Here is a 57,671-nt window from a genome sequence, read left to right on the forward strand (position 1 = left end):
CGCGAAATGGTCAACAATTGGAATACCGTTTTTTATATTCCTTCTAGTTTTTATATTACTGTTATTGAATTATCGCCAGCTTAATGCGCTACTCCTTGGTGAAGAGCTAGCTACTACGCTTGGTATGAATTTAGACGGTTTTCGGATTTTTATTATCCTTGTTGTCTCGTTACTGACAGGTGTTGTGGTTGCAAGCAGCGGTAGCATTGGTTTTGTTGGATTAATTATACCGCATTTTGTGCGAATGATAGTAGGTTCAAACTACAAATTGGTTTTACCGATTAGTGCATTAATGGGTGCAATATTCTTAGTCTGGGCGGATATGGTCGCACGTATTGCGATAGCGCCTGAAGAAATGCCTATCGGTATTGTGACTGCTATTTGCGGAGGCCCCTTCTTTATATGGATGCTTAGACGCCGTCGATACTCTTTTGGGGATGGTGAATAATGTTGTTACAAGTAAAAAATATTTCATTTTCAGTACCGGAAAAGAAAATTTTGCACGATATTTCATTTTCATTAGATCAAGGCAAGCTTATTGGCATTATTGGCCCTAATGGCAGCGGAAAATCGACGATGTTAAAAATCATCTACCGCTATTTGAAACAAACAAGCGGAGTTGTGACGTTATATGAAAAAGACATGGATCAAATGACTCAAAAAAACATTGCTCAGGAAATGGCTGTCGTAAGTCAAGAAACCCCTGTACTCTTTGACTTTACCGTAAAAGATTTAGTTATGATGGGACGGACGCCATATAAACAATGGCTTGCAAATGATAGCAAAGAAGACTTTTCTATTGTAGAGGAAAGTATGCAGCTTGCTAACGTACTGTATTTAAAAGACCGAACGCTTGGTAAATTATCCGGAGGCGAAAAGAAACGGGTTATGCTGGCACGCGCACTCGCACAGCAGGCAAAAATCTTAATTCTAGATGAACCAACCAATCATTTGGATATCGAACACCAGCTCCAGTTAATGGATTTGGTGAAGGAACTGCCCATTACAATAATAGCAGCATTGCATGATTTAAATTTAGCATCTAGCTATTGTGATGAATTACTTTTAATAAAAGAAGGGGCTCTTCATATGAAAGGGACTCCTGAACAGGTACTGACAGAGGAGACTATAGAGCAAGTATTCCATGTACAAGCCGGTGTTTCAAAGAATCCATTTACACAAAAACTACATTTATTTTTCACGCAGAAAACTTAGGGAGAATTGTGTACATATGAAAAAGAAATTAATCTGGGCATGTATGTCTTTAGCTATATTGCTTTTATTAGCAGCATGCTCAAACAAAGATACGGAAACAGAAGAAGAGAAGGACGATGCGGAAAACGGGCAAACAGAGCAGGCTGGAAAAGTTGTTATTGACAATATTGACGTTGTAATTGAATCCGATAAAGCGCCAAAACATGCAATTTCATTAAACCAGCATGTAACAGAAATCATGCTAGCGCTCGGCTTAGAAGATTCAATGGTCGGTACGGCTTATTTAGATGACGAAATTTACAAGCCATTTCAAGAAGCATATGAGAAAGTACCAGTATTAGCTGAACAATATCCATCCAAAGAGCAAGTGATTGAAGTGGAAGCAGACTTTCTATATGGTGGTTGGTCAAGTGCGTTTAATGAAAAAGGTATTGCAACACGTGAAGAGTTAAAGGAGTTAGGCATCGATAGCTATTTACAGATATCATCTACTAAAATAGCACCAACAGTAGAAGATATTTATACAGACATTCGAAACATCGCAAAGATATTCCGGATTGAAGATCGTGGGGAAGAACTAGTTAGCCAAATGAATCAAGACATTGAAGAGATTACAGCTAAATTACCTGAAGTGAAAGAGCCATTGGATGTTTTAGTATTCGATAGTGGTGATACAGAAGTCTTCACGGCGACACAGAATTTCATGAATACACTAGTGACGATGGCGGGCGGAAACAATGTTTTTGGTGACGTGGAAGGGAACTGGTCTACTGTCTCAAAAGAAGATGCAGTTGACCGTCAGCCAGAAGTTATCGTTGTGATTGATTACGGTTCAACTACAGTAGAGCAGAAAATTAATTTCCTTAAATCAGATCCGGCATTAAGCCAAACACCTGCCGTACAAAATGAGAAGTTTGTCACTTTGCCATTGTCAGCAGCTTCTGAAGGTGTTCGTGTAGCAGAAGCAGTCGAGATTTTAGCAAAAGGTTTCTATCCGGACGTTTATTAATAGAGTGGGAGGTTACAAGTCATGACAACTTGGAATTTAACGCAAATGCAACGCCATGTGCTCATTTGCAATGGTTCTACCTGTATGGGAGCGGGAGCTGAAGAAGTCACACAACAGATCCGTGATGAAATCCGTATAAACCGTTTAGATGAGAAGATTCATACATCACGCACACGTTGTAACGGTCGCTGTAAAGATAAATGTGTCGTCATAGATTATCCGAAAGGAACATGGTACTCCGTGCAACAAGAAGAAACCGCACGTGCCATTGTTCATGAATCAGTTGAAGAAGATTCAATTATTTATTCAATAGAACACGGTGAACGAAAACGCGGTGAATCACGCTTTAAAGGAATTAATAAATACAGAAAGGGAAGAGGACCGATGAAAAAAGCTGTATTGTTTGTAGGGCATGGCAGTCGGTTGGAGGCAGGAAATGAAGAAGTCCGCCAATTCATCAATCAAACAAAAGGGTACATCGATTCGTCTCTGCTTGTAGAAACATGCTTTTTAGAATTCGCTTCACCAAATATCGAAGATGGGATTCAATTATGCATTGAAAAAGGTGCGGATGAAATCCATGTGATCCCGATCATCTTGTTGCACGCTGGACACTCAAAATTGCATATTCCGGCCGAAATTGAACATGCGAAAGAGCATTTCCCAGATATTCGATTCACTTATGGCCAAACGATAGGTGTTCATGATGAAGTTATTGAAATTTTAAAGACTAGACTTACTGAGGTAGGATTTAATGTCAATCAAAAGCATGAGGATACCGCAATTCTTTTAATTGGAAGAGGTGGCAGTGATCCATATGCAAATGCTGATTTTTATAAAATTAGTAGATTGTTATGGGAGAGTTTAGATGTGTCTATAGTTGAAAACGCCTTTATGGGAGTTACAACGCCTACCGTGCAAGACGGGATGGAACGTTGCATCAAATTAGGCGCGAAAAAAATTGTCATGCTGCCGTACTTTTTATTCACAGGGATTTTAATGGAACGCATGAAAAAAAATGCTGAACAGTTCAGAAGGGATTATCCACATACGACGATCGAGATTGCTGAGTATTTTGGCTATCATCCGAAGTTACGGACAGTATTGCTCGAACGCATGAATCAAGCATTAGACGGTACTTCGACTGGAATGCAAGATTTAGAAAATTTCCGTATATATGCAGAAGAGCATGGATATGAGCATCATCATCATTAAATATCAATCAGTTGACCTTTCCACAACCTATGCCTAGAATGAAGACAATCAATGAAATATTTTTTGCCACTAGGGGTGCTCTACTATGAGCTGAGAGAAGCGTTTCGCTTTAACCCTTTACACTTGATCCGGATCATACCGGCGTAAGGAAGTGGTGTGGGTTTGCTACCTTTTCTGTTTAGCAAAATCACTCCGCCGCTTCTTACCAAGAAGCGGCTTTTCATTCGGCTATAGAAAAGGAGAGAGTATACATGAAATTCACTGACCGATTACTAGAAAAGACTTTACCGATTTGGAGACAGAACCACAGTCATCCATTTGTGCAAGGTATTGCCGATGGTACATTGGATTCGGATAAATTCCGCTTTTACATGGTTCAGGACTATTTGTACTTAATCGACTATGCTAAAGTCTTTGCTGTAGGTGCAATGAAAGCAACAGATGTACAGACGATGGGGAAATTTGCTGCGTTGCTGGATGGGACATTGAATACTGAAATGGAATTACATCGTAACTATGCGGCGCGTTTTGGAATTTCTGAAGAGGAGCTTGAAAACGCGAAACCTTCACCTATTGTTTTAGCGTATACGCATTATATGTTGCATGTCAGCCAAAATGGATCACTTGCTGAAGTGATTGCGGCGCTTCTTCCTTGTGCGTGGAGTTACTGGGAAATCGGTAAAGAGCTTGCTGTACTTCCTGGTGCGCTTGATCATCCGCTGTATGGCGACTGGGTACGCATGTATTCATCCGATGAGTTTGGTGAACTTGCACAGTGGTGTATCGACTTGATGGATGAAGCGGCAGAAGGTAAACCAGAAGCGGAACTGGCGCGACTTGAAGAAATCTTCCTAAACACCACTCGCTATGAGTATATGTTCTGGGATATGGCTAACACGAAACAAATGTGGCCAGGTATGCAAGAGCATCCGGCCATTCAATAATCCGTAGTCAATAGAATGTAATCACTCAAATCAGCGCATGCTATCCTTAAAGGAGGTGTGCGCTATTTTTCGTAAATTATTCATGGCGCTTGGAATTCTAGTGGCGGGGACTTCGACATTCATCGAGCCACCTGTTCTTGGCAAAGTAGAAGTGCCTGCGTATGCTAAGTGGTCTCGGCTCGCTATTAAACAAACGATGCTCAAGTATCCACATGCGGATATTACGGACTACTTGCATATCGCAAGTGATTCGAAAGAAGAGATGGGCGTCGAGAAGTTTCGGCTTTGGTTGAAAGAAGGAAGTCGTGAATTTGGCGTGCTAGTTACGGTGGTGTATGCAACTGAAACAGGCAAGTTGATTCGTGTGGAATTCCAAGAACTGCATTGAAACGAAACGCCCCAAACCCATAGGCATGGGGCGTTTTCTATTAAACTGTATTTGTACATAGTACGATAGGTACCAACTCCATATGTTAACCCTAGCTCTGGTGTTAGTAGAGTAAGTGAATGGATTTCACTAGACTGTCGATTTTTACGTATGTTAAGGGTCTAGTAATTGGTCTAGCATCTCCATACCAGTTGTTTTTGGATATTTACAATACAGCTGACTGGCCAAGCGTACTGGATCACCGAAAAAGTATCGTTCATATTGTGTTTGGCGTGTGCCGAATGAACTCATTGTAAGATCCCAAGCAATCCTGAAGATCTTCACACGATTTTCTGCTGTTTCAGTAGCACCTTGTAAATACTTTGCCAAATCTGGTTCGATTTCCGAATGAAAGTCTTTTTCGGTAGGTAATGCGATTATGCCGCTAGCACCGATCAACTGGATAATTTCACTAAAGCGTGGATAGATTTTGGAAGAAAGAGCGGTGGCGGATTGCAAAGGTTTGAGGCATGGACGCATAAATCCCCATGGATCAAGTGATGCATCTTGCTCTGATTTAGCAAGTAGTGATTTCATTGTTTCAAGGCCTATAATGATTTCCGAGAGTTTTTCTTGTACATGCAGATATTCACCTACATTTATTGTCTGGACAATCTTTTCCGCGACGCTAAGTATAAATTCTGTTTTCACTACTTGCCTTGTAAGCACTTGGTGAATGGCAAACGGATGAAAAGAACTGACGGAAAAGAACTTTTCCGCAACTTCCGTATTACGATAGAAGAACACGCGCTCCCAAGGCACAACAACGTGATCGAATACTACAATGGAATCGGGCTCTTCAAATCGTGAACTTAGTGGGTAATTAAACGAAGATTCTCCGCCAACAAATGATTCGCGGCAAATAAAACGCAATCCTTTCGTATCGGAAGGGATAGAAAATGCGAATGCTTCATCGGGGTCTCCAAGAAGTCGTGGCGCACTGAAAATAAGTACTTCATCGGTTAGACCGCCCTGCGTAGCGAGCAGTTTAGCTCCTTGTATAGTAAGTCCTTCATTCGTTGTGTCGATGATTTTTGCTGAAATTGGCTTATCGGACATTTCAAAATAACTTTGTGCCCGATTAACTTGTGGATTGACGAAGCTATGGGTAAAAGATAAATCCTGGTCACGTGCTCGTTCGTACAGTGCCTGGATATGTTGAGGAAAACAGTTTTCTTTTCCTTGTAAAAAAGAGGCGGAAGAAGCGAAACTCATGATGACGGAATTCAAATAATCAGGGCTTCTACCGAGCAAACCACACGTCGAACGTGCCCATTGTTCTATCATGTTGCGCCGCTTTTTTAAATCATCAATAGTTCTCGGTTGTAAGTAGGAGAGGCCGACGCGCTCTTTTGTGGTAGGAGATTCAAAAGTCATAGACGCTTGATCGACCATTTGTAAATCATAAAGTGCAGCTTTCGTCTTCATAATTCCTTTAAATGCAGAATGTTTCGAGAGTGGCTTTGTTACTCGTTTGCCATCCATCCAGATTTCTGTTTTCAACTGATCAATTCGATTAATAAATTGACTTCCTGTAATTGCTCCCATCGCTTTCCTCCTTCTGTATATACCCTAGAGTATTCAACATCTTCTATATGTGATTAAAAAACGCAGTTTGCATTTCATAGGAAACTTTGTTACAATGAAGAAAATAATAAAGTGCAACAGGTAGGTGATTTTTCGCATGAATACTTCTAACAAAGAATTACTTGTAAATTATATCGTCGCATGTACAAATTTATATGGCGTAACACCATTTGATCATGTGCAAAGGGTTTATAATGAACAAAATGAGGATCAGATTTCATTGGAGAATTTGACTTCTTATGTAACTTCAACAGGGATAAAAAAGTTGTTGGAAGAACGATTTGTCTTCGTCCAGTCAAGTGAATTTGTTTCAGAAGCAGTTGGAGTGCCAAAGGAAAAACAGATGTTTAAAGAAGTGGTGGCAGGAAAACCTTACTACGTGCCGGACCAAGCAGAATTGCTACGATTCGTAGATGAACAATATATCCAGCATACACCTCAACAAAAGAGTCTAAAGAACATGTTGCGTGATGATTTTGGTGAATCATACCCGATTGATGAAGAAGTAAAGGGGCTCGTCTATAGACTACAAGTCAGTGGCGGCGATTTCTCTACGGTTCTGTCAATGTTCCTTGATGATTTACAATTACCTATTCAACGGGCGGAGCGCTATATTCCTGTGATTATTGAAATCGCGGAGACCACCAGAATGTGGGAACTCGGAGGACATACGCAAAAAGAATTACAGGCATAGTTTGTTAGTGCATTTCTATAGACAATCATTCATCAGTCGATATAGAATAAGAATAAATTATATACTATGGAGGGTATCACTCATGGCATTAAAAGAGCTAACAGCAAAGGAAGTACAAGAGCAGTTGGAAAGCGGTAAGGAACTGAATCTGATTGACGTACGTGAAGATGATGAAGTAGCAGGAGGAATCATTCCTGGAGCAATGCACATCGCTTTAGGCAATCTTCCTATTGAAATGCATGACTTAGATCAGGAAACACCTTACATCCTTGTTTGTCGTTCAGGCGGCAGAAGTGGCCGTGCACAAGAAATTATGGCTGATGAAGGATTTGATGTAACTAACATGGCGGGCGGAATGCTGGCATGGGAAGGTCAAACAGTATAATGAAATAAAAGTCGGAAGAGAGGTAAAAACTCTTCCGGCTTTTTTTGCGTTGCGCACGTACTCATACATAACCACAAAAGTCCAAGCGTATAGTGAAAGAAAAAGGCGGTGTATAGATGAAAAAATGGCTTGTGGCTGTCTTGCTGTTGTTTTTTTCATTGGGAGGTGTGTGGTATGGAGTGAAAGCGGCAGATCGAGGATTTTTTATACCAGCTGAATTAGGTGGTGTGAAAATCATGATCGATCCTGGGCATGGCGGGGAAGATGGTGGGGCTTCAGCAGAGAATGTAATTGAGAAAGATATTACATTAAATATCTCACATGAAGTACGAAAATTACTTGAGAAAAAAGGTGCTACTGTGGTGATGACACGTGAGAAAGAGGGTGACGCAGTTTCAGAGCATGCACCTTCAGAACAGTTTCATTCGAACAGAAGTCGTAAATTTGCGGATTTAAAGTTACGTGAAAGTATGGCCATTGAAAATGATCCGGATCTTTTCATTAGTGTTCATGTTAATGCGATTCCAGAAGAACGCTGGAGAGGAGCACAAGTCTTTTATCACCCACATGGACATCCGGCGGGTAAACAATTGGCGACGTCAATTCAAGATGAAATGCGTAATCAGTTAAAGAATACCGATCGGGAAGCGATGAAGATTACAGGTGTCTATTTATTGAAAAAAGTGCCTGTACCTGCAGTGTTAGTGGAAACAGGTTTCTTGTCTAATCCAGAAGAGCGAAAATTATTAGCGAGTAAGTCTTATCAGAAGAAGGTGGCGGCCGCGATTGTTGACGGAATCGTAAAATATGAATATGCCGAAGAACAATGAGCCAAATGAAGGTTGGCTAGATAGGGAATATGATATACTGAAGGGGAGTGAATGAATCTAGTTAGGAGTGTAGACTGTGATTAATGAACAACAAGTCCGTGAATTGATTGGCGCATTGAAAGATCCGTTTTTACATAAAACATTGGCAGAAACAAATGGCGTTTTGGAAGTTACCATTAAGCCTGAAAAACAACATGTCAGTGTTAAAGTAGCGATTGCTAAAGTAAATACCGGAGAGCAATTGACGCTTCAATCAAAAGTTGTGGAAGTTTTGAAAGAGGCAGGGGCAGACTCTGTCGGCATTCGTTTTGAAGAGTTACCGAAAGAAGTACTTGAGCAATTCCGTGGAACGGTAACGGAAGCGGAGCCACAAGATATCTTGTCACCTTTATCTACTATCGAATTTATTTCGATTGCATCTGGAAAAGGCGGCGTTGGGAAGTCTACAGTTTCTGTCAACCTGGCAGTTGCTTTAGCAAGACGCGGAAAAAAAGTCGGATTAATTGATGCAGATATTTACGGATTCAGTGTTCCAGACATGATGGGCATTACAGCAATGCCTGAAGTTAAGGAAGATCGTATCATACCAGTTGAACGCTTTGGCGTTAAAGTTATCTCTATGGGCTTTTTCGTAGAAGATAATGCACCCGTAGTATGGCGTGGTCCGATGCTTGGTAAAGTGTTGGATCAGTTTTTCCGCGATGTGGATTGGGGCGAGCTTGATTATTTATTACTTGATTTGCCGCCAGGAACAGGCGATGTAGCGCTTGATATTCATCAAATGATTCCAGCCTCAAAAGAAATCGTTGTGACGACTCCACACCCTACAGCGGCATTTGTAGCTGCTCGTGCAGGTGCGATGGCGTTACAGACTGATCATGAACTACTTGGCGTGGTCGAGAACATGGCATGGTTTGAGTCGAAAACCTCAGGTGAGAAGGAATATGTCTTTGGACAAGGTGGCGGTGTTCGTCTATCTGAGGAACTTCGCACAGAGCTTTTAGGTCAAATACCACTTGGGCAGCCTGACTGGAACGAAGTAGAATTTGCGCCATCTGTTTATGGTGAGAATCATCCAATTGGACAAATTTATTTACAAGTTGCCGATACAGTAATCGAGAAGTGTGCTAAATAATAATTAATGGGCGAGGGAGATTATTCTCCTCCGCCTGTTTTTTTGTCTTCTCCTCCGCCTTTCCCTTCTTTATCGCTTGCCTCTGCTGTACTTTTCCCGGCTTTCATAATGAGCTGTTGCCATTTAGCTTGCATCAATGGACTGTTAATCGTATCTTCTACAGCCTTTTCCATTTCCTTTTTTAGTGTGCTTGAATTTACGACTTTCTCCATTTGTTTCATCATATCAGGTTGCCCAAAGAACTTTTCCATTTCCTTTTGGAACGAAGCGTCGCCCATTAAATCTTTCATGATATCTGCTTGCTGTTTCTTCATGCTTTTGGCTATCGATTCAGTGAATTTAGGATCTTCAAAAGCGGTTTTCCAAAAACTTTCACCCTCTTTTGAAAGGAGAACGTTTTCGATACTTTGTTTTACTTCCGGCTGTTCTAAAACTAATAACTCCCTGAATTCAGGATCGGTCATCAATTTACGTAATGCTTTCTTTCCGTCTTCCGTTTGGATTGCATCCGTCATCATTTTCTTCATTTCATCATAGCTCGGACCTGCTTGTTGTCCTCCGCTGCAACCCACAAGGAATATAAGGAATAGAAAAATGCCTATAAGTTTTTTCATTCCAATCAACCTTCCACTTGTATTTTCATTTATTGTTCACAATATAAGAAGGAATATGCATGATTTGTTCAATGAAATAGATTTTTCTGTCGAACGTTGATACACTAAGGGTGAAATGAAAAAAAGGGGAACAGTGCTGTGACAATACGAAATTGGGTAAAATTTTTCTTGCGCGCGATGGCAATTGGTGGAGCGATTACGGCATTTGTCGGACTAATTGTACGTTGGGACTTTTTTTATGGATATATACAAGCAGGCGAAGTCTGGCAATTTTCCGGTGCCTTTTTATGGATGATCTTTTTAGGGTTTACGATGAGTGTCGTTGCTCAGATGGGTTTCTTCGCCTACTTAACGGTTCATCAATTTGGCGTCAATATGTTCAGAACGCTAACTTTATGGAATTGGGTGCAACTTCTGATCATAGTGGTTGTCCTATTTGACCTCGTGTTTTTCCGTTTCCAATTAACAAAAGAAGATACGGGACGCACGGCCTTATATATTTTCTTGTTGCTGGTGTTGATTATAGTATCTGCAATTACGGCATACTTTAAAGCTCAGTGGACAAAAAAATATGCGTTAATTTCTGCATTATTCTTTATGATCGTCATTACGACTCTAGAATGGCTACCGGCTCTTATGGTAACCTCAGGAAACCGGGATGAATGGGTAACAATTCTTCTATTCCCGTTACTTGCAGTAAATGCTTTCCAATTGTTGGTTTTGCCGAAATACAACAGACAATCCGATATAGACAAAGAAAAGCTGGACAAACGTCGTGATGAACGGAAAAAGTCCAAACAACAGAAAAAATCTGCTAAAGCAAAATAAAAATGACGGGAGAACTTTCTCCCGTCATTTTTTTATATTTAAAAGGAAGTGTGCGGAATTGATTGTTCGCAGTGGGAAGTTAGTAGATGCAAGGGGATTTACGCTTCAAAGGAGCCGCTTTTCATCACTTCGTTACAGACTCGGATACAAAAGTACACGCTGGTCCCTCGGGAAGGGCCGAAATGAATAACAGCTTTTCAGCTTCACTACTTTGGTACTTTTTTCGTTTTAATAATTGGTTGAAACAGAAGATCTTCGACGGATTGGAACGGCCGACTTAAAGATAAGCGCTTCATATCTTTCAGAGCTACACGCTCGTCACGATGATGCGGAATAGCAATAATCTCGCCTTCTACTTTTTTTGGCAAAGTGCCATCTTTCCACTGGATAGTTGAACCAAGCGCGTTGACTTCAATAGCGTGCAATTGTTGAAGTAGTGGTTGAGGGAATTGCTCGTCTATTGTGCGGAACCATAATGGCTTAGTTTCAAAAGTTTCTTCGAATTGCTTTACTTGTCGTGTCAGTAACTTGGGATCCATTTCGTACTGTTCTCCTTCCGCACCGAGTAAAGCAACGGGAAATGAACGCTTCTTTATCTTTGTTACAAGTTCGGGAAAACGTAGTGCCCAATCTATATCCATAAATAATAATGGCTTTTGATTTGTGAACTGTTCTAGAAGATCCTCCACTTCTTGTTCACCAAAGGAAATATTAACTGTCAAAGCAGAACCTTGTGCACCCCTTACAATGACAATAGGATCTTCAGTCAAACGAAAAACGGTTAAAAGAGAAGAAGAAGGCTTGAACAATTGCGGGACATATAAAACGCATAATAGACCTAAAATAACGAGGAATACTAGTTTTTTTAACATAAAAGTCTCCTTATTCGTTTAAAGTATAGAGTATTATATGAAAAAGGCTTGACGCATATGACGGAACCGCTATATACTAATAGTGGCTTACAGGTAATGAAAAATACTTGTTGCATGTATTTGAAAACCATGTTATAATGGTTTTTGTCGTTAGAGATTAACACTAACGTTTGTATTATTCCGCAGTAGCTCAGTGGTAGAGCAATCGGCTGTTAACCGATCGGTCGTAAGTTCGAGTCTTACCTGCGGAGTCATTTTTTTGCTTCTATAGCTCAGCAGGTAGAGTGCTTCCATGGTAAGGAAGAGGTCGCCGGTTCGAGCCCGGCTAGAAGCTCCATGAGCACATTTATATGGCCCCTTGGTCAAGCGGTTAAGACACCGCCCTTTCACGGCGGTATCACGGGTTCGAATCCCGTAGGGGTCACCATTTATGATTTGAAAGAATATATTTAACACGGTGGGGTAGCGAAGTGGCTAAACGCGGCGGACTGTAAATCCGCTCCCTCCGGGTTCGGCGGTTCGAATCCGTCCCCCACCACCATGTTTGTTTTACTTGTAAACTCCTTATTATGTAACCAGCTACACGTTGGGGTATAGCCAAGCGGTAAGGCAACGGACTTTGACTCCGTCACTCGTTGGTTCGAATCCAGCTACCCCAGCCATTTTACCTAAAACTAAATTAAATTATATCTAATCCTTATTATTTTAAAATAATAAAGGGTTTTTTTGTGCTTAAATTTGTTTGAATATAGAAAAGAAAATAAATTATCATGTATACTATGGTTAGGTAATTTCTCTTGTAGAGTATTATAAAATATGTAAACACAGGGAATGTGATATAGAGATGCAGAAATTTCTCAATGGTTTAGAGAAGTTCGCTGGAAAAGACAGTGAAGAAGGATTAAAGAGGATCCTTGGGGATATCGCTTATACATTGGAACAAGCTGCTATCGTCTCCATTACTGATTCTCGCGGTGTTATTCAATATGCCAATGAACATTTTGAAAAACTGTCCAAATTCCCATTGTCAGAACTAATTGGCGCGAAGCAAAGTATTGTTAATTCGGGTTACCACGATGCATCTTTCTTTAAACAGATGTGGGCTACGATAGGAAGTGGAAAGACTTGGCGTGGCGATATTCGTAACCTTGCAAAAGACGGTTCATACTATTGGGTTGATACGACAATTGTACCTTTTTTAAATGAAAACAATAAACCGTACCAATATGTATCTATTCGTTATGATATTACAGAAAGAAAATTAATGCAGGAAGAAATGCGCAAAAGTGCAGAACTCTATGAAATTATAACTACGAATGCATCGGATTTTATAGCGATTATTGATCGAGACGGGAAATTCCAATACGTCTCGCCTTCTTTTGAAAAGTTGCTAGGTTTTCAATTAAATAGCTTGATTTATCAATCGTTCTATTCACTGATAAACGCTAAAGATCAGCAAAGAGTGGAAAGAAGGGTCAAACAACTACGAGGGTTCAAACAACAAGCCATCAGTTTAGAATTTACTTTTGAAGATGTAGAAGGCGGCTTGCATGTTATGGAAGCAAAGATGAATGAAGTAAAAGAATCTATAGAGTATGGTGAACAATTATTGGTAGTCATGCGTGATGTAACGGAACGTGTGAAGTCTGAAGAGAAAATCAGACATCTAGTCTATAATGATCAACTTACATCGCTGATGAACCGAAACTCCTTCCGAGAACAGTTGGCACTAGCATTTGAAAGAGCGCGTACTAGAAATCAGGTATTTGCGCTCGTTCATATGAATATTGATCGCTTACGCTACGCAAATGATTTGTTTGGGCATGATGCAGGTGATTACTTGTTGGCGATGGTAGGCGAACGATTGAAGCGTAAAACAGGACCTGAAAGTTTACTGGCTCGTATAGCTGGAGACGAATTCGCTTTTATAGTGACAGGATTAACTGGTGAGGCGGACATTTTTAACTTTGCTGAAGGCGTTAGGAAATACTTAGAGCAACCTATACAAATAGGAACGCAAACATATAATTTGTCAATTAGTTGTGGTATTTCTATATATCCTGAACACGCTAACCAACCGTCTGAGTTGGTGACAAAAGCAACATTAGCACTTGGGAAAGTGAAACTGCGTGGTGGCGGGGATAGTGTGATGTACGAACACGGTACATCTAAAATGTCGTTGGAGCGAATTTTGTTGGAAAATGAACTTCGGAAAAGTGTGCAACAACAACATTTCTATTTGGAATATCAGCCTAAGGTATTTTTAGGTACGGGTGAATTAACTGGAGTGGAAGCGCTAGTACGCTGGAAACATCCAGATCTAGGTGTAATTCCTCCAATGAAGTTTATTCCTCTTGCGGAAGAAACGAAAATTATAGTTCCGCTAGGTGAATGGATTTTGCGTGAAGTATGTAAGCGTGCGGCAGCTGAAGTAGCAGAAGGCTCTTTCTGCAAATTTGCGGTGAATGTTTCGACTGTCCAGATTAAAGAAAAAGGATTTATCGATTCGGTATTGAGTATAATGGAGGAATTCAATGTTCCTTCTGAAATGATTGAATTAGAGTTGACAGAGAGTTCGTTTATGGATATGGAAGGAATGAAGGAATCAATTCAAATGCTTCGTAGCAAAGGGCTTACGGTAGCGATCGATGATTTTGGAACAGGTTATAGTACATTTAGTTATATTAAAGAACTTCCAGCGGATACAATTAAAATTGATATGGCATTCGTCAAAAATGTTTTGGAGAATGAAAATAGTCAGGCGATTGTAAAGGCGATTGTAATACTTGCGGACACCGCGGGCTTGAACGTTGTGGCAGAAGGAATCGAGATGATAGAACAGGCAGAAATGCTTTATAGTCTTGGTTGTCGCGAAGGGCAAGGGTATTATTATGGACATCCGTCTACTTTGGAGGAAGCAAAAAAGCGATTAAAAGTATAATTTTATCACAAAGAGACATCCTGTTAGGAGGCTATATTATTCGAAATTTAGAGATTTCCATGATTGGTGTGCCGGTAGATCTTGGACAAAGTCGTAGGGGAGTAGATATGGGACCGAGTGCGATCCGTTATGCGGGTGCAGTGGAGCGACTCCGTAATTTAGGGCATCATGTAGTAGATGAAGGTGATATCGCTGTATCGGCTGTGCGTGAAAAACAGTGTACTGAAGTAGGGTTGAAAAATCTGAAAGAAGTAACAGCGGCAACGCAAGGATTAGCAAAGGCCGTTTCAGATATCATAGCAAATAAAAAGTTTCCATTAGTCCTTGGTGGCGATCACAGTATCGCAATAGGCACACTTGCTGGATTAGCGGATCATTATAAGAACCTAGGCGTGATTTGGTATGATGCCCATGCGGATATGAATACAAGTGAAACATCACCGTCAGGAAATATTCATGGAATGCCACTTGCGGTTAGTATGGGTCTTGGACATGAACAACTTGTTAATGTGCATAGTCAAGGAGCGAAGATTGATCCGCAAAATGTAGTGATTATCGGAGCGCGTGCACTAGATCCTGGAGAACGACAATTGATTAAGGAAAAAGGCGTCAAAGTATTTACTATGCACGAAATTGATCGTTATGGTATGTCTGCCGTCATTCAACAAACGCTAGAACATTTTTCGTCGCGTGAAGTTGATGGTGTTCACCTGTCGTTAGATCTTGATGGACTGGATCCACTTTATACCCCAGGTGTAGGAACTCCAGTACCAGGTGGTATCACGTACAGAGAAAGCCACTTAGCGTTGGAGCTATTGGAAGAAGCAGGTGTCATCACATCAGCAGAATTCGTTGAGGTAAATCCAATCCTAGATGAATACAATAAAACGGCTGATGTTGCAGTCGCTTTGATTGGGTCTTTATTTGGAGAAAAGTTATTATAAAAACGATTAGTGACAGTAGCCATTTGGCGCCGTCACTTTTTTGTCTATAGATTTTCTATCACGCGTGATCAAAAGAATGATAAAGTAGAAGTGGACATAAAAAATATAATAAAATGAAACCAAATGAAGACTGCATCGTATATAAAGGGACAGCCGCATAGAGCGGAGGATGAAGCCTATTGGATGAATTAATAACTAAACGAGTAAAAGAAGTGCTAAATGGTAATCAAGAAGCGTTTGAGGAAATTGTCATTCATTTTCAGCACCGCCTATATCAAGTGTGTTACCGCATGCTAAACAATACGGCGGAAGCTGAGGATATTGCGCAAGAAGCATTTGTACGAGCGTATGTGAATTTGGAAACGTATGATCAAAAGCGGAAATTTTCTACGTGGCTTTATCGTATAGCTACTAATTTGTGCATTGATAGAATCCGTAAAAAAAAACCTGACTACTATTTGGATGCGACAGTGCCGGGGACAGACGGATTGAATATGTATTCGCAACTTTCGACAGATCAACAATTACCAGAAGAAGAAGTAGAGAAGATGGAAATGAAAGATCGAGTTCAATATGAAGTGAACAGGCTGCCCGATAAATACCGAACGATTATTATTTTACGATATATGGAAGACCTACAGTTGCAGGAAATTGCTGATATTTTGGAGATGCCTTTAGGAACTGTCAAGACACGTGTGCATCGCGGAAGAGAAGCTCTTCGGCAACAAATGGGGAGTATGTAGGAGGTTGGATTCATGGAAAAATGTCCTAAACATGTTGTCCATTATATACATTTATATTTAGATGGTGAAATTAGCAATGAAGAAGAAATAATTATGAATGAACACTTGAATACTTGTGAAGAGTGTCAGACGGTTTTAGAAGAACTAGAAGAAACAATCTCATTATTTAAAAACGTAGATGTTATAGAAGCACCCGTAGGATTTGCCACTGGGGTAGCGGCAAGACTACCACAATCAACTATTCGCAGAGGTCCGAAAAAGTGGTTGCGACAACATCCAATCATGGCAGCAGCAGCGTTATTCTTAATCTTAATGAGCGCATCTTTGTTCTCGAGTTTTGAAAATGATCAACAGTTTTCATTTACTAAGCAGCCTGACGTGATTGTAGAAGGAGAGACCGTGGTTGTGCCGGCTGGTAAGATCATAAAAGGTGATCTTGTTGTTAAAAATGGAGATTTGAGAATTGAAGGAGAAGTTGATGGCAATGTCACTGTTATTAGGGGCTCAAAGTATATGGCATCCACTGCAGTCATTACCGGTTCAAGTGAAGAAATAAATGAAGTTTTCGATTGGCTTTGGTATAAAATAAAGTCTGTCGCGAAGGATATTATTCCATCTTCCAAAGAACAAAAACCAGAAACCGAGTAATATAAATTTATTAAATGTAAGTGATGTAAGTAGCTAAGGCTCTTGCATCACTTTTTGTTGTAATGCAAATAACGCCGTGCCGTTTAGGTAAGCATGTTAGCTGGTAATTATGCTATACTAGATGAATAATAACATTTGTAAAAGGTAGGGGAAGCACATGCCGGGTTTGGAGCAAGTAACAACAATAGCACCAATAGAAATACTGAAAAATATAGTGGATGTGCTTCTTGTTTGGTTTGTACTCTATAAATTAATTACTATTATTAAAGGGACAAAGGCCGTTCAACTACTAAAAGGCATCTTCGTCATTCTGATTGGGCGTTATATAACGGAATGGCTCGGTTTGAAGACGCTTCAATGGATGATGGAAGAAGTTCTTCGCTGGGGTTTCTTAGCTGCAATTATTATATTCCAGCCGGAACTACGCAGAGCTTTGGAGCAATTAGGAAGGGGACGGCTATTTGCACGCACTGCAATGCAAGAAGAAGAAGAGCGTGACCGTTTAGTAAGTGCCTTCATCAAATCCGTTAGTTATATGGCTAAACGCCGGATAGGTGCTTTAATTACAATCGAAAAAGAAACAGGTTTAAGCGAATATATTGAAACGGGAATCACGATGAATTCGGATATTTCATCTGAATTGTTGATCAATATTTTCATTCCGAATACACCGTTGCATGATGGTGCAGTTATTGTGACTAAAAATCGCATTGCCGCTGCAGCTTGTTATTTGCCATTATCAGAGAGTCCGTTTATCTCGAAGGAACTTGGTACACGTCACCGGGCAGCGCTAGGTATCAGTGAAGTAACAGATGCTGTAACGGTTATTGTGTCCGAGGAAACGGGTGCTGTTAGCTTAACAGTGGATGGGGAGATCAATCGTCATTTAGACATGGTGGAATTCGAAAAGCTACTAAGGATTTCGTGGTTTGGAAGCTCAACCGACCAAGTGGAAACTTCTCGATGGAAGTGGGGGAAGAGAAAAAATGGATAAATTCATGGACAGCCCCTGGTTTTTGCGTCTGATTGCTTTGTTCTTGGCTGTCACGCTGTTTTTCTCGTTAAAAGCCGAAGATCAATCGAGTCGCAATACAGCAAATGATGTATTCGAACTTATCCAAGACGTACCGGTGGAGGTATACTATGATACAGAAAACCTAGTCGTAACAGGTGCTCCGGATAGGGTCAATATGACAATTGAAGGCCCTCCGAATATCGTACAGACAACAAAATTGTTAAAGGATTTCACGTTAAAATTGGATTTGCAAAACTTGACTTTAGGGGAACATACCGTTCGTATACAAGTTGAGAATGTGTCAGATAAATTGGATGTACGTTTGGATCCTGCTACTGTTCATATCAATATTGAAGAGAAAGTGACGCAGTCATTCCGCGTAGATCCGGAGATGAATAGGAGATTGTTAGCTGAAGGTTATGAAGTGAAAAGTATGGATGTCCAACCTTCTACGATTACTGTGACAGGTGCAAAAAGCGTTGTGAATTCTATTAGTTTTGTGAAAGTCTCTGTCACAGGAGACACGAATCTAGATAAATCATTTGAGCAAAAGGCACGTGTACGCGTACTGGATCGTGACTTGAATAAGTTATCTGTAACGTTAGATCCTGAAGAAGTGACGGTTAAGGTGGATATCAAAGAATACAGCCGCGATATACCAGTGAAATTGAGCCGAAAAGGCAAGATAGCCGAAGGGGTCACTATTGAAAGTATAACAGCGGAAGATAGGTTCATTCGTGTATTTGGGACGAGAAATATAGTAGATTCCTTAAAAGACATTCCGGTGGAAGTAGACCTCTCCAAAGTTAGTAAATCGGGAATCGTAGAATCGGAAGTCAAAAAGCCAGAAGGTGTTAGTAAAATGACGCCGAGTAAAGTGAAAGTCCATGTGATGATCTCTGGTCAATCTACTGAAAATTTACCTAAGTGAGGTAATGATGCAGAACAGTAAGAATCAGCATAATATTGATAATCCAATAGGATATGATCGAAAGGAAGAATTGAACATGACAAAGTATTTTGGCACGGATGGTGTGCGAGGTGTAGCAAATACCGAGCTGACACCGGAGCTTGCTTTTAAATTAGGAAGAATTGGCGGCTATTTATTCACGAGGGAAGTAGAAGGGAAAGCAGTAGTGCTTGTTGGACGGGATACACGAATTTCTGGTTCAATGCTTGAAAATTCCTTAATTGCAGGGTTATTATCTGTAGGTGTAGAGGTAATGACGCTTGGTGTAATTAGTACACCAGGGGTTTCTTATTTAACGAGAGTGATGAATGCGCAGGCAGGAGTCATGATTTCCGCATCCCACAATCCGGTAGAAGATAACGGGATTAAGTTTTTTGGTGGAGATGGATTCAAATTAACTGATGCACAAGAGGCTGAGTTTGAAGCGCTATTACACGCGGAAGAAGATACCTTGCCACGCCCGGTCGGAAGCGAAGTTGGCACAATTACTGAATACTTTGAAGGTGGACAAAAGTACATTCAATATTTAAAACAAATAGTGGATGAAGACTTCGAAGGAATTCATGTGGCTCTTGATTGTGCGCATGGAGCTACTTCTGTATTAGCGACACATGTATTTGCAGACCTAGATGCGGATCTTACAACGATGGGTGCATCTCCGAATGGTTTGAATATAAATGATCAAGTTGGATCTACACACCCCGAAACTCTTGCGGCGCTGGTTGTAGAAAAGAGTGCGGATATCGGTCTAGCCTTTGATGGCGATGGCGATCGTCTCATTGCAGTAGACGAAAAAGGTAATATTATAGATGGCGATCAAATCATGTATATTGTTGCACGATACTTACATAGTAAAGGTCGTTTAAAGGCTGACACAGTTGTATCAACTGTGATGAGTAATCTCGGATTTTATAAAGCACTTGAAGAAGTTGGAATAAAGAGTGTGCAAACAGCAGTAGGTGACCGTTATGTTGTAGAAGAAATGCGTAAAAGTCTTTATAATCTAGGTGGAGAGCAATCAGGCCATATCATTTTCTTGGATTATAATACAACGGGCGATGGCCTTCTGACAGCACTACAATTAGTTAATATCATGCAACAGACGGGTAAGAAGTTATCTGAATTAGCTAGTGACATGACAATCTATCCACAAGAATTAGTAAATATCCGTGTAGCTGATAAACATGCTGTTATGGAAAACCTACGTATTGTTGGTGTCATCAATGAAGTGGAACAGGAAATGGCGGGCCAAGGACGCGTGCTTGTACGACCATCTGGAACTGAGCCACTTGTTCGTGTAATGGTTGAAGCAGCATCAAAAGAACAATGTGCTAACTTTGCTGAACGGATTTCGCAAGTAGTTAAAGAAGAGATGGGCATCGAGTAAATAAATGTTCAAGCTGGTCGTGCTAATGCATGAGTATCCAGCTTTCTTTTCGTAGAATGAGTAATTCGCAGCGGAAACCAGCGGGGAAATGCTTCCGATGAACGGAGGGGTAAGAGGATGAGTCAAAAGAAATTTCAAATCATGTTAGCGCAGCGAACGGAGAATATCTTCGAAGAGTGGAAATTACGGGGAAGTTTGACAGAACGTGAACTGTATTATTTCCTGCACAAACTTAAAGGGACATCCGGAACTATCGGGTTACAGCAATTATCTTTATATTGTGCATCGCAGTTAGAAATCCTAACATCTTCCAATGATCAGAAGATTCCAGTTTCATCGTTAGAAAACTTAAAAAATCGTATTCGCTCATATTTTTATGAATCAGCAGATGGAAAGAAAGAAAAGTTCCAATTACCTGATCGTTATGTTAATCGTCTTGATCAAGAGACATTCATTTTAATTATTGATGATGATTTAGAATTCGTTTCTTATCTAAAAGAATTACTAGAGAAACTAGGTGCACAAGTTATTATTTCTTTGAATGGTAAGCGTGGTATTGAACAATTTTACTCCATGCGACCAAGTATTGTCATAGTAGATCATAAGCTACCGGATATGTCCGGTTTTGAAGTCCTTGATCAAATAGCAGAGACAGCTAGACAGAAGAATACGACACTTGCCATTTCCAGTGAACAACCTACGAAAGAACTTCGGATAGAGAGTTACCGCAGAGGGGCGATGGATTTTATCACTAAACCTTTTGATATGGACGTCTTCTTCCCTTATTTATTTAATCGCCAGCAGTGGCAGAAAGCGATTAGTAGCAGCATAATTACGGATAGTTTGACGGGTGTAGGCAATCGCCGCTATTTTGATGAAGTGATAAATAATTGGGTAAAAGATTCAGAGCAGTTCAAAAGTACTTTTTCTTTAGTCATGATAGACTTAGATCACTTCAAGCAAGTCAACGATTTATATGGACATCCAGCAGGTGACGAGGCCCTTCGTAAATTCGGTGAAATTATTAAAAAAGAAAAGCGTGAAGGTGATTGTGTATTCAGATATGGTGGAGAAGAATTTGCATTTCTTCTTAACGATATTCAAGCCGAAGACACCGTTCATGTTGTAGAGCGTGTGCGAAAGAAATTTAATAGTGTGGAGTTCACTTCAGGTAAAAAAACATTTACTGTTACGTTTTCAGCGGGGAGCGCCACGTTCAGTGGAGATATGACTGAACTGATCTCGGCAGCGGATCAAGCGCTTTATGAAGCGAAGCGCAATGGAAGAAATCAGACGGTAATTTATGATCAATGTAGAGTAGTCGTCCGACGTAAATTAATGGTGATTATTGTGGATGATGATTCATTCATTCGTCAAATTCTTCAACAGACTTTATTGGAATTGAAATCTCGGGATGTGGACATAACGGTTAAGACTTATTCCGACGGTCCAACATTCCTTGGGGATGATTGGTACACACCGGACGACTATTTCATTGTGTTGCTAGATGGCGTGATGCCAAAAATAGATGGTTTGGAAGTGTTAAGCCGTTTAAAGAGTGACCATTCTAAAACAAATGTAACGGTTTCTATGATGACAGCGAGAAAAAGTGCTAACGATATTAAGGCAGCATTATGGTTAGGTGCTGATGATTATATTATTAAACCATTCCAACCATCAGAAGTACTTGGGCGTATAGACAAGTTAGCTAATCGGTTGTTTGATAAAAGAGAATAGAAAGGTTGGGATGTATTGGAGATTACAGGGAAAAAGGTACTGGTTGTGGATGATGAAGACATTTTACGCATGCTGCTGACAGATACCTTAGAGTTTGAAGGATTTCAAGTTGATGAAGCGGAAGATGGCTTGGAAGGACTGAAAAAAATTCAAGAAAATCACTATGATGTAATCCTTCTAGATTATATGATGCCGCATTTGACTGGATTAGAAGTTCTAGAACGTATCCAACCATTGCAACTTGATACACCTGTGATCATGTTGACAGCGAAAACCCAACAAGCTGATCAAGAAGCTGTAATAGAAAAAGGTGCTACCTATTTCGTAGCTAAACCATTCAGTCCCAATGAATTAGTTACATTATTAAAATCGTTATTTTAAAATGACCGTCCTTTCCAATTTGCTGAAAGGTCGGTCATTTTATTTGTGTTCAGGATATAAAATTCTACCATCTGAACGATTAATCGTTTGTAAGATGATTGAAGATAGATCGTGAAGAGGATAGGGTTTCGTTACATACTGATGAACATGAAACTTCTCTATAAGCTGCAGTTCCTTTTCCATTAAAGAAGAGATGACAATAGGAATCATCGCTGTCTGGGTATTTTCTTTCATTCGCTTGATTAGATCCCAGCCATTTTCATGGTTAGCGAGTATTAAGTTCACAATGACAGTAGCAGGCAACATTTTTTGAATACAACTAAATGCTTTGTCTACAGTGTCATGGTGAAGGACGGAAAACCTATGATCGGTTAGTTCTTCACCAAGAAGTAATGGGGTACTCGAATCATATTCAACAATTATAATGAGTGGCTTGCTTAGATTTATAGATTCGGTTGGTAGTTCTTTTTTGAGTGGAAGTGAGAAGAATATCGTTGTTCCAACTTCTTTCTCTGAATCTACCCAAATGGTTCCGTTTAGGTCCATAATAATTTCCTTACAAATAGATAAACCAAGACCGGTTCCACCTATTTTTCTGCTATAACTATTATCGAATCGATAAAACTTTTCAAATAGGTGATTGATATCTTCTGTAGGTATACCAATCCCGTCATCTGCAATGGAAACAATAACCGAATCCTGTCGATTCCATAATGAAACTTTTACATTACCACCATCTGGCGAAAACTTCAAAGCGTTGCTTAGTATGTTGGTGAAGACTTGAAGCAATCGTGCGGCATCAGCTACGACGGTGGATGTGCATGTCATATCTTTAATTGTAATATCGTGTTTTGATGATTGAATAGCAATTGTATCTACTGCTTGTTTTGCAAGCTCGGCTATAGATACATTGTCCATCGAGTACGTTTGACGACCTGACTCCATGCGCTGAATATCAAGGAAGTCATTAATCAGTGCAGTTAGACGATTGGCTTCATTATGGATCGTTTCTAAATATCGTTTTTTACGATTCTCATCCATATCTTTTTTTAGCAATAGTTCAGAGAAACCAAGAATACTGGACAGCGGTGTGCGTAGTTCATGACTTACTGTTGAAACAAGCTCTGTCTTCATCTTATCTACTTCATGTTCGTGTGTAATATCTCGATGAACGAAGATAGTTCCTACTTTCTCTTCGTGTATGATAATAGGCACACTGTAAATATTCATGACTCGCGACACGTTGGATGGTGTCGAGATAACATACGTATTATTGCTTAATTCTCTATTGTCCGGATCAAGTGTTTTTTCTAAAAAGGCTTTGTATTGTTCGGGATGATCGATTTGCTGTAAGAAACAATCGACCCATTCATCACGAGGCCATAACCTATGTTCTGTTTCAGGTTCCATGCCAAGTAAATCGAATAGTGCTACATTATATTTATCTTGTTCATCAATATTTGAGACAAAACGTATACCTTCATTGATATTATCCAAGATATTCTGGTTTAGCTGTCGTTCATGACTTATTAATTCGTATTGCTCGATTCGATCTACCGCGATAGCAATTCGTTTAAGTAAGCCATATAAATCTGCTTGATCATCTTCTGTGAATGGTTTCCCTACCCGGGAAATGACGGAAAAGATGGCCAATTCATTTGCTGAGTTAAAAACTCCTGCCACGAAATCATAGACCAATGTGACGTTTTCTGCTATACCTTTTTCATAGTTAGCTTCCCGTTTGAGGACAAAATATGGTTCCGTCTCTAAACGAAGTTTCATATACTCTAGTCGTTCTTGTTTCACTTCCAGAAAGAATTTTTCGGACATGCCCTTAAGCGAACAGGTATCACTTTTAGGGAACCATAGGAAACTCAGGTCTCCTGGATAAATTGAATTCAAATAATCAGATGTTTGTTCACACACGTCTTTTTTATCTAATGAGAAGGATAATAAATGATTTAAGCCGTTGTAGCGTTCCAAACGAATACGGGAGAAGCGCGCTTCTGACAAAGCATATTCCGTTTGTGTCTGGCGATTAAATAGTTCATCTTGTTGGGTTAGCAGTTCTTCGTTTTGTGACAGTAGTTCTTTTTCGTTGGATTGGATGCGCTCCATCATTTTATGAATAGCTTGTGATAAAGCACCAATTTCATCTTCTTTCTTAACCGGTTGGAAAAGGATGGTTCCTTCTGCTTCATATTGGTTGGCAGCGTGCGTTATTTTCTCGATGGGACGTATTACGCGATTCAGCACATTCCATACCATATAGATTGGCATGGTTAGAAAAGCGAAGCCGAGCAACGTAATAAATAGGAAGAATAAATTTGTTTGATTTTTTGATTGTTCGTAAGACACTGAAAGACTATCTTTGACGTTAAGGTTGTAGTCATTGGCATATTGAATGAAATTATTCACAGACTGATTTGTTCCACCTTTAGCCAAATTACGTAGACCTTCAAAATCATTAGATTGTACAAATTTAATTGCTTTTGGCAATGTAACATTCTCATAGTACACTAAAAAGTTATCGATCTCTCCAATGGATGTCTGTTCTTCAGCAGTAAGGGAAAGTGCCTTAAATTCAGTAGAATACGAATGAATTTCTGTGATTGCCTGATAAGCTGCATTTAGTTCATCTTCTATTTGAAAAGCATAGTATCCACGCATTCTAAAAAACAAATCTTGGACAGAGTTTGAAATTTCTTCGACCAATTGAGCCTTTTCGAACATATTTTGCTGGTGTTTTTCAGTTTCGCTCCGTGAAATTTTAACATATGCATACATACTGCCCATACCTAGTACAGCGATTAAAAGCGAAATAATAAATACACGTATATATTGCTGACGAATCCCATTTTTTCGCGACATTCGTTTGCCCCTTCCTACCTACTTCTATATTTATTTTATCATTTGTAGAAGCAAATAGGCAGGGGATTAATTCGATAAATCAGCCAAATCGCCCGTTGATATAGTCATCTGTTAGCGGATCGGAGGGGGAGTCGAATATTACGGAGGTTGGAGCCATTTCAATCATTTCCCCATGTAAGAAAAATGCTGTCTGATCAGATATGCGTGCAGCTTGTTGCATATTATGCGTGACAATTACAATGGTAACTTCTTTCTTCAGTTGCTTAATGAGTTCTTCGACTTTGTGGGTAGAAATTGGATCGAGTGCCGAGGTTGGTTCATCCATCAGCAATACGTCAGGTGATACGGCTAATGCGCGAGCAATGCAAAGTCGCTGTTGCTGACCGCCGGATAAACTCATGGCAGGTGTATGCAGACGATCTTTTACTTCGTCCCATAATGCAGCTTTACGCAAGCTGTCTTCCACTACTTGCTCAATGATTTCTTTTTTTCGGACCCCTTGAATTTTCAAGCCAAATGCAACGTTCTCAAAAATAGACTTAGGAAAAGGATTTGGCTTTTGGAAGATCATACCGACTTTCATGCGTAGTAATTCAACGGGTAATGTACGAGAGAAAATAGTTTCATCCATATATGTTAGTGTTCCAGAAATATGCACGTCTGCTTGTAGTTCGACCATTCGATTGAGTGTTTTCAGAAAAGTAGACTTCCCGCAACCAGAAGGCCCAATGATGGCGGTCACTTCTTTTTCATGAATCGTGACGTCTAGATTTTTTAGTGCGTGTGATGTTCCGTACCATAGATTTAGTTTGTCTGCTTTGTATACGGGCTTGTTCCAATTTGCATTATTCATCACGTGAAGCTTTGGTTCAGTTGTCATGTTTTTAAGTACCATCGGTTGAAAACCTCCATTTATTCGTTAGGTTCACTGTACAGGAGGTATGTTGAGGTGGTATGAAGGGGATGTTAAGAGTTTGTAAAAGGGATGCCTAGCTAGTAGTAGCTAGACATCCCTTTTTAATCATTCGAAAATATATTGTAGTGCACTGACGGCTTGTTCTACCGATTCTACGGTTACATGCGCTTTGCGTGATAGTTCTTTTAGTGGATGGTGATGGTTTTCTTGTCGAATCAAGATTAGCGGTTTGCCAAAAGCGATTGCGGCACTCGCATCCATCGCAGTGTTCCATTGCTTATACTGTTCGCCAAACAATGCAATAACGATATCTGATTTCTTCATAAGGATTTCGGTTCGTAAGTTATTGAAACTTGAAGCTGCTGCATCTTTGAAGATTTTATCCGGCTGCTCACCTAAGATTTCTTCGCCGATATTGTCTGAACGATCATGGTCTTCCATTGGGCCAACAAAATCGACAGGTAATTGTAAGTTCTTTGCTTGCTGTTTGACTTCTTCTCGCCAAGACGTGTGAATCTCCCCAGCCAGGTATACTGTTAATCGCATAAAATAACCCCTCCTAGTTTGATAGCCTTCATTGTATCATGCTTGTCCGTTTCGTTCAGCAGTATGGTACACTAAATGGAAAAGAGGAGCGATCATTGAATGAACGGACAAAATCGAGCAGATGTTAAACCGGGTTTACGCGTGGCTATTATTTTGAAGAAGGATCAACGAAGTGGTGTGAAGACGGAAGGTGTCGTTAAAGACTTATTAACAAATTCAAGTTTTCATCCGCATGGTATTAAAGTGCGGTTAGAGGATGGACAAGTTGGGCGTGTGGCTGAGATTTTAGGTTGAGAACTAGATGTCCTAGGGTTGCGTTTCACTTGGAGCGCAGTGAAACGGTATCTATAACTATCCACTTCCCATCTTAAATTTATAAACAAAACACATAGTAGCCATCGCTATGTGTTTTTTGCATTTTCAGGACTATTTGCAAGTTGCCGTTCATAGGATGAGGTATGGACAAACAGTTACACAAATTGTCTAAGCAAAAATTGGAGGCGGATGAATCATCGAAACGAAAAACAAAGCAGGTTTGACTAGACGGGACATTTTGAAAACAACAGGGATTGCTACAGGTGTTTTATTAGGAGGCGGCCTGATTGGCGGTCTAGTCGGATATAAGAGCAAGAAATCTAGAAATGTTTTGAAAGAGGACAAGACTGAAAAGCTTGACTTAGAAGTGGGTGCGTATGGCCAAATGTTTTTTTCCAATCCGAATGAATTTGAAACACTATCCGCTGCTATCAAACGGATTTTGCCTGAATATGAAATTGGTTTAGGGGTGTCATATTTCATTGACAACCAATTGGTGGGTAACTACGGAAGTGATTTAGAGGAATATACGCAAGAATCGCTACATCTAGGCGAATCTACTGAAAACAATCTGACACATCTTACACGTGGAGAAATATTCAGGCAAGGCATTGCGAAGCTAGAAGAAGAAGCGGTTCAATTGTTCGGCAAACGTTTCATCGAATTGGAAGAAGAACAAATGGATCGTATTTTGCATTCGTTTCAACGTAATGAAGTGAGCATGACAGATGTTTCGTCCGGGTTGTTCTTCAGCTTGTTGCGTTCTGCGACATTGAAAGGCGTCTATTCAGATCCGAGTTATAACGGTGATCTGAATATAGAGGGCTTATCAGAACATCAACTTTCTTTTTCAAGTGAAATTGAAAGCGAGAAATCTATCAAGCTAGAACCACAACCTGTTGGTAGTTTGGAACGTTGAGGGAAAGCCAGAAAAAAGCTAATATACTTTAAGAAGTAGACATAAATTATTTCATACGAAAAGCCTCGTCTTTTGAAGACGGGGCTTTAGACTGTAGACAAAAGAAGATAAGAATATTTAATGAGTATAGGGTTATGGTACACTTGATAAAATAGAGGTGTGGGAGCTGAATTCTAATGTATGAGTTGAAGACGAAGCAAAACGACAATAATGTAATAGAATTTATTGAGAATGTAGATAATCCAAAAAAACGCGAGGACGCCTTCCGATTGCTTGATATCTTTACTGATACTACTGGTTATGAGGCGAAAATGTGGGGGGCTAGCATCATTGGGTTTGGTTCCTACCATTATGTGTATAAAACAGGTCATGAAGGGGACGCGCCGCTTGTAGGGTTTTCACCACGCAAGGCGAAAATCAGCTTATACTTCGCAACGGGTGATTCTGAGCGCGAACAATTACTAGAGAGATTCGGCAAACATACAAGTGGTAAGGCATGCGTGTATATTAACAAAGTGGCAGATATTGATGTGGATGTGCTGCAGGAGTTGATCCAGCAATCCGTTACGTTTTTAGAAAAGTTATATCCAAATGAATCGGAACGAAAACACGAGAGGTGATTGAAGCCTCTCGTTTTGTGCTTGTTAGATTACTTCCTATAAACCCTCGATAAAACACATGGATTCCTTAGCAATCAGTTTATATTCGATGTCATGAACATAGTGTGAGCAATCAAGTTCAATTAGCTGTCCTTTTTCTTGATCTGCAATAAACTCTTGTTGAAATCCAATCCATTCACTCTCATTCCATCCGGTACCTTTCCCATTCGATGAAAACAATAGCATAGGAACATTAACAGGTAAGCCTTCTTGTACACGCTTCGCATTGTCTTTAATATGAACCGCTTCACTTACCATGTTTTTAGTTGCGGTCCTTCTATAGAAAATCACTTTGTATAAATCTTTCTCATCCTTCGTCAACGTTCCGTAGGTGATTGCGTCACTTTTAGCTAATGAAGGAAGCCATCGCGTTATACCAACGTCCGCTGCTAGCTTGCCTAATCGAATAAAGGGAATATTGATGTTCATCTGTTCATATACACCCGGAACTGCCATATCCAATCCGATGATTGCTTTAACTTCGTCAGGATAGGTCTGTGCCCAATGTAAGGCTTCAATACCCGACATGGAATGGGGTACTAAGATGAAAGGTCCTTCAACCCCAGACTGAAAAAGTGCTTCCCTCGTTTCAGAAAGCATAGTATCTAGATCACGTGCCGAATCAGTAACGTCACTGAATCCATAACCGGCTTTTTCCACGATGGCAATTTGATGTGTATCGCTCATTAGTGAATAAAGCGACTTGAAATCCAACATAGGAGAACTTGTTCCACTGCCAGACAAGAACACCAAGATTTCTTTACCTGAACCTTCCTTATACACATGCATTTGATGACTGTTTACTTCAGTCATCATGCCATTTGGGATAAATTGTTCGTTCTCTTTTGTTAGCTGTACTTGATGGTTTATATAACTAATCGTAACGATCATAAGTAGAATGACGAGCAGGGCTGAAGACGTGATCACAGCAGTTTTACATACATTCCGCAACATAGTGCCCCCTACAATTTGTGTTCAGCCGCTAGTTATTTACCGATTATTCTCCATCACGATACGTAACGGCAGTACCTGTCGCAATGCACATCATCATACCTTCACGCACCATTTCGAAATCCAAGTCCACGCCAATCACAGCGTTCGCTCCCATAGCGCGCGCTTTTTGTGACATTTCTTCAATAGCCGTCTGACGAGCTTCGGTCAGTTTACTTTCATAGGCTGCACTACGTCCACCGACGATATCCGTAACGGATGCAAAAATATCCCTTACGATATTCGCTCCCATAATCGTTTCCCCCGATACAATTCCGTGATACGTTTCAATTGTTCGTCCTTGCAGTGTATTCGTTGTCGTGTGTAACATATAATCTCCTCCTTTTGTTTGTATGTATACGTTATGTGCAAGAGGAAGGTTTCAAAATAGTTTGGACAATAAATCGCGAAAAAAATTTTGCATGTCATTTCCCGGAGAATGCTATCGGAAAAAGTAGTTCCATCCTACGAATCTGATGATATTTGTTTAAAGTGTGCTATTCATCAGGTAGAATAGGTATATTAATAGTAAAAAGGAGGGGATAGTATGACGGAACAAATGTATCAGCTTATTTCGATCATTTTGTACATGGCGACGATGCTGTTTATCGGTTGGTATGCATTTAGACGGACGTCGAATCTGACGGATTATATGTTAGGTGGACGCTCGCTTGGTCCTGCAGTCACTGCGTTGAGTGCGGGTGCTTCGGATATGTCGGGATGGCTATTGATGGGGCTACCAGGTGCTATTTATTTAAGTGGACTTGGGGAAGCGTGGATTGCCATTGGTTTAACGATTGGTGCGTATTTAAACTGGTTGTTGGTAGCGCCGCGATTACGTGTGTACACGCAAGTTTCGAATAACTCGATCACAATTCCAAGCTTCTTAGAGAACAGATTAAAAGATACTTCCCATTTACTACGAGTTGCTTCAGGAATCATAATATTAGTGTTTTTCACATTCTATGTTTCTTCAGGTATGGTAGCGGGCGGAAAGTTCTTTCAAAGTTCATTCGGTTTGGAGTACCATACGGGGCTGTTGATCGTATCGGCAGTAGTGATTGCGTATACGCTGTTCGGTGGATTTTTGGCAGTAAGTTACACGGATTTTGTACAAGGACTTATTATGTTTTTGGCATTAATCTTAGTTCCTTCGGTCGGGATCTTTATTACAGGTGGCTTTACGGAAACAGTCGCAAGTATACGTTTGGCAGATCCTACGTTGTTTAACTTTGTATCAGGTGTCAGTGTAGTTGGAATTATATCGTCACTCGCATGGGGGCTCGGTTATTTTGGTCAACCGCATATTATCGTGCGATTCATGGCGATTAGTTCAGTAAAAGAGACGAAGAGTGCAAGACGGATTGGGATCGGTTGGATGTTGTTAAGTTTGATCGGTGCTATTGCGACAGCTTTTGTAGGGGTTGCGTATTTCCAACAGAACGCTACTGAACTGGCGGATGCGGAAACGGTCTTTATTGTTTTGGGACAAATTATTTTCCATCCACTCATCGCGGGTATTATGTTGGCAGCTGTATTGGCTGCAATTATGAGTACGATTTCTTCTCAATTAATCGTTACCTCGTCTGCCCTAGTAGAGGATTTGTATAAAGCCGTTTTCAAAACGACTGCTTCCGATCGTCATTACGTATTCTTAGGACGTGTAGCGGTTCTAGTAGTAGCTATCGTTGCGATGGTCCTCGCTTGGCCGAATAAAGAATCAATTCTAAAACTAGTATCGTTCGCATGGGCAGGGTTTGGTGGCGCATTCGGACCGATTATCTTATTGACGCTTTATTGGAGAAAGGTCACTGCCAAAGGTGCGTTGTTCGGTATGGTTGCCGGTGCGATTACGGTAGGAATTTGGGGCAGTGTGAAGGTGCTTTCTAGTTCGCTGTATGAAATCGTACCCGGATTTATCATTTGTCTGTTCGTAACGTATGTTATTAGTTTGATAACGTATAAAGAAAATCCAGAAATTACACGTGAGTATGACGAAGCGCTTGAGATGCTTGAAAGAGAAAAGTAATAAATACAAAAGAGCCGCCTGCATATGCGAAGGCGGCTCTTTTGCGTTTGCTTATACTAACATGACTAGCTACGTATTTGACTGAAACATTTATTTGACTCTAACGTAACGTTAGACTTTATAGTAGAAGTAGAGAGGGGGATACTATTGAAAGTGAAGGAAGTATCGGAGCTGACAGGTGTCAGTATACGCACGCTACATCATTACGATGACATAGGGTTGCTCGTTCCTGATCAAGTGACGGAAGCGGGGTATCGCCTATATTCTGATGAAAACCTCGCTGACCTTCAGCAAGTATTATTCTTTCGTGAGCTTGGTTTTTCATTGAAGCATATTAAGGAATTGCTAAGTAGTCCAACATTCAAACGGCTGGAGGCTCTTGAATTGCAGCGCGACATGTTGGTACAAAAGAAGTCGCAACTAGAGAGGATGCTAGCGACTATTGATCGAACAATTCAATCAGAAAAAGGAGAGAATATAATGACGAATGAAGAGAAATTCAAAGGCTTTGATTTTGCAAAAAATCCTTATGAAGAGGAAGCAAAGGCTCGCTGGGGTAAGAAAGCGGTCGAGCAAACGAACAGCCAATTTACTAAAGAGATTCAAGAAGACATGAATCGGATCTATTATAAACTTGCGGATATAAGACATTTGGAGGCTGATTCCATTGAAGCACAAGAAGCTATTGAGGAATGGTTTTTGTTGCTGAATCGCATAGGTAGTTATTCATTGGATGCATTCAAAGGACTTGGAGAGATGTATGTGGCGGATGAACGGTTTACAAAAAATATTGATCAGTTTGGAGAAGGTTTAGCAAGGTTTATGCGGGATGCGATGAATGTGTACGTAGACCAGCAGTAATAGAAAAGCAGAGACGAAGTAAAATTCTTGTCTCTGCTTTCGCTGTTTATAACGTCTTTACCACTTCACCACCGATATCATAATAAAATAAAGCAATCTGTTCATGATAGAGAGTCAAGGCATAATCTTCTTTTAGCAAAATATACAGTAAAAGAATTCTTAGCGACAACAGAGGTAGTGAAAGGAGACATATGATACAATCTGAGAAGACTAATAGTTAGAACAATCGAAAAGATCGGGAGGCTTTGCTATGAATAAAGAAGAGTTTTTAGAGCGTTATGCAATTGAGCGAAAAGGTACGAACTCGTTGAAATGGGACAAACTAGAAGAGCGTTTCGGCGATGCAGATCTGCTTGCAGCCTGGGTAGCGGATATGGAATTTAAAGTGCCTGAGCAAGTAGTGGAAGCAATCATGGAGAAAGTGAATCATGGCGTGTTCGGTTATACATACGTTCCAGATTCTTATTATGAAGCGTTTATTAATTGGGAACGTGAGCGTCACGGCTACGAAGTACAATCGGAATGGATGCGTTTTTCGACAGGTGTCGTGACGGCACTTTATTGGTTCGTCAATGCGTTCACGAAGCCGCAAGATGCGGTCATTATTTTATCACCCGTCTACTATCCGTTTGCTAATGCGGTGAAAGATACAAGACGTACGCTTGTTAGTAGTGAACTTATTAATACGGCTGGTACGTACACTATTGACTTTGAAGACTTTGAAAAGCAAATTATCGACAATGACGTGAAAATGTTTATCCACTGTACGCCTCATAATCCAGTAGGTCGTGTGTGGACGGCTGAAGAAGCGGAGAAACTATTGGGCATTTGTGATAAGCATGATGTACTGATTGTCTCTGATGAAATACATCATGATATGACATTTGGCAATCATACACATATCCCATCTGCTATTGTCGCAGACGGCAAGTTCTCTGAACGTGTTGTGACGGTGACAGCGGCTTCGAAGACATTTAACTTGGCTGGTTTGTTGACATCACAGATCATCATTGAAAATGAAGCGTTGCGTGAGCAATTCGATCAATTCGTAAAATCGGTCAATCAAACAGAAGTGAACTTGCTTGGGATGACTGCTTCTGAAGCGGCATTTCGACATGGTGCGGACTGGCTTGACGGGTTGCGGGCAGTCGTCAAATCAAATGAACGCTATGCAGTTGAACAATTCACGGAGCATGCACCGAAGTTAGTAATTACACCACTTGAAGGTACGTATTTACTATGGATCGATCTTCGCGCGTACATTCAGCCAGAAGGCGTCAAGGAATTCATCCAAGATACATGTAGACTAGCAATTGACTACGGCGAGTGGTTCGGAGAAAATTCCAAAGGGTTCATCCGCTTGAATTTGGGGACAGAGCCCCGACATATTAAACAAGCAGTAGACAGCATTATCGAGCACTTACCTCAATAATATCAAGGGCAGGAAACGAATTGATGTATTCAATCCGTTCCCTGCCTTTTTACGTCTATAGCTTCTTAACACAACCTTTACATAGTATCCACACCGACTTTACATTCAACCGGTATAGTCTTACTTGTAGAAGAGATTACTAATAAAAGGAGCGATCAGGATGCAGATGAAAAAAGCAGGATGGTGGATAGGTCTTTTATTCGCGGCCGTATTTATGGTGGCGTGCAGCAACACAGAAGCAAACGGATCAAAAGAAGATGCAGAAACGGATAAACCGGAAAAAATGGAAGGTAGTGTCGTGATTGATGGTTCGGGAACGGTGTATCCATTAATGGCGAAAATTGCTGAAGAATATATGGTGAACGAGCAACAAGATGTTTCAGTAGAAGTTAGCCGTGCAGGGACCGGGGCTGGATTCAAGAAATTTTTGGTAGAGAATGGAACCGATTTTAATGATGCATCCCGTCCAATTAAAGAGGAAGAGAAGGCGGAAGCTGAGAAACTAGGGATGGAAATACAAGAATTGAAAGTAGCGTTGGACGGATTAACATTCGTTATTAACAAAGAAAATGACTGGGCTACTGAAATGACACCTGAACAATTAATTAGTATTTTCGTAGCGGGTAGTGACGTGAAAAAGTGGTCAGACATTAATCCAGATTGGCCAGCTGAAGACATTAATCCAATGGGCCCGAACGAAAACCACGGAACGTATGAATTCTTCTATGAAAAAGTGATGGAAGAAACGGATATGAGTGATCACGTGAACTTACAGCAGGACTATTCAACGTTAGTAAATCTAGTATCTGAAGACAAAAACGGCATTGCATTCTTCGGCTATGGTTACTATGTTAACAATACTGACCAACTGCAAGCGGTTAGTGTGGATTTTGGTAATGGAGCAGTAGAACCAGCACTTGATACGATTGCAGAAGAAGGAGCTTATGCACAGTTTACGCGTCCGGTATTCACTTACTTAAATGTTAAACAGGCAAAGGAAAACCCGCAAGTATTGGATTTTGCAAAGTATGTCATAGAACATGCTAATAAATTTTCAGCAGAAACGGGTTTTGCACCAGTTCCAGATAGTGAATTGATCACGAATCTAAAGTTCTTACGCGATTTGTAAATAGCAGTTACATGTGACGGGAGGAAGAAGTAATTCTTCACTCCTGTATTACATATAGGGAGTGGAGCTATGTTAACGAGACAGGATACTGCAAAAGAAATTCATTTCCAGCAGCTTGCGGAAAGGCATAAACGCCGTGTCGCACGTGAACGATGGCTTCCCGTTGGACTATTTTTGCTGACTCTTTTATCAGTAATTACAACTATCGGCATTGTCGTTGTACTATTTTCCGAGACAATCAGTTTTTTTCAACGAGTACCCATAATAGAATTTTTCACAGGTACGGTACTGAAACCTTTAAGTCAGACCCCGCAATTTGGCGTCTTACCGCTGCTTCTAGGTACGGTTTTATCAACTGCCATTGCGATGGTGGTAGCGGTTCCATTGGGTCTGATGACTGCCATTTATTTGAGTGAATATGCTTCTGCTCGCTGGAGAAAGTTTTTAAAGCCTGCATTAGAATTATTGGCAGGGATTCCGACGATAGTTTACGGCTTTTTTGCCTTCACTTTTGTGACACCCGTCTTACGAGAATGGATTCCAAGTCTACAAGCGACTAATTTGCTAAGTCCTGGAATTGTAATGGGGATCATGATCATTCCGATGATTGCCTCGCTTTCGGAAGATGCAATGCGTTCTGTACCCAATGCTTTGAGAGACGGTGCATTTGGGTTAGGTGCAACTAAGCTAGAAGTGACGAGGAAAGTTGTTATTCCTGCAGCATTGTCGGGTATTATCGCCTCTGTTGTGTTAGGAATTTCACGTGCTATTGGCGAAACGATGATTGTTACGATTGCTAGCGGTAGCTCAAAAAACTTCACACTAAACATTACAGAATCTATGCAAACGATGACAGCTTATATTGTGGAAGTGACAGGCGGAGATGCTTCAGCAGGCACGACAGTTTATTACAGTCTATATGCAGTAGCTATGACGTTATTCGTGTTCACGCTCGCGATGAATATGCTAGCACGCTATATTTCCAATCGTTTTAAGGAGGAATACTAAGTGGTGACTAGAGGGTATTTTCGATATCGTATGATTACTAATCAATTCGCGAGGTTCGCCTTTCTTGCGGCTTCTTTGTTCGGTTTGCTTGTGCTGTTCGTATTATTGTATCGAGTGATTGAACAGGGAGCCGGTTGGCTTAACAGCGGATTTTTGACTGGGCGGCTTTCTACGCAGCCGGATCAAGCGGGAATTAAAGGTGCTGTTTTCGGTACATTGTGGCTAATGGCGGTAGTTATACCCCTTACTACAATGGTAGGTGTGGGAACAGCAATCTATTTGGAGATGTATGCAAAGAAAGGGAAGTTACGTGGTTTGATTCAAACGAATATCGCAAACTTAGCAGGGGTACCTTCAATTGTCTATGGAATCTTAGGTATGACACTTTTTGTACGCGCACTTGACTTCGGAAATATTGTGTTGGCTGGCGGCTTGACGATGTCGCTACTCGTGTTGCCGATTGTTATCGTTTCCAGTCAGGAAGCAATACGTGCTATTCCTAGTTTTTTAGGGGAGGCATCTTACGGTTTAGGCGCTACGAAATGGCAAACTATTAAATCCGTCTTATTACCGGTCGCGTTGCCTAGCATGTTGACAGGATCCATTTTAGCTTTATCACGAGCGATTGGTGAGACGGCACCGCTAGTAGTCATCGGGATCCCTGCATTGCTATTGCCGATCCCGATGAACATTTTTGATAAATTTACGGTGTTACCGATGCAGATTTATTATTGGACAATTGATTCTTCACTACTTGCAGAATATGCGAACCTAGCGGCCGCAACGATTATAGTATTGCTAACCATTTTGTTTTTATTGAATGCTACTGCTATTATCATTCGGAATAAATTTGAGCAACGCTTTTAATTCATTTTCCAAAAAAGGTGTCGCTTGTAACAGATTACGGAACGCAATGTAGCGATCTATTTGCGCTTGATTCGGTTGCTTGTCATTGCGATATGCGCGGATTAAAATATTTTTTGGTGTATGTTCCATATCGATAAACTCGACAAGCTGTGACTCGTAACCAACCAAGGTTAGCAACTCTGCGCGGATCGAGTCAGTCGCGAGTGCTGCGAACCGTTCTTTCACTAAGCCGTGTTGCAGCATGACATCAAGCACAGGTGCTTGTAGCTGGGTAAACAGCTCATGCTGACAGCAAGGTACAGAAAGTATAACGGAAGCTCCCCATGTAACTGCTTTTGCAAGCGCCATATCGGTCGCCACATCGCATGCATGCAATGTTACGACCATATCTACAGCGGTGTCCCCTTCGTACTCATTAATATCCCCAACTAAGAACTCCAGTTGATCGTACTGTAAATCATGTGCGATTTCCTGGCATTCTTCAATCACTTCTTTTTTCAGATCCAGTCCAGTGACTCGAATGTCTAGTCCCTTTTCAATTCGCAAATAATGATACAGTGCAAACGTCAAATAAGACTTGCCAGAGCCGAAATCTAAAATACGGATGGAGCGGTCTTTTGGCAAGTGAGACAGCGTATCGTCGATCAATTCAACAAAACGATTGATCTGACGGAATTTGTCGTGCTTCTGACTTTTCACCTTACCTTCGGGTGTTTGTACACCTAAACGAATGAGGAATGGATAGGGTGTACCTTCTTTCAGGGCATATTGCTTCGTACGGTTATGTGCATAATCGACAGTCTTTTCCGTATCCAAAAATATCCGTTTAATCGATACTTTCATTTTCTTGGAAATTTGGATCTGTAGCGTTTCATTAGTTAAATCAATATGGAATTGCTTATAGTTTTCAAGCGCTTGTTGTACTGGTTGCTCTACGTCATCGAAGGCAACATTTTCGTGCTTGAGAACACGTTCATGTTGATATTCGAATTGGATATGAAGTTCACCTTTTAATACTAAAGGCTTCAGTTTAATTCGTTTGATTTCATTGGACTTCAATCGTGGCTGACTAATTGTCGCGCGTATGAAAGTTCCATCTGTCATGCGTTTCTGGAGAAGTTCCAGTACGTCATCTACTGACATGGTTTGACACTCCTGTCATTCTTCAGTTAAAGAGAAATCCTTGTTTCTCTAAGAATGCTTTAATATGTGGACGATTAGGTGTTTCTAGGAAGTCTGCCATTTCTTCTGTCCATTTTGCATCCCGTTGATTGGAATCGCGGCTTGCATAGTATTCTTGCATGATTTTATCGTATGCAGGTAGTACTTCTTTATATTGTTCTTCGTTATACGTATTTTCGTGTAATACAGCTTCTACTGGTAGGCGGGGCTTTACGCCATTTGCTTCGTTTGGAACGCCGATGGACATACCGAATAAAGGTACAACGCCTTTTGGTAATTCTAGTATGTTTGAAATTTCTTCGATTTTATTCCGCACTCCACCGATATAGCAAATGCCATATCCTTTTGACTCAGCTGCGATGACTACGTTTTGGGCGAATAAACCTACATCAATGGCACCTACTAAGACGTTTTCTGCTACTGTATAGTCGATTTCACGGCCATGTAAGCGAGCAGCATGTGATAAACGATTATAGTCCATGCAAAATACTAATGTCGCACCTGCTGTATAAAATTGACGACGGTTATTAGATAGTTCCGCTAGTTGACCCCGCTTCTCCGTGTCTGTTACATAGATGACCGAGCAAGCTTGCACAAAATGTGAACTAGCCGCGTGTTGGCCTGCCTTGATTAATTCTACAACTGTTTCTCTTGAGATAGGCTCATCTTTATAGCGACGTACAGATGAGTGAGATGTTAATAAATTGATAACCATGTAATCCCTCCGTATTCATTTTCTTAGGAGAAACGTTTCGCTCCTAAAACTCTTCTTTTATCCTACACTATTCTGACCTTTCGGGAAACACTGAGGCTTATTTAGTTTGTCGTTTATCCCACTCAATAAAAGGAGCAGTCGCGTTAGCGGGTTTTTGTTGGATGAATGGAATCGATCGCTTCTTTGGTGTTAGTTGCTGATCAGGGAAGAAGTTTTTCAGTGGATTCGCAAAGCCAACTTCTTCGTAGGCATCCTGTTTACTACAGGCGTAGTAGATTTCACCGATAGTTGCCCAGTACGAAGCACCTAAACACATTGGGCATGGTTCACCGCTCGCATATAATACACAGTCAGATAAATCAAGAGTCAGCAATCTAGCACAAGCTTCTTTAATCGCTAGTAATTCTGCATGCGCAGACGGATCGTATAAAGACTCTACAAGATTCGTACCTGAACCGATGATTTCACCATCTTTGACAATAATTGCGGCAAAGGGTCCACCACCGTTTTTGACGTTTGTAATCGCCATTTCAATAGTAAGTTCCAACCACTTTTCATGATTCATCCGAAATTCCTCCTGTCGAATATTCAAATTTCCCGGGAAATATTGACCGGAATCCTGTATCCATCATACAAAACTTTAGTGGTCTAGACAAAAAACTAGCAGAAAGACTGAAAATGATGAACAGCTGTGCATGTTTGGTATGATAAAGAAACAATCGATCTGGAGGGGAATGCGATGAGGTTAGATCACGTGGTGTATTTTACCGATAAGAAATTGATGGACATTGTCTTGGACCAGCAACAACAGGGAAATGAAGCAATTATGGGAGGACGCCATGAGCAATGGGGAACAGCCAATGCATTGCTTTATATGAATAACGGTTACATTGAATGGCTGACGGTAGAAGATGACAGTAAGGCGAAGCAAGCAGCGAGTACTCAACCACTTGTTGCACAAATTCTGCATGATCGATCAACTGGCGATGGCTGGGCAACGGTCTGTTTCTCTGTCGATGATATGGAAAAGTGGAAGGAAGAGCTAGACAATAAAGGTTTTCAAACGACCGCTATTCTTGACGCTTCTAGAAGAATGGAAAATGGGCAGTTGTTACGTTGGAAGATGTTGTTTGTTGAGAAAGATATAACATCGGAATTACCTTATCCGTTTTTCATAGAGTGGGAAGAAGCGGAAGAATCACGACTTTCACGGTTGTCTGATGTAGGCGCCCGTACGGCAGAACATGTAAAGAAAAAAATCACTGAATGCATTTTTCATGTAGAAAATCCATTAAGAGTAACAGGCGAGTGGGCAGTCTTGCTGTCACAGAAAGTAGGCGACGAAAATGACATCCGAGTTGGAGATGTTGTGTTTCGCTTCGCAGAAACGCAAGATAAACCTGAACGTTTAAAGGTTGTACGTTTTTCAACAGACGGTTAGTTAGTGTGACAACGGGTAAACTACTTATAAAGATGTGTTCGGGGAGGATGTAGGGTATGGATGTATTAATAGAAGAGGCCATTATTGTTGGCGTCCATGAACAAAAGGATTTACATTTTGAATATGCAATGGAAGAATTGCGTAATTTGGCGGAAGCAATTGATGTGAAGGTTGTAGGTGAAGTGACGCAAAATCTAGAGCGTAGACATCCGGGCCATTATATCGGTAAAGGGAAGATCGATGAAATCCGCGAAGTGTACGAAGAAACGGGTGCGAACTTGTTGATCTTCAATGATGAATTATCACCTTCTCAACTACGTAATTTAGAGAGAGAACTGGAATGTAAAATTATTGACCGTACGATGTTAATACTTGATATTTTTGCTCGACGCGCGAGAAATAAAGAAGCGCAAATGCAAGTGGAGCTAGCACAGTTGCAATATACATTGCCACGATTAGTCGGTTTACGGGCTTCACTTAGTAGACAAGGTGGAGGTACGGGTGGAGGCTTACAAAATAAAGGAGCCGGTGAAACGAAACTCGAACTCGATCGCCGAAAAATTGAAGATCAAATTGCCAAGCTTCACCGTGAATTAGAACATGTACGCGATCAGCGTGAAACGCAACGTAAGCAACGAGTACGTAGTGGCATTCCTGTCGTTTCAATCGTTGGCTATACAAATGCTGGAAAGTCAACACTGATGAACCGCTTATTGCAGTATACCGATGTCGATGAGTCAAAAAAAGTAAGTGAAAAAGATATGTTGTTCGCCACACTTGAGACAGCTGTACGTAAAATCAAACTACCTGACAACAAAGAGTTTATTTTAACGGATACCGTAGGATTTGTCTCGAAACTACCTCACCACTTGGTCCAAGCGTTCCGTTCAACGTTAGAAGAAGCGAAAAATGCAGATTTATTGTTGCATGTCGTGGATGTCTCCAATGTAGAACACGGTCATATGATGGACGTGACAAATGAAACGTTACAAGATATCGGAGTAGAAAGTATTCCAACGGTGAATGTCTACAATAAAGCGGATTTGGCGAATATTATCTATCCACGTGTGCAGGATCAAAGTATTTGGATGTCTGCGGGAGAGAATGAAGGCGCACCCGAGTTATTGAAATTAATTCAGAAAAACTTATTTAAAGAATACATTACGTGTAAGTTATTAATTCCGTATGATCGAGGAGAAATTGTCTCCCAGTTAAATGAGAATGCAGCTGTGAAAGATACTGCGTATGAAGAAGAGGGCACACTGATGACAGTTGAAATGCCAGAAAGTGAGTATGAGCGATTGCAAGAGTATGTATTGAAGTAATTGAAAACAAAAAAATGCTGCACGCGCAATGCGTGCAGCCAAATCCTTTTTTCTTTATAAGAAGAGAAAGGGGGTGGGATATTTATAGTTTGCCCGCTCTCCAAATTTTTAAACCTTATCTGAAAAATTAAGTAATACTACTCATGTCACTCGTTTTAATTGCCTATGGGTGACTTGGATAGATTTGGTAGAAAGGATTCTATTCTGTATAAATCCCTATAACTTTGAACCTTTTTCCTAGTCCTCCCGTACAACTAAGAGAAGCCAATATGAAGAAGGAGAGATGTACACATGAAAAAGTGGACAATGACTGTAGTTGCTGTGGCATTGGCATTTGCACTAAGTGCTTGTGGACAGACAGCCGAACCGAAAGAAAATCCAATCACAGGAGAAAAAGAAGAAGTTGTGGTGAAGAGTGACTTGACTGCTGCTGATGTCATGAAGAAAGCAAGTGCTGCCGTGGAAGCGCAGCAAAGTATGCATTCTGAAATGGTCATGAAGCAAACGATGGAAATGGATGGAGAAACACATGAAATTCATTCCACTATCGATATGGATATGATTTTAGAGCCGCTAGCTATGCGCCAGACGATGATCATGAAGATGGATGGCGAAGATATGGCGATTGAGCAATTTATGACGGTAGATGGTTTCTTCATGAAAGATCCACAATCAGGTCAGTGGATGAAGTTCCCAGGCGATATGTATGAACAAATTACAGGACAGATTGCAGATTCGCAAAGTACAGCCGTTGATTTTACTATGTATGAGCAATTTGCAGACGACTTTAAATTTGAGCAGACGAATGATGAATATATCCTTTCACTAAAAGGTTCAGGCGAGAAATTCACTACGCTTCTGAAGGATATTATGGAGCAAAACATGCCAGCAGGAATGGATGAAAGTGAACTAGATACCGTTTCTCAAATTGATGTTGAAAGTCTTGCTATCGAATTTACAATAGATAAGAAAACATTCTTCACTAAGAATTTCGACATAGATATGGTCATGACTATAGATGAAGAGGGTCAAAAAGTGAAAATCGATCAAAACATCATAGGTACGATGTCAAAAATCAATGAGATTGATGAAATCAACGTACCAAAAGAAGTCATTGATAATGCAGCAGATATGAGCGAAATGATGGGGCGTTAACTAAAACTTCATACTGCAGTGTAAGTGAGAAAAAGATAGGCTGCCGTTACGCGGTATTTCAGGCCGACCCACGTCCTATAGGGCCGCGTCGCAAGCTCCTTTAGTAGAGCTGATCCTTCATGAGTCGTCTACCGCACAGCGGAAGACGACTTTTTTGTTTTATAAGAGGGAATACTACTGAAGCACTATATGATACATTTGATAGCATTAATCACAAAATGAATGATAATGATTTTCAGTTAGATGTTGACATCGTAAATAAAACAAGTTAATCTAATTCTAGAGCGAATGATAATCATTTTCATTTAAGTGAAAAAGCTCAAATATTCGATATCGGAGTTCTTCATGAAGAAACGTTACTTAATTACAGCCGTTATTCTGCTCTCCTTCCTTTCGTTGTTTGTCGGTACTAGTCGTATTACACCGATGGATTTACTAGATTGGCGTTCAGAAGAAACAGAGATTTTCTTAATCAGTCGTGTGCCACGGTTAGTCGCTATTTTACTGGCGGGGGCGGGAATGAGTATTGCAGGTCTAATCATGCAACAATTGAGCCGCAATAAATTCGTTTCACCAACTACAGCCGGAACGTTAGATGCGACAAAGCTCGGAATTTTAGTTTCTATGTTAATTTTCACCAATGCAACATTATTAGAAAAAATGGCGGTGTCTTTTACATTCGCCTTACTCGGTACGTTCTTATTTATGCAAATACTGGACCGGATTAAATTCAAAGATGCTGTCTTCATACCGCTTGTTGGTCTGATGTTTGGTAATATCCTCTCGTCCATATCCACATTCTTTGCTTTTAAAGCAAACGTGATTCAGAATATGTCGTCTTGGTTGCAAGGAGACTTTTCGATGATCATGAAAGGGCGTTACGAGCTTTTGTATATCAGCATACCGGTCTTGATCATTACATATTTATACGCGAATCGTTTTACTGTCGCTGGTATGGGAGAAGATTTCTCCAAGAACTTGGGGCTAGCGTATAAACGAATTGTCAATATCGGATTAGTTTTAGTCGCTTTGATTACGACGACAGTTGTATTGACGGTTGGCTTGATACCATTCTTAGGATTGATCATCCCGAATATCGTTTCGATTTTTAAGGGAGATCATCTTCAGAAGACATTACCGCATACTGCATTACTCGGTGCAATCTTTCTTCTAATCTGCGACATTTTGGGTAGAGTCATTATTTTCCCATACGAGATCTCGATTAGTTTGATGGTCGGTGTCATCGGTAGCGGAATCTTCCTTTACTTATTGTTTAGGAGGAAGGCATATGCGTAACCGAACGAAATTATTGATTTTGGCTACTTTTGCATTAGTATTTTGTGGTTTGTATTTATTTCAAGGATTGAATGGCAGCTATGATTACGCCCTTCCTAGAAGAGCGATCAAAGTCGTAGCAATGACTCTAACGGGTGTGGCGGTAGCGTATTCCACAGTTATTTTCCAGACGATTACGCATAACCGGATTTTAACGCCAAGCATCATGGGATTAGATTCACTCTATATCCTGTTGCAGACGGTCCTAGTTTTCTTTTTCGGTTCTACTTCGTTTGTCCTGATCAACAAGCAATTCAATTTCATATTGTCGGTCGGTGCAATGGTATTATTCGCCTTACTGCTTTACCACTTTTTATTCGGTAAAGGAAACCGGCCGATCTACTTCCTGTTATTAGTCGGCATCATTGTCGGTACATTCTTCGGAAGTATCTCGACGTTCCTGCAGGTCATGATCGATCCGAATGAATTCTTGCGTGTGCAAGATAAGATGTTTGCGAGTTTTAATAATATTAATGGGGACTTAGTCTGGTGGGCGTTTGGCATATTAATGCTAACACTCATCATCGGTTGGCGTTATATTAATGAACTTGATGTCTTGTCACTTGGTCGTGATACAGCTATTAACTTAGGTGTGCCGTATCAGTCAGTCGTTAAGCTGATGTTGATCTTATCGGCAGTTCTAATCGCTGTTTCAACCGCGTTAGTCGGACCCATTACATTCTTCGGACTAATCGTTGCCAATCTTTCATATCAGTTCTTCAAGACATTTAAGCACTCTATATTAATTGCTGGTGCTTCATTGATGAGTGTCATTGCATTAGTCGGCGGTCAATGGATCGTTGAGCGAGTCTTCTCATTCTCGACCACACTAAGTGTGATCATTAACTTTGTCGGTGGCATGTACTTTATCTATTTACTATTAAAGGAGAGTCGATCCTCATGATTCAAGTTCGTGAGTTAACGAAATTTTATGGGAAAAAGGCAGTCGTCGAAAAGGTCAGTGTGAATATACATCGTGGAAAAATCACGTCATTCATTGGACCGAACGGGGCTGGTAAATCTACTCTACTATCGATGGTAAGTCGATTGATGGATGCCGACACGGGTGATGTTTTGCTCGATAAAAGTAAAGTGAAAGATATGAAGTCCAATGAATTTGCTAAGCGCGTCGCTATTCTGAAACAATCCAATTTCATGAATGTCAAATTGACTATCCGTGAACTCGTTGGATTCGGTCGTTTTCCACACTGTAAGGGCCGTCTCCAAGAAGAGGACGAACGGATGGTTGACCAGGCACTCGAGTATATGGGTTTGATGGATATGCAAGAAGCTTACTTGGATGAATTATCGGGGGGACAGCGCCAGCGTGCATTCATCGCCATGACGATTGCACAAGACACCGACTATATTCTACTTGATGAACCACTTAACAACTTAGATATGAAACACTCCGTACAGATCATGAAAATCTTGCGTCAGCTTGTCAATGAACTAGGAAAAACGGTCGTCATTGTTTTACACGATATCAACTTTGCTTCTGTATATTCAGACCGCATCGTTGCATTGAAAAACGGTAAGATTGTCAAGGACGGTCCGACGAACGATATTATCAACTCTGAATCACTACGGGAGATCTACGATATGGAAATTCCAATTCAACAAATGAAAAATTGCCGCATATGCGTGTACTTTAACTCTTAAAGAAGTGAGGAATATTACTAACATGAAAAAACTTACATTAACTCTATTCGCATTGCTCTTAATGCTTGCACTTGCTGCTTGCGGTGGTGCAAAAGAAGAAGAAAAACCCGCAGACAATGCAACATCAAATGATAAGCCAGCTGAAGAAAGTAATGAAGTAACAATTACACACGAACTTGGTGAAACAACACTTGAAAAGAATCCTGAAAAGGTTGTCGTATTTGACTTTGGAACACTTGATACACTAGACGAATTAGGAATTGAAGTAGCGGGACTTCCAAAAGCAAATGTACCTGGGTACCTTGCTAAATATGAAGATGAAAAGTACGAGAACTTAGGCAGTTTGAAAGAGCCAGATTTTGAAGCAATCAACGCAATGAAGCCGGACGTAATCTTCATTTCTGGACGTCAATCAGACTTATATGACCAATTATCAGAAATTGCACCAACAATTTTTATGGGCGTTGATACAGCACGATACATGGAATCATTCAAAGAGAACATGGAAAAGATCGCAACCATATTTGATAAAGAAGATGAAATGAACACTGAACTAGCAAATATTGATGCAAATATCGAAGACATCAAAGCAAAAACTTCTGAAGTCGACAGCAAAGCATTGATCATCCTTGCAACTGAAGGAAAAGTAAGTGCATACGGCCCAAGCTCACGTTTCGGACTTGTCCACGACGTATTTGGCTTCAAGGCAGCTGACGAGAAAATCGAAGCATCTACACACGGACAAAATATTACGTTTGAATACATCTTAGATACAAACCCAGATATCCTATTTATCATCGATCGTGATGCAGCAATCGGTAACGGCGCAACAGCGAAAGATTCAGTTGAAAATGACCTAGTGAAGAAAACAAACGCATATAAAAATGATAAAATGGTTTACCTAAACGGTGAATACTGGTACCTATCTGGTGGCGGACTTCAATCATTGAAAGAAATGATCAAAGAAGTGGAAGCTGGACTATAAGAGCACAAGAAATTCCGGAAGACATAGTCTTTCGGGATTTTTTGTGTTTTTGATGAATAGAAGTGGCCGCGCTCATAGAAAGCCCGCGCCCGCACATAGTAAGTCAGTACGCGCTCATAGAAAGCCCGCGCCCGCACATAGTAAGTCAGTACGCGCTCATAGAAAGCCCGCGCCCGCTCATAGCAAGTCAGTACGCGCTCATAGAAAGCCCGCGTCCGCTCATAGCAAGTCCGTACGCGCTCATAGAACGCCTGCGCCCGCTCATAGCAAGTCAGTACGCGCTCATAGAAAGCCCGCGTCCGCTCATAGCAAGTCCGTACGCGCTCATAGAAAGCCCGCGCCCGCTCATAGAACCGCTACACACGCTCATAAAAAACAACCTCTTAAAAAACTAGTCAAAACAATAACACAAGTGGTATGATTACACCTGTAAAGACATCCAAAGATTATACAATGGAAAGGTAGAAGATTAGTGAAGACGAAAGAATTATCACGCAATAAACTACTCGGAATTGCTGGAACAGGTTGGATGTTTGACGCGATGGATGTAGGAATTTTGTCGTTCATCATTGCGGCACTTGCTGTAGATTGGCAGTTAACTTCAACAGAAATGGGCTGGATCGGTAGTGTCAACTCGATTGGGATGGCATTTGGAGCATTAGGCTTCGGCTTGCTGGCAGATCGTATCGGACGCAAGCAAGTATTTATGATTACGTTGGTCTTATTTTCAGTTGCTAGCGGATTATCTGCTTTAACGACTACATTATGGGCTTTTCTAATTCTCCGCTTTTTAGTAGGTGCAGGTCTAGGTGGCGAACTTCCCGTAGCATCTACACTTGTTTCTGAAAGTGTAGACGCAAAAGAGCGTGGGCGCGTTGTTGTGTTGCTTGAAAGTTTCTGGGCTGGAGGCTGGCTGATTGCCGCGTTAATTGCTTACTTTGTCATCCCAAGCTTTGGCTGGAGAATCGCACTTGTTATCACGGCTTTACCAGCATTTTACGCAATCTATTTACGACGTAACTTGCCGGATTCGAAAAAGTTCATTAAAGAAGGTAAAACGAATGAATCAACGGGGCAAAAGTTGAAGCGACTATTGGCTCCTGCTTATAGAAAGCGTACGATCATGCTGTGGATTGTCTGGTTTGCGGTCGTGTTTTCCTATTATGGCATGTTCCTTTGGCTACCAAGTGTCATGGTGCTGAAAGGTTTTAGTCTGATCAAAAGTTTCGGTTACGTACTGATCATGACACTTGCGCAACTTCCTGGCTATTTCAGCGCCGCATGGCTGATTGAACGGGCGGGACGTAAATTTGTACTGGCTACGTATTTATTTGGGACGGCACTGAGCGCACTTGCTTTCGGTAATGCGGAAACGTTAACTACGTTATTAATCGCGGGCGCATTCCTATCATTCTTTAACTTAGGCGCTTGGGGCGCACTTTATGCGTATTCACCTGAACAGTATCCGACAGCAATACGTGCAACAGGTTCAGGTGTAGCTGCTGCAGTCGGTCGTGTTGGAGGGATCTTCGGGCCGTTATTAATCGGTTCTTTACTCACAGCGGGCTATGGTTTTGGTAGTATATTCGCTATTTTCTGCGGAGCGATTATGGTTGGTGTATTAGCTGTTATCTTTCTTGGAACAGAAACAAAACAAACGGAGTTAACATAGTATAAGATAAGTCGTTTCCATTTAAGCTAAATGGGGGCGGCTTTTTTAATGGTAAATATTTTTGATTCCGATGTAAAACCTCTATAGTTATAGCAAGGGAGTTGATACGATGTTTCGCATTCCAGATGAAATAGCACGTATTGCATTAGAGCGTAGCAAAGGATTTCAAGTAGAAGGTTTTGTTCGCGGAGAAGGTCCTCAATCACCAACACTGTTACTGATCGGAGAAGCACCCGGTGAGCACGAAGGTGTACATGGCGTACCATTTATCGGCCGGGCAGGTGATGAATTGATGAAATCATTGGCATCTGTCGGTTTAACACGTGAAGATGTCTATATGACGAGTGCCTTTCGCAGTAGACCGTATAAATGGGGAACAAAGAAAGAACGGGATGGCACGTTAACAGAGCGTAAATATAATCGTCCACCGACACAAAGAGAGCAACTTGCTCATGCGCCAGTCCTAGATTACGAAGTGGCGAACCTCACACCGAAACTCATCGTCACACTCGGCAATATTGGTTTGCAACGATTACTAGGAAAGCAAGCGAAAGTGACGTTACTACACGGGCAACTTATCACGCAACCTATACAGTATCTAAAAGCATTAGATGACACACAATACAGTTGGACGGACGAAACGTACACTATTCTACCGACATTCCATCCGGCCTCTATTTTTTATCGGCCTTCTTTGCGTCCGAATTTGGAAGAGGATTGGATGCGAATTGGTGAATATCTTCAAGGATTAACTAACAGTTCAATTGAATAAGCTATAAGTGAAGCGTGGTTTGGCACAATATGCTTAAAGGAGAAGATCGTATGTATGAACCAATTGATCCATCTTTTTTTAACGCACCTGTTATAGAACTTGCCCGTAATCTTGTCGGGAAATATATTGTCCATGAACGAGCGGATGGTTTATTGGTTGTAAGGATTGTTGAAACGGAAGCATACCATGGACCAGAAGACCGTGCAGCCCATAGCTATGGTAATCGTAGAACAAAACGTACGGAAGTGATGTTTGGAGAAGCAGGTTCTGTCTATACATATCAGATGCATACCCATGTATTGATGAATGTAGTCGGCGCAAAGGAAGGTGTGCCGCACGCAGTTCTCATACGGGCAGGTGAGCCGATAGAGGGAATTGAGCAGATGAAAGAAAATCGTGGAAATCATATTAAAAAAGTGAGTGATTTAACGAATGGTCCCGGCAAGCTTTCAAAAGCGCTTGCCGTTACGATGGACTATTACGGTCATCACTGGACAGAGAAGCCGCTCTATATAGCAGAAGGCCTACCTCAAGCTGAAATCGAGGCAGGCCCGCGTGTGGGTATTGGAAATACAGGAGAAGCTGTCCACTACCCATGGCGGTTTTATGAGAAGGAAAACCCATTTGTTTCAAAGTACAGGAAATAATAAAAAGAGATAGAGGGTCAAGCGGTATTAACCGTTAAAGAGAAGAATAGGGGTTACTATGATAAAAGTATTAAAGATGGGAAGCGCATTTATCGGTATTATCATCGGGGCAGGGTTTGCTTCGGGCAATGAAATTATGACATATTTCACGAGTTTTGGGATAGCAGGAATCTTTGGCGCCATTCTTTGTACTGCGCTTTTTGCATATTTAGGCATGGTGCTGACAAGATTAGGCAGTCGTATGCAAACAAATTCTCATAAAGATGTCATCTATAAAATTAGTGGACGTTATTTAGGAATTATCGTGGACGGTATTATCATTTTCACACTATTCGGAGTTGGAGTCGTCATGTTGGCTGGGGCCGGAGCCAACTTAAATCAGCAATTTGGCTTACCGTCTTATTTTGGTAGCTTGTTGATGATTGTGCTCGTGTTTTTAACAGTGTTATTGAATGTAGACAAAGTAGTAGGCGTAATCGGGAGTATTACACCGTTTTTGATCCTCACCGTTATTGGTGTGTCCATCTACAGTCTGTCAACGATGGATACGACGTTTGCTGTGCTTGATCCTGTAGCGAAAGCCGTACCGACAACATTGCCGAACTGGTTCATCTCCGCGATCAACTACGTATCTTTCAATGTTGCAGTAGGGGCTTCAATGTCCATCGTAATGGGGGGAGCGGAAAAGAATGAAAAGACTGCAGCATGGGGCGGCTTCGTTGGAGGTCTTGGACTTGGTATTTTGATATTATTGAGTCACTTGGCGATATTCTCACAAGTAGACGCTGTGGCGGGAACAGAGTTGCCGATGCTTGCGGTCATCAATACTATTTCGCCAATTCTTGCCGTCTTTATGGCGATCATATTGTACGGCATGATTTTTAACACTGCTGTCAGTATGTTCTATGCATTCGGTTCTAGATTCATTTACAATGGCACAAAAAAGTTCAAAGTCTTCGTAGCGGCATCCTTATTGATTGGCTACGTTTTAAGTTTCTACGGATTTACAAACCTAGTTAGCTATTTTTATCCACTCGTTGGCTACTTAGGTTTGTTCCTAGTCGGAGCGCTAATTTTCGCAACGTTCCGCATGCCGCAACTGAAAAATAAAGAAGGATGAAAAACCCCCGCGAAGTTAATTCGCGGGGGTTACGTATGATTAAATTGTCGCTAATTCAAGTTGTACAGCTGGACCGAAGAATTCGTAATGAATTTTATCTTCAGGTACACCGATTGCAACAAGTTGTTGAATAACGAACTCCATGAAACCAGTAGGTCCACATACATAGATATCGCTATCTTTAATGATGTTTTCCTCTAGGAATTCGCGTGTGAAGATACCGTCTCCCTCTTCTGAATAAAGCGCTTTATACGTAGAGTTTGGTAACTTCGCGTTCAATTGCTCAAGCTTAGTCGCAAATGCTTGTTGGCTACGTGTACGTGCGGAGTGCAAGAATGCTACTTGACGTTCAGGAGTTACGTCTGCGATGGTTTGGTACATTGCTTTCATAGGTGTGATACCTACACCACCACTGATTAATGTTACAGGTGTTGTAGCAGTTGGCTCCATGTAGAATACTCCTGCTGGTGCACTTACTTCAATAATATCTCCTACATGCGCATCGTTATGCAAGTAACAAGAAACGACACCATTTGGTTGTAAAACATCTTCACGCTTAACTGAGATGCGGAATGTGTCTTCATTTGATTTTTGAGACAAGCTATATTGACGGTTGACGATATTTTTTGCACCCGGAATTGACATGCGAACTGTAATATATTGTCCAGGTAAGTAATATGGCAATTTATTTCCATCTACTGGCTTGAGATAAAATGAAGTGATGATGTCACTTTCTTGTACTTTATCAACAATTTCAAAGTCTTTGAACAACTTCCAGCCGCCATCAGCTTCTGCAGTATTTTCGTACATTTCTGCTTCTACTCCGATGAATGCGTCAGCAATGACACCATAAGCTGCAGCCCATGCATCGACGATTTCAGGAGTTGCTGCGTCGCCAAGCACTTCTTTGATCGCGCCTAGCAAATGCTCTCCTACGATTGGATAATGTTCTGGCAAGATTCCAAGTGATACGTGTTTATGTGCGATTTGCACGACTGCGGGTATGATCGCTGCTAAGTTATCAATATGCTGTGCTGCTGCGTATACAGTGTTTGCAAGCGCGGTCTGCTGACGTCCTTGAGATTGGTTTGCGTGATTAAAAATGTCTAGTAATTCCGGGTGTGCTTCGAACATGTTTTTGTAGAAAACAGTAGTAATCGTTTTACCATGTTGCTCCAATACTGGAACTGTGGATTTAATAATATCAATTGTTTTTTGATCTAACATAAGATAATGCACAACCTTTCTGTATTTGATATATTTATCATAAATCATTTTTTGGTTAAAAGCTATATACAAAATACATGTTTAAAAATTATATTATCAAACGGACACATTTCATTCAATAAGCTGACATTTTTTTCATTCTAAACCTCACTGCTTCTTAAGGACTTCTATGGAGAAAATGGTATAATGAAGAGAGTACAGAAAGTGGTGATACTATGCGTTTGACAATGTATACTGACTATTCATTGCGTGTTCTGATTTTTTTAGCTTCTAAGCAACCAGGTGAGTTATCTACTGTGCAAGAAATATCAGATGCTTATCAAATCTCAAAAAATCACCTCACAAAGATTGTCCATGAACTAGGGAAGTTACAATTGATTGAAACGATTCGTGGTCGTGGTGGTGGAATTCGTCTCTGTGTTGAACCGCAGGATATAAATGTCGGTGAGCTTGTTCGAAAAACGGAAGATGATTTTCATTTGGTTGAATGTTTTGATCCGACTAAGAATATGTGTGTTCTATCATCTGCCTGCCATTTAAAAGGTGTATTACATGAAGCGTTACAAGCATATTTTGCTGTTCTCGATCGTTATACAATTGCTGACTTTATTCGTAATAAAGATGAAATCCATTCTTTATTATTTTCGTCTGGTCAAACTTGAATAGTATGGTAGAATATATTTAGTAAACAGAGTGAAATAGGGGGAATTAAATGATGTCAAAAGTTTTAGTCATTGGGCATAAAAACCCGGACACGGATTCAATCGCATCTGCAATCACGTATGCGTACCTAAAGCAACAAATCGGAGTCGATGCGGAAGCGGTTCGATTAGGTACTATTTCAAAAGAAACAGCATATGCGCTCGAAACTTTCGGATTTGAAGCGCCACGCTTAATCGAAAATGCATCACCGGAAGTAACTCAAGTCATTCTAGTCGATCACAATGAAAGTCAACAAAGTGTAGATGACCTGGATAAAGTACAAGTGTTGGAAGTTATTGACCATCACCGAATCGCAAACTTCCAAACAAATGATCCACTATACTACCGCGCTGAACCAGTGGGCTGTACAGCAACGATTTTAAATAAATTATTTAAAGAGCATGGCATCGAAATACCGAAGAACATTGCGGGACTTATGTTGTCGGCTATCGTATCCGATTCTTTATTATTCAAATCACCAACTTTCACAGCACAAGACCAAGCAGCGGCTGACGAATTAGAAGCTATCGCTGGTGTAAATGCTGCAGAATATGGACTAGCAATGTTAAAAGCAGGAGCGGACCTGAGTGCTACACCAATTCAAGACTTAGTAAGCCTAGATGCGAAAGAATTTTCATTCGGCGATGTCAAAATAGAAATTGCACAAGTCAATGCAATTGATGTGCAAGACGTGTTGGGCCGCCAGGCAGAGCTTGAAGAACTACTCAATCAGGTCATTGAACAAAAAGGCTTGGATCTATTCCTGTTTGTTGTGACGGATATCATTAATAGTGATTCGGTCATCATTGCATTAGGAAAAGAAGCAGAACGTGCAGGCTCTGCATTTAATGTGTCGTTTAATAATAATTCTGCATTGCTAAAAGGTATCGTTTCACGTAAAAAACAAATTGTTCCAGTCTTGACTGAAGCATTATCATAATAAGTAGACTGTCTAAGAAATCGATCTGATTTCTTAGACAGTCTTTTTACTATCCCAAATCTAGCGGCTGTGTTGCAGGACCTTCGAGCACAGAGCCATCTGCACGAAAACGCGAGCCGTGACACGGACAATCCCACGTTTGATCGCCTTTATTCCAGCGTGTGCGACAACCCATATGCGTGCAAATTGGAGAGTCTGTTCTAGCGATATGTCCGCCAGTAAATTCTTTAATGGTGCGTCCGGTCAATGACAGCGCTCTGCTGAATAATGCCCCGAAATCCGTTCGTCCCGGTGAAAATAGTTCGCTAGCGGCATTAGGTTTTCCAACAATCGCGTCTGTAATAATCCGCGCACACGCCATGGAGTTGGATAGTCCCCATTTGCGATAGCCCGTACTAATATAGACATCTGGAGTGGTACTTGATATGGCGCCCGCGTAGGGTATCAAATCTGGTGTCGAGGGGTCTTGTGCAGACCACTGATAAACAATATCTGTGGATTCTAAAGTTGTTTTCAAATCAGCTGTCAGTCGATCATAAATAATCTGAGTCTCTTTTTCGGCCCCTGCTGGATGTGATTCGGCACATAGTAATATATACGATTGCCCATCAATTGTCGTCGTGCGTATTGAGCGCTTAGGATTATCTACCGCAATGTACTGCTGATCAAATGGAGTAGCTGTTTTTGCGGCCGCGATATAGGATCGTTCTACGTCTAGTTTAAGAACCTGCATGCCTTCTAGTGCTTCAATAGGGTAGTGCGAGCAAATGATTAGCTGCCGATAACTGACGATCTTGGACGAAGATAATTTAACAAAATGTCTGTCTGTATCAAGGGCAGCTACTTGGGCGTGTTCAATTATTCGTGCCCCCGCTTTCTCTGCTAGCTTTGCTAACTTTTGACCAAAGCGTACGGGATGAATTTGTGCTTCATTCTCAATGGTTAACGTATGGGACGTTTCAAACGGTAAGTCTACTGCCCCTTTACTAAATGTAAAAGGAATGCCTATCGCTTCATACGCTTTTTTCTCTTCTAATAATAAGTCAGTACCTTCCGTTGTTTGTGAAAATAGAACGGAGTGAGCAGTTTGTAATTCATTACTATCTGCAATAGAGCGTGCGAATTGTATGGCTTCTTCATTTGCTTGGAAATAAATCTTTGCATTTTCTACACCAAATTTTTCGATTAACTCTGCATAGACTAAATCATGTTGCACAGTTAATTTTCCTGTTGAATTTCCGGTTGCTCCTTGTAAAATACTGTTCTTCTCCAATAAAATAACATCTTTCCCTTGCTTCGCTAAAAAATAAGCGTTGGCTAGCCCACTTAGTCCACCACCAATAATTAGAACATCACATGATAAATCTTCTTCCACTGTTGGATAGGTCGTTCGGGGATAGGCGGTAGCAAGCCATAATGATTCGTTCATTTGCACACCTCATTCTAATAAGTTCAATTATCTTAAGCATTCATATTGTTGCCAAGTTTTCATGAATCTAAAATAGAGAATAAATAGGTGGAGCAAAAAAGTGAAGTGAACGTCAAAACTGTACTACTAATGTTAGTATGTTTCATGTAGTAATTGAAGAATCAACTTCAGCTTTTATAACGCCAACAATCATCTTGACGTGGATATTTTCACCAACCATAACACCGCCTGCTTCGATTGCGTGATTCCAGGTTAGGCCGTATTCCTTCCTATTTATCACGCCTTCTGCCAAATAGCTTGCGCTGAACGCACCGACTTCCAGTGGAGTAATGTAAAATAGTGCTTTCTTTGTTGTTTGTTTAATCGTCAAATCCCCGGTCATTCGGTATATGCTATCTTCGTGTGTATAAATCGATTGAGAAGAGAAGGTCATATGTGGAAATGTTTGTGCATCAAAAAAATCAGTTGAACATAAGTGTTGATCGCGTTCCTTATTGTTTGTATGAATCGAATGAACGGCTACTTAAAACGAATTGCGCTTCTCGTTAAGTCAGCTATATTTCCTTGTAGCTCGCCTGAAAAAGTTTCGAACGTTCCACTTACTTTGGAAACCATCATATGGGGAACTGAAAATCGGATGGTTGACTTCGCTTGATCCACCTTCCACTTATTCACTTTCACTCCTCCTTGTGGGCATTTAATTATGTAAACTCTTATGGAAAATCCCTTAAAAGTCAAAATGAAAAACCTTGTCAAAAAGCGGGATTGCAAGCATACTAATAGAGGAATAAGATTGTTTCCGTGAAAGAGGAGACAGGTAAATTGAAAGGACTTGATGTGAATGTCAAAACATCGATGGTTTAAAGATCTCAATACCAAAATACAAAGTGGTTGGTTGTTGCTTGATGAACCGCTAAATAAATACACAAAAACACGTTTGGGTGGCAAAGCGGATATTGTGGCGGCACCTGGAACTATAGAAGAAGTTCAAGCAGCCGTCACATATGCCTATGAACAAAACATTCCTATTTTATTATTAGGTAATGGCTCGAATATGGTCGTCCGTGATGGCGGTGTCCGTGGAATCGTCATATATATGGCGAACTTCAATCACATTGAAATTACTGGAGAAAAGATGGTGGCGGAGGCGGGCGCGCATATTATCGACGCGTCTAAAGCAGCTTCCAAAGCATGTTTGTCTGGTTTGGAATTTGCTTGTGGAATTCCGGGCTCTATTGGCGGTGCGATGGCAATGAACGCAGGGGCATACGGTGGAGAGATTAAGGATATTATTACCCAAGCTACGGTAATGGATGATACAGGGAAAATTTTCGTTCTTTCTAAAGATGAGTTAGAACTGGGCTACCGAAAAAGCATCATTACCACAAAAGGCTACTACGTTCTTTCTGCAGAGTTCCAACTCACGCCAGGTGTACAGTGCGATATTGATTCGACTGTAGCAGATCTAACGTTCCAACGTGAATCAAAGCAACCACTCGAATATCCTTCAGCAGGTAGTGTATTTAAACGACCTCCGGGTTATTTTGCGGGTAAACTCATTCAAGATAGCGGATTGCAAGGCAAGGGATTTGGCGGAGCAGAAGTATCGACGAAGCATGCAGGGTTTATCGTCAATAAAAAAAATGCAACCGCAACAGATTATATCCAGACAATCCAAATGGTAAAAGATGAAGTAAAGAAAAGGTTTGGTATCGATTTGGAAATGGAAGTAAAAATTGTTGGAGAAGAACTCCCCGAATGAATAGAAAAAACCTACAAGAGTCTTTGTAGGTTTTTTTAGTCATGAAATTTACACTGGATCTTGCTCGTATCAAGCACTTGATCATCTTCAATTTGGACTTGGCAAATTTTATTGTTTTGCATGAATTTGAAAACCCCGTTATTGAAATCGGTACCGATTTCTTTGAAGAAAATCCCTTCGTATTGAGCTTGCTTAGACAAAGTGAAGTTGATGCGGAAACCTTCTCCGTCTTGTATTAGATACGCACGCACACCTTTTTCAAATGAACCTTCTACTTCGCCTTTAATCGCACGATCTACTGAAACGACATGGAAGTCAACGAACGGAATTTCTCTCAGTAAGACATTCATAAAGGAACCTTTGGTGATTTCTTCCCAACGACTTTGTGCAGTCTGACCGATAATGATTTGTGTAATGCCGTACTGGTGAGCCACTTCCTTGATAATTTTCGCAGTCGGTCGCTTTTCGTCATCGCATATGATGAATGCTTCGACATCAAGCTCTTCCGCAAGTTCTTTCCATCGGTCGATATATTGA

The 57,671-nt window shown here is 40.8% G+C and carries 60 protein-coding genes, 5 tRNA genes and 1 riboswitch (2 of these 66 cut by a window edge); of the genes, 49 read left to right on the top strand and 16 right to left on the bottom strand.

Going from position 1 to position 57,671, the window contains the following annotated elements; translation table 11 throughout:
* From CSV79_RS03495 to CSV79_RS03520, 6 genes are all read left to right on the top strand, one after another.
* Nucleotides 1-448, top strand: partial view of a FecCD family ABC transporter permease gene (locus CSV79_RS03495; protein ID WP_099687648.1) — the end only. 593 nt of this gene lie to the left of the window's left edge; the window shows 448 of its 1,041 coding nt (coding positions 594-1,041); its start codon lies off the left edge, out of view; the stop codon is at nucleotides 446-448.
* A gap of 2 nt (nucleotides 449-450) precedes the next feature.
* A complete protein-coding gene (locus CSV79_RS03500) occupies nucleotides 451-1,215 on the top strand; it encodes an ABC transporter ATP-binding protein (protein WP_099687753.1) in 765 nt (254 codons plus the stop codon).
* A 16-nt stretch (nucleotides 1,216-1,231) separates the two neighbouring features.
* Nucleotides 1,232-2,224, top strand: a complete 993-nt coding sequence (locus tag CSV79_RS03505; protein ID WP_099687649.1) for an ABC transporter substrate-binding protein — start codon at nucleotides 1,232-1,234, stop codon at nucleotides 2,222-2,224.
* 21 nt (nucleotides 2,225-2,245) lie between these two features.
* Nucleotides 2,246-3,439 (top strand): CbiX/SirB N-terminal domain-containing protein, encoded by a 1,194-nt coding sequence (locus CSV79_RS03510; RefSeq protein WP_099687650.1) that lies wholly within the window; start codon nucleotides 2,246-2,248, stop codon nucleotides 3,437-3,439.
* Between the two features lie 61 nt (nucleotides 3,440-3,500).
* Nucleotides 3,501-3,606, top strand: a riboswitch (TPP riboswitch).
* Between the two features lie 84 nt (nucleotides 3,607-3,690).
* On the top strand, nucleotides 3,691-4,383 hold the full coding sequence (gene tenA / locus CSV79_RS03515) for a thiaminase II (RefSeq protein ID WP_099687651.1): 693 nt from the start codon (nucleotides 3,691-3,693) through the stop codon (nucleotides 4,381-4,383).
* Nucleotides 4,384-4,465: 82 nt separating this feature from the next.
* Nucleotides 4,466-4,771, top strand: a complete 306-nt coding sequence (locus tag CSV79_RS03520; RefSeq protein WP_233201352.1) for a DUF3889 domain-containing protein — start codon at nucleotides 4,466-4,468, stop codon at nucleotides 4,769-4,771.
* Between the two features lie 153 nt (nucleotides 4,772-4,924).
* Here CSV79_RS03520 and hpaB read toward each other — a convergent pair whose 3' ends face one another.
* Nucleotides 4,925-6,358, bottom strand: a complete 1,434-nt coding sequence (hpaB, locus tag CSV79_RS03525; protein ID WP_099687653.1) for a 4-hydroxyphenylacetate 3-monooxygenase, oxygenase component — start codon at nucleotides 6,356-6,358, stop codon at nucleotides 4,925-4,927.
* Between the two features lie 136 nt (nucleotides 6,359-6,494).
* Between hpaB and CSV79_RS03530 the strand changes: the two genes are divergently transcribed.
* The 4 genes from CSV79_RS03530 (at nucleotide 6,495) to CSV79_RS03545 (ending at nucleotide 9,441) form a co-directional block, all read left to right on the top strand.
* Entirely contained in the window at nucleotides 6,495-7,091 is a 597-nt protein-coding gene (locus CSV79_RS03530; protein WP_099687654.1) for a hypothetical protein, read from the top strand.
* Nucleotides 7,092-7,173: 82 nt separating this feature from the next.
* Nucleotides 7,174-7,476 (top strand): rhodanese-like domain-containing protein, encoded by a 303-nt coding sequence (locus tag CSV79_RS03535; RefSeq protein ID WP_099687655.1) that lies wholly within the window; start codon nucleotides 7,174-7,176, stop codon nucleotides 7,474-7,476.
* A 116-nt stretch (nucleotides 7,477-7,592) separates the two neighbouring features.
* Entirely contained in the window at nucleotides 7,593-8,306 is a 714-nt protein-coding gene (locus tag CSV79_RS03540; RefSeq protein WP_099687656.1) for an N-acetylmuramoyl-L-alanine amidase, read from the top strand.
* Nucleotides 8,307-8,382: 76 nt separating this feature from the next.
* Nucleotides 8,383-9,441 (top strand): P-loop NTPase, encoded by a 1,059-nt coding sequence (locus CSV79_RS03545; protein ID WP_099687657.1) that lies wholly within the window; start codon nucleotides 8,383-8,385, stop codon nucleotides 9,439-9,441.
* A gap of 20 nt (nucleotides 9,442-9,461) precedes the next feature.
* On the opposite strand, the gene gerD is transcribed toward CSV79_RS03545, so the two are convergent.
* Complete coding sequence (gerD, locus tag CSV79_RS03550) at nucleotides 9,462-10,055, bottom strand: spore germination lipoprotein GerD (protein ID WP_099687658.1); 594 nt, start codon at nucleotides 10,053-10,055, stop codon at nucleotides 9,462-9,464.
* Nucleotides 10,056-10,193: 138 nt separating this feature from the next.
* Here gerD and CSV79_RS03555 point away from each other — a divergent pair, with 138 nt between their 5' ends.
* The gene (locus CSV79_RS03555; protein ID WP_099687659.1) at nucleotides 10,194-10,883 is read left to right on the top strand and encodes a KinB-signaling pathway activation protein; all 690 of its coding nucleotides are present in this window, start codon (nucleotides 10,194-10,196) and stop codon (nucleotides 10,881-10,883) included.
* A 206-nt stretch (nucleotides 10,884-11,089) separates the two neighbouring features.
* Here CSV79_RS03555 and CSV79_RS03560 read toward each other — a convergent pair whose 3' ends face one another.
* The gene (locus tag CSV79_RS03560) at nucleotides 11,090-11,755 is read right to left on the bottom strand and encodes a polysaccharide deacetylase family protein (protein ID WP_099687660.1); all 666 of its coding nucleotides are present in this window, start codon (nucleotides 11,753-11,755) and stop codon (nucleotides 11,090-11,092) included.
* A 179-nt stretch (nucleotides 11,756-11,934) separates the two neighbouring features.
* Here CSV79_RS03560 and CSV79_RS03565 point away from each other — a divergent pair.
* From CSV79_RS03565 to CSV79_RS03630, 14 genes are all read left to right on the top strand, one after another.
* Nucleotides 11,935-12,006 (top strand) — tRNA-Asn (locus tag CSV79_RS03565).
* Nucleotides 12,007-12,016: 10 nt separating this feature from the next.
* Nucleotides 12,017-12,092: transfer RNA gene (locus tag CSV79_RS03570), tRNA-Thr, on the top strand.
* A 15-nt stretch (nucleotides 12,093-12,107) separates the two neighbouring features.
* Nucleotides 12,108-12,182: transfer RNA gene (locus tag CSV79_RS03575), tRNA-Glu, on the top strand.
* A gap of 29 nt (nucleotides 12,183-12,211) precedes the next feature.
* Nucleotides 12,212-12,296: transfer RNA gene (locus CSV79_RS03580), tRNA-Tyr, on the top strand.
* A gap of 46 nt (nucleotides 12,297-12,342) precedes the next feature.
* A tRNA-Gln gene (locus tag CSV79_RS03585) sits at nucleotides 12,343-12,417 on the top strand.
* 182 nt (nucleotides 12,418-12,599) lie between these two features.
* On the top strand, nucleotides 12,600-14,696 hold the full coding sequence (locus CSV79_RS03590) for an EAL domain-containing protein (RefSeq protein ID WP_099687661.1): 2,097 nt from the start codon (nucleotides 12,600-12,602) through the stop codon (nucleotides 14,694-14,696).
* Between the two features lie 38 nt (nucleotides 14,697-14,734).
* Nucleotides 14,735-15,640, top strand: coding sequence for an arginase (gene rocF, locus CSV79_RS03595; protein ID WP_099687754.1), 906 nt, complete (start codon nucleotides 14,735-14,737; stop codon nucleotides 15,638-15,640).
* Between the two features lie 179 nt (nucleotides 15,641-15,819).
* Entirely contained in the window at nucleotides 15,820-16,383 is a 564-nt protein-coding gene (gene sigW / locus CSV79_RS03600) for an RNA polymerase sigma factor SigW (protein WP_099687662.1), read from the top strand.
* Between the two features lie 12 nt (nucleotides 16,384-16,395).
* Nucleotides 16,396-17,031: an anti-sigma factor family protein gene (locus CSV79_RS03605; RefSeq protein ID WP_099687663.1), complete on the top strand. Its 636-nt coding sequence runs from the start codon at nucleotides 16,396-16,398 to the stop codon at nucleotides 17,029-17,031.
* 157 nt (nucleotides 17,032-17,188) lie between these two features.
* On the top strand, nucleotides 17,189-18,025 hold the full coding sequence (gene cdaA / locus CSV79_RS03610; RefSeq protein ID WP_099687664.1) for a diadenylate cyclase CdaA: 837 nt from the start codon (nucleotides 17,189-17,191) through the stop codon (nucleotides 18,023-18,025).
* Entirely contained in the window at nucleotides 18,018-18,977 is a 960-nt protein-coding gene (locus CSV79_RS03615; protein WP_099687665.1) for a CdaR family protein, read from the top strand. The genes cdaA and CSV79_RS03615 overlap by 8 nt, the downstream gene beginning before the upstream one ends.
* Before the next feature lie 76 nt (nucleotides 18,978-19,053).
* Nucleotides 19,054-20,403 carry a phosphoglucosamine mutase gene (gene glmM / locus CSV79_RS03620; RefSeq protein ID WP_099687755.1) on the top strand — a complete coding sequence of 450 codons (1,350 nt, stop codon included), beginning with the start codon at nucleotides 19,054-19,056 and terminating at the stop codon, nucleotides 20,401-20,403.
* Between the two features lie 117 nt (nucleotides 20,404-20,520).
* Complete coding sequence (locus tag CSV79_RS03625; RefSeq protein ID WP_099687666.1) at nucleotides 20,521-22,140, top strand: diguanylate cyclase; 1,620 nt, start codon at nucleotides 20,521-20,523, stop codon at nucleotides 22,138-22,140.
* Between the two features lie 15 nt (nucleotides 22,141-22,155).
* The gene (locus CSV79_RS03630) at nucleotides 22,156-22,521 is read left to right on the top strand and encodes a response regulator transcription factor (RefSeq protein WP_255407409.1); all 366 of its coding nucleotides are present in this window, start codon (nucleotides 22,156-22,158) and stop codon (nucleotides 22,519-22,521) included.
* Between the two features lie 39 nt (nucleotides 22,522-22,560).
* On the opposite strand, the gene CSV79_RS03635 is transcribed toward CSV79_RS03630, so the two are convergent.
* The 3 genes from CSV79_RS03635 to CSV79_RS03645 all read right to left on the bottom strand — a co-directional run bounded on the left by CSV79_RS03635 (nucleotide 22,561) and on the right by CSV79_RS03645 (nucleotide 26,854).
* Nucleotides 22,561-25,392 carry an ATP-binding protein gene (locus CSV79_RS03635; protein ID WP_099687667.1) on the bottom strand — a complete coding sequence of 944 codons (2,832 nt, stop codon included), beginning with the start codon at nucleotides 25,390-25,392 and terminating at the stop codon, nucleotides 22,561-22,563.
* A 79-nt stretch (nucleotides 25,393-25,471) separates the two neighbouring features.
* A complete protein-coding gene (gene pstB, locus CSV79_RS03640; RefSeq protein WP_369824915.1) occupies nucleotides 25,472-26,272 on the bottom strand; it encodes a phosphate ABC transporter ATP-binding protein PstB in 801 nt (266 codons plus the stop codon).
* A 141-nt stretch (nucleotides 26,273-26,413) separates the two neighbouring features.
* The gene (locus tag CSV79_RS03645) at nucleotides 26,414-26,854 is read right to left on the bottom strand and encodes a YtoQ family protein (protein ID WP_099687669.1); all 441 of its coding nucleotides are present in this window, start codon (nucleotides 26,852-26,854) and stop codon (nucleotides 26,414-26,416) included.
* A gap of 99 nt (nucleotides 26,855-26,953) precedes the next feature.
* Here CSV79_RS03645 and CSV79_RS03650 point away from each other — a divergent pair, with 99 nt between their 5' ends.
* The 3 genes from CSV79_RS03650 (at nucleotide 26,954) to CSV79_RS03660 (ending at nucleotide 28,708) form a co-directional block, all read left to right on the top strand.
* Nucleotides 26,954-27,148, top strand: coding sequence for a YwbE family protein (locus CSV79_RS03650; RefSeq protein WP_099687670.1), 195 nt, complete (start codon nucleotides 26,954-26,956; stop codon nucleotides 27,146-27,148).
* Between the two features lie 259 nt (nucleotides 27,149-27,407).
* The gene (locus tag CSV79_RS03655) at nucleotides 27,408-28,088 is read left to right on the top strand and encodes a gluconate 2-dehydrogenase subunit 3 family protein (protein WP_233201353.1); all 681 of its coding nucleotides are present in this window, start codon (nucleotides 27,408-27,410) and stop codon (nucleotides 28,086-28,088) included.
* A 176-nt stretch (nucleotides 28,089-28,264) separates the two neighbouring features.
* Nucleotides 28,265-28,708, top strand: a complete 444-nt coding sequence (locus CSV79_RS03660; protein WP_099687672.1) for a DUF1801 domain-containing protein — start codon at nucleotides 28,265-28,267, stop codon at nucleotides 28,706-28,708.
* A 36-nt stretch (nucleotides 28,709-28,744) separates the two neighbouring features.
* On the opposite strand, the gene CSV79_RS03665 is transcribed toward CSV79_RS03660, so the two are convergent.
* Both CSV79_RS03665 and CSV79_RS03670 read right to left on the bottom strand, forming a co-directional pair.
* Nucleotides 28,745-29,701 (bottom strand): alpha/beta fold hydrolase, encoded by a 957-nt coding sequence (locus CSV79_RS03665; protein ID WP_099687673.1) that lies wholly within the window; start codon nucleotides 29,699-29,701, stop codon nucleotides 28,745-28,747.
* Nucleotides 29,702-29,744: 43 nt separating this feature from the next.
* Nucleotides 29,745-30,068 carry a YbjQ family protein gene (locus CSV79_RS03670; protein WP_099687674.1) on the bottom strand — a complete coding sequence of 108 codons (324 nt, stop codon included), beginning with the start codon at nucleotides 30,066-30,068 and terminating at the stop codon, nucleotides 29,745-29,747.
* A gap of 216 nt (nucleotides 30,069-30,284) precedes the next feature.
* On the opposite strand from CSV79_RS03670, the gene putP reads away from it, so the two are divergent.
* The 6 genes from putP to pstA all read left to right on the top strand — a co-directional run bounded on the left by putP (nucleotide 30,285) and on the right by pstA (nucleotide 37,063).
* The gene (putP, locus tag CSV79_RS03675) at nucleotides 30,285-31,766 is read left to right on the top strand and encodes a sodium/proline symporter PutP (protein WP_099687675.1); all 1,482 of its coding nucleotides are present in this window, start codon (nucleotides 30,285-30,287) and stop codon (nucleotides 31,764-31,766) included.
* A gap of 141 nt (nucleotides 31,767-31,907) precedes the next feature.
* Entirely contained in the window at nucleotides 31,908-32,627 is a 720-nt protein-coding gene (locus tag CSV79_RS03680; RefSeq protein ID WP_099687676.1) for a MerR family transcriptional regulator, read from the top strand.
* A 250-nt stretch (nucleotides 32,628-32,877) separates the two neighbouring features.
* Nucleotides 32,878-34,059, top strand: coding sequence for a MalY/PatB family protein (locus CSV79_RS03685; protein ID WP_099687677.1), 1,182 nt, complete (start codon nucleotides 32,878-32,880; stop codon nucleotides 34,057-34,059).
* 160 nt (nucleotides 34,060-34,219) lie between these two features.
* A complete protein-coding gene (locus tag CSV79_RS03690) occupies nucleotides 34,220-35,188 on the top strand; it encodes a PstS family phosphate ABC transporter substrate-binding protein (protein ID WP_369824910.1) in 969 nt (322 codons plus the stop codon).
* 69 nt (nucleotides 35,189-35,257) lie between these two features.
* The gene (pstC, locus tag CSV79_RS03695; RefSeq protein ID WP_099687678.1) at nucleotides 35,258-36,196 is read left to right on the top strand and encodes a phosphate ABC transporter permease subunit PstC; all 939 of its coding nucleotides are present in this window, start codon (nucleotides 35,258-35,260) and stop codon (nucleotides 36,194-36,196) included.
* 30 nt (nucleotides 36,197-36,226) lie between these two features.
* A complete protein-coding gene (gene pstA / locus CSV79_RS03700) occupies nucleotides 36,227-37,063 on the top strand; it encodes a phosphate ABC transporter permease PstA (protein ID WP_099687758.1) in 837 nt (278 codons plus the stop codon).
* Here pstA and CSV79_RS03705 read toward each other — a convergent pair.
* The 3 genes from CSV79_RS03705 to CSV79_RS03715 form a co-directional block, all read right to left on the bottom strand.
* Nucleotides 37,010-38,206: a class I SAM-dependent methyltransferase gene (locus CSV79_RS03705; RefSeq protein ID WP_099687679.1), complete on the bottom strand. Its 1,197-nt coding sequence runs from the start codon at nucleotides 38,204-38,206 to the stop codon at nucleotides 37,010-37,012. The genes pstA and CSV79_RS03705 overlap by 54 nt on opposite strands.
* A gap of 22 nt (nucleotides 38,207-38,228) precedes the next feature.
* Nucleotides 38,229-38,960 (bottom strand): oxygen-insensitive NADPH nitroreductase, encoded by a 732-nt coding sequence (gene nfsA, locus CSV79_RS03710; RefSeq protein WP_099687680.1) that lies wholly within the window; start codon nucleotides 38,958-38,960, stop codon nucleotides 38,229-38,231.
* A gap of 97 nt (nucleotides 38,961-39,057) precedes the next feature.
* Nucleotides 39,058-39,525 (bottom strand): nucleoside deaminase, encoded by a 468-nt coding sequence (locus CSV79_RS03715; RefSeq protein WP_099687681.1) that lies wholly within the window; start codon nucleotides 39,523-39,525, stop codon nucleotides 39,058-39,060.
* Between the two features lie 174 nt (nucleotides 39,526-39,699).
* Here CSV79_RS03715 and CSV79_RS03720 point away from each other — a divergent pair, with 174 nt between their 5' ends.
* From CSV79_RS03720 to CSV79_RS03770, 12 genes are all read left to right on the top strand, one after another.
* Nucleotides 39,700-40,401 carry a VOC family protein gene (locus CSV79_RS03720; protein WP_099687682.1) on the top strand — a complete coding sequence of 234 codons (702 nt, stop codon included), beginning with the start codon at nucleotides 39,700-39,702 and terminating at the stop codon, nucleotides 40,399-40,401.
* 56 nt (nucleotides 40,402-40,457) lie between these two features.
* Nucleotides 40,458-41,726, top strand: coding sequence for a GTPase HflX (gene hflX / locus CSV79_RS03725; RefSeq protein ID WP_099687683.1), 1,269 nt, complete (start codon nucleotides 40,458-40,460; stop codon nucleotides 41,724-41,726).
* Nucleotides 41,727-42,017: 291 nt separating this feature from the next.
* Nucleotides 42,018-42,881 carry a DUF6612 family protein gene (locus tag CSV79_RS03730; protein WP_099687684.1) on the top strand — a complete coding sequence of 288 codons (864 nt, stop codon included), beginning with the start codon at nucleotides 42,018-42,020 and terminating at the stop codon, nucleotides 42,879-42,881.
* A gap of 345 nt (nucleotides 42,882-43,226) precedes the next feature.
* The gene (locus CSV79_RS03735) at nucleotides 43,227-44,177 is read left to right on the top strand and encodes an ABC transporter permease (protein WP_099687685.1); all 951 of its coding nucleotides are present in this window, start codon (nucleotides 43,227-43,229) and stop codon (nucleotides 44,175-44,177) included.
* A complete protein-coding gene (locus CSV79_RS03740) occupies nucleotides 44,170-45,120 on the top strand; it encodes an iron chelate uptake ABC transporter family permease subunit (protein ID WP_099687686.1) in 951 nt (316 codons plus the stop codon). Before CSV79_RS03735 ends, CSV79_RS03740 begins: the two co-directional genes overlap by 8 nt.
* Nucleotides 45,117-45,878 carry an iron ABC transporter ATP-binding protein gene (locus tag CSV79_RS03745; protein ID WP_099687687.1) on the top strand — a complete coding sequence of 254 codons (762 nt, stop codon included), beginning with the start codon at nucleotides 45,117-45,119 and terminating at the stop codon, nucleotides 45,876-45,878. The genes CSV79_RS03740 and CSV79_RS03745 overlap by 4 nt, the downstream gene beginning before the upstream one ends.
* Nucleotides 45,879-45,900: 22 nt before the next feature.
* Complete coding sequence (locus tag CSV79_RS03750) at nucleotides 45,901-46,863, top strand: siderophore ABC transporter substrate-binding protein (protein WP_099687688.1); 963 nt, start codon at nucleotides 45,901-45,903, stop codon at nucleotides 46,861-46,863.
* A gap of 62 nt (nucleotides 46,864-46,925) precedes the next feature.
* The gene (locus tag CSV79_RS16540) at nucleotides 46,926-47,258 is read left to right on the top strand and encodes a hypothetical protein (RefSeq protein ID WP_143560532.1); all 333 of its coding nucleotides are present in this window, start codon (nucleotides 46,926-46,928) and stop codon (nucleotides 47,256-47,258) included.
* Between the two features lie 134 nt (nucleotides 47,259-47,392).
* Nucleotides 47,393-48,535: an MFS transporter gene (locus tag CSV79_RS03755; protein ID WP_199171866.1), complete on the top strand. Its 1,143-nt coding sequence runs from the start codon at nucleotides 47,393-47,395 to the stop codon at nucleotides 48,533-48,535.
* 109 nt (nucleotides 48,536-48,644) lie between these two features.
* Nucleotides 48,645-49,307 (top strand): uracil-DNA glycosylase, encoded by a 663-nt coding sequence (locus CSV79_RS03760; RefSeq protein WP_099687690.1) that lies wholly within the window; start codon nucleotides 48,645-48,647, stop codon nucleotides 49,305-49,307.
* A gap of 50 nt (nucleotides 49,308-49,357) precedes the next feature.
* Entirely contained in the window at nucleotides 49,358-49,954 is a 597-nt protein-coding gene (locus tag CSV79_RS03765) for a DNA-3-methyladenine glycosylase (RefSeq protein WP_099687691.1), read from the top strand.
* A gap of 58 nt (nucleotides 49,955-50,012) precedes the next feature.
* Complete coding sequence (locus CSV79_RS03770; protein ID WP_099687692.1) at nucleotides 50,013-51,074, top strand: YkvI family membrane protein; 1,062 nt, start codon at nucleotides 50,013-50,015, stop codon at nucleotides 51,072-51,074.
* Nucleotides 51,075-51,113: 39 nt separating this feature from the next.
* Here CSV79_RS03770 and hmpA read toward each other — a convergent pair whose 3' ends face one another.
* Nucleotides 51,114-52,349, bottom strand: coding sequence for an NO-inducible flavohemoprotein (gene hmpA / locus CSV79_RS03775; RefSeq protein ID WP_143560533.1), 1,236 nt, complete (start codon nucleotides 52,347-52,349; stop codon nucleotides 51,114-51,116).
* A 167-nt stretch (nucleotides 52,350-52,516) separates the two neighbouring features.
* On the opposite strand from hmpA, the gene CSV79_RS03780 reads away from it, so the two are divergent.
* Entirely contained in the window at nucleotides 52,517-52,963 is a 447-nt protein-coding gene (locus tag CSV79_RS03780; RefSeq protein WP_099687694.1) for an RrF2 family transcriptional regulator, read from the top strand.
* Nucleotides 52,964-53,016: 53 nt separating this feature from the next.
* Nucleotides 53,017-53,943 carry a manganese-dependent inorganic pyrophosphatase gene (locus CSV79_RS03785; protein ID WP_099687695.1) on the top strand — a complete coding sequence of 309 codons (927 nt, stop codon included), beginning with the start codon at nucleotides 53,017-53,019 and terminating at the stop codon, nucleotides 53,941-53,943.
* Between the two features lie 49 nt (nucleotides 53,944-53,992).
* On the opposite strand, the gene CSV79_RS03790 is transcribed toward CSV79_RS03785, so the two are convergent.
* The 3 genes from CSV79_RS03790 to CSV79_RS17255 form a co-directional block, all read right to left on the bottom strand.
* Nucleotides 53,993-55,372 (bottom strand): FAD-dependent oxidoreductase, encoded by a 1,380-nt coding sequence (locus CSV79_RS03790; RefSeq protein WP_099687696.1) that lies wholly within the window; start codon nucleotides 55,370-55,372, stop codon nucleotides 53,993-53,995.
* 142 nt (nucleotides 55,373-55,514) lie between these two features.
* The gene (locus CSV79_RS03795; RefSeq protein WP_099687697.1) at nucleotides 55,515-55,880 is read right to left on the bottom strand and encodes a YceI family protein; all 366 of its coding nucleotides are present in this window, start codon (nucleotides 55,878-55,880) and stop codon (nucleotides 55,515-55,517) included.
* Nucleotides 55,881-55,891: 11 nt separating this feature from the next.
* Nucleotides 55,892-56,047, bottom strand: coding sequence for a YceI family protein (locus tag CSV79_RS17255; protein ID WP_158232458.1), 156 nt, complete (start codon nucleotides 56,045-56,047; stop codon nucleotides 55,892-55,894).
* Between the two features lie 166 nt (nucleotides 56,048-56,213).
* Between CSV79_RS17255 and murB the strand changes: the two genes are divergently transcribed.
* A complete protein-coding gene (gene murB, locus CSV79_RS03805; protein ID WP_099687699.1) occupies nucleotides 56,214-57,134 on the top strand; it encodes a UDP-N-acetylmuramate dehydrogenase in 921 nt (306 codons plus the stop codon).
* Nucleotides 57,135-57,169: 35 nt separating this feature from the next.
* On the opposite strand, the gene CSV79_RS03810 is transcribed toward murB, so the two are convergent.
* Nucleotides 57,170-57,671 carry the 3' portion of an adenine nucleotide alpha hydrolase family protein gene (locus CSV79_RS03810; RefSeq protein WP_099687700.1) on the bottom strand. 173 nt of this gene lie beyond the right edge of the window, so the window shows 502 of its 675 coding nt (coding positions 174-675); the start codon falls outside the window, past its right edge; its stop codon occupies nucleotides 57,170-57,172.

The organism is Sporosarcina sp. P13, from assembly GCF_002743055.1.
GTDB lineage: Bacteria > Bacillota > Bacilli > Bacillales_A > Planococcaceae > Sporosarcina.

Coding starts and splice junctions, on each gene's coding strand:
- CSV79_RS03505 (WP_099687649.1), top strand. CDS start 1,232: ATGAAAAAGAAATTAATCTGGGCATGTATGTCTTTAGCTATATTGCTT.
- CSV79_RS03510 (WP_099687650.1), top strand. CDS start 2,246: ATGACAACTTGGAATTTAACGCAAATGCAACGCCATGTGCTCATTTGC.
- tenA (WP_099687651.1), top strand. CDS start 3,691: ATGAAATTCACTGACCGATTACTAGAAAAGACTTTACCGATTTGGAGA.
- CSV79_RS03520 (WP_233201352.1), top strand. CDS start 4,466: ATGGCGCTTGGAATTCTAGTGGCGGGGACTTCGACATTCATCGAGCCA.
- hpaB (WP_099687653.1), bottom strand. CDS start 6,358: ATGGGAGCAATTACAGGAAGTCAATTTATTAATCGAATTGATCAGTTG.
- CSV79_RS03530 (WP_099687654.1), top strand. CDS start 6,495: ATGAATACTTCTAACAAAGAATTACTTGTAAATTATATCGTCGCATGT.
- CSV79_RS03535 (WP_099687655.1), top strand. CDS start 7,174: ATGGCATTAAAAGAGCTAACAGCAAAGGAAGTACAAGAGCAGTTGGAA.
- CSV79_RS03540 (WP_099687656.1), top strand. CDS start 7,593: ATGAAAAAATGGCTTGTGGCTGTCTTGCTGTTGTTTTTTTCATTGGGA.
- gerD (WP_099687658.1), bottom strand. CDS start 10,055: ATGAAAAAACTTATAGGCATTTTTCTATTCCTTATATTCCTTGTGGGT.
- CSV79_RS03560 (WP_099687660.1), bottom strand. CDS start 11,755: ATGTTAAAAAAACTAGTATTCCTCGTTATTTTAGGTCTATTATGCGTT.
- CSV79_RS03590 (WP_099687661.1), top strand. CDS start 12,600: ATGCAGAAATTTCTCAATGGTTTAGAGAAGTTCGCTGGAAAAGACAGT.
- CSV79_RS03605 (WP_099687663.1), top strand. CDS start 16,396: ATGGAAAAATGTCCTAAACATGTTGTCCATTATATACATTTATATTTA.
- cdaA (WP_099687664.1), top strand. CDS start 17,189: ATGCCGGGTTTGGAGCAAGTAACAACAATAGCACCAATAGAAATACTG.
- CSV79_RS03615 (WP_099687665.1), top strand. CDS start 18,018: ATGGATAAATTCATGGACAGCCCCTGGTTTTTGCGTCTGATTGCTTTG.
- glmM (WP_099687755.1), top strand. CDS start 19,054: ATGACAAAGTATTTTGGCACGGATGGTGTGCGAGGTGTAGCAAATACC.
- CSV79_RS03625 (WP_099687666.1), top strand. CDS start 20,521: ATGAGTCAAAAGAAATTTCAAATCATGTTAGCGCAGCGAACGGAGAAT.
- CSV79_RS03635 (WP_099687667.1), bottom strand. CDS start 25,392: ATGTCGCGAAAAAATGGGATTCGTCAGCAATATATACGTGTATTTATT.
- pstB (WP_369824915.1), bottom strand. CDS start 26,272: ATGACAACTGAACCAAAGCTTCACGTGATGAATAATGCAAATTGGAAC.
- CSV79_RS03645 (WP_099687669.1), bottom strand. CDS start 26,854: ATGCGATTAACAGTATACCTGGCTGGGGAGATTCACACGTCTTGGCGA.
- CSV79_RS03650 (WP_099687670.1), top strand. CDS start 26,954: ATGAACGGACAAAATCGAGCAGATGTTAAACCGGGTTTACGCGTGGCT.
- CSV79_RS03660 (WP_099687672.1), top strand. CDS start 28,265: ATGTATGAGTTGAAGACGAAGCAAAACGACAATAATGTAATAGAATTT.
- CSV79_RS03665 (WP_099687673.1), bottom strand. CDS start 29,701: ATGTTGCGGAATGTATGTAAAACTGCTGTGATCACGTCTTCAGCCCTG.
- CSV79_RS03670 (WP_099687674.1), bottom strand. CDS start 30,068: ATGTTACACACGACAACGAATACACTGCAAGGACGAACAATTGAAACG.
- putP (WP_099687675.1), top strand. CDS start 30,285: ATGACGGAACAAATGTATCAGCTTATTTCGATCATTTTGTACATGGCG.
- CSV79_RS03685 (WP_099687677.1), top strand. CDS start 32,878: ATGAATAAAGAAGAGTTTTTAGAGCGTTATGCAATTGAGCGAAAAGGT.
- CSV79_RS03690 (WP_369824910.1), top strand. CDS start 34,220: ATGCAGATGAAAAAAGCAGGATGGTGGATAGGTCTTTTATTCGCGGCC.
- pstC (WP_099687678.1), top strand. CDS start 35,258: ATGTTAACGAGACAGGATACTGCAAAAGAAATTCATTTCCAGCAGCTT.
- pstA (WP_099687758.1), top strand. CDS start 36,227: ATGATTACTAATCAATTCGCGAGGTTCGCCTTTCTTGCGGCTTCTTTG.
- CSV79_RS03705 (WP_099687679.1), bottom strand. CDS start 38,206: ATGTCAGTAGATGACGTACTGGAACTTCTCCAGAAACGCATGACAGAT.
- nfsA (WP_099687680.1), bottom strand. CDS start 38,960: ATGGTTATCAATTTATTAACATCTCACTCATCTGTACGTCGCTATAAA.
- CSV79_RS03715 (WP_099687681.1), bottom strand. CDS start 39,525: ATGAATCATGAAAAGTGGTTGGAACTTACTATTGAAATGGCGATTACA.
- CSV79_RS03720 (WP_099687682.1), top strand. CDS start 39,700: ATGAGGTTAGATCACGTGGTGTATTTTACCGATAAGAAATTGATGGAC.
- hflX (WP_099687683.1), top strand. CDS start 40,458: ATGGATGTATTAATAGAAGAGGCCATTATTGTTGGCGTCCATGAACAA.
- CSV79_RS03730 (WP_099687684.1), top strand. CDS start 42,018: ATGAAAAAGTGGACAATGACTGTAGTTGCTGTGGCATTGGCATTTGCA.
- CSV79_RS03735 (WP_099687685.1), top strand. CDS start 43,227: ATGAAGAAACGTTACTTAATTACAGCCGTTATTCTGCTCTCCTTCCTT.
- CSV79_RS03740 (WP_099687686.1), top strand. CDS start 44,170: ATGCGTAACCGAACGAAATTATTGATTTTGGCTACTTTTGCATTAGTA.
- CSV79_RS03745 (WP_099687687.1), top strand. CDS start 45,117: ATGATTCAAGTTCGTGAGTTAACGAAATTTTATGGGAAAAAGGCAGTC.
- CSV79_RS03750 (WP_099687688.1), top strand. CDS start 45,901: ATGAAAAAACTTACATTAACTCTATTCGCATTGCTCTTAATGCTTGCA.
- CSV79_RS03755 (WP_199171866.1), top strand. CDS start 47,393: ATGTTTGACGCGATGGATGTAGGAATTTTGTCGTTCATCATTGCGGCA.
- CSV79_RS03760 (WP_099687690.1), top strand. CDS start 48,645: ATGTTTCGCATTCCAGATGAAATAGCACGTATTGCATTAGAGCGTAGC.
- CSV79_RS03765 (WP_099687691.1), top strand. CDS start 49,358: ATGTATGAACCAATTGATCCATCTTTTTTTAACGCACCTGTTATAGAA.
- CSV79_RS03770 (WP_099687692.1), top strand. CDS start 50,013: ATGATAAAAGTATTAAAGATGGGAAGCGCATTTATCGGTATTATCATC.
- hmpA (WP_143560533.1), bottom strand. CDS start 52,349: ATGATTTATGATAAATATATCAAATACAGAAAGGTTGTGCATTATCTT.
- CSV79_RS03780 (WP_099687694.1), top strand. CDS start 52,517: ATGCGTTTGACAATGTATACTGACTATTCATTGCGTGTTCTGATTTTT.
- CSV79_RS03785 (WP_099687695.1), top strand. CDS start 53,017: ATGTCAAAAGTTTTAGTCATTGGGCATAAAAACCCGGACACGGATTCA.
- CSV79_RS03790 (WP_099687696.1), bottom strand. CDS start 55,372: ATGAACGAATCATTATGGCTTGCTACCGCCTATCCCCGAACGACCTAT.
- murB (WP_099687699.1), top strand. CDS start 56,214: ATGTCAAAACATCGATGGTTTAAAGATCTCAATACCAAAATACAAAGT.